Consider the following 52322-nt stretch of genomic DNA (forward strand, 5'->3'; position numbering starts at 1 on the left):
AGCGGGGCTATATCCGCGAAGCGGCGGCGGCGTGGGAGCGGCGCCTGCATCCGCTGGGTGTTAATATCATCCCCATCACGCCCCATTCACGGGTATGGCGCAAAATCCGACGCGAAATTCACACCTACCGCGCGCCGCAAGCGGCGGGTTTGTGGAGCAATCTCTGGATATGGCGTTCGATCGCGGGCGTGGCGGTGCTCGCATGCGTCGGGCTGACGGTATGGCAGACCGCACAGCCGCCGCCAATGACGCCAATACCCGCCTACGTGGCGGTGCTCGTGGATGCACAGCAGGCGCCGGCGATCGTCGCCACCGCGTCGCGCGATACGCAGCGCCTGACCGTACTCATGATGCAGGCGCCGAAGCTCGGCGCGGAATCGGATTTTGAGTTGTGGGCGATTCCCGGCTCGGGCCAGGCGCCGGTTTCAATCGCTGTATTGCCCAGAAATCACGAGATCCTGATTGATCTCGACGATCACGACAGACAAGTGATTCCCGCCACTGGCGCGTTCGCGATCAGCCGCGAACCGAAAGGCGGTTCGCCCACCGGCGCGCCCACCGGTCCGGTGGTGTATCAGGGCGAACTTGTGACGCTATAGTGGGCTTTACCGGCGGCCAGGGCACGCGTTTTGCGTAAAACTTTCGTCGCGCATGTAAGAAGTATCCCTGTCCCGGCTTGTGTCACCATCGAGCATGTATTCCGACAGCAAGGTCAATCAACCCGCCGCACTGGCGGCGCTTTCGGAGGGTAGTCAATGAGTGGCAAGATCATAAAGAGTGAAACGCAGTGGCGTCAGGAATTAACGCCGGAACAATTTAATGTTTGCCGGCGCAAGGGCACGGAGGCGCCATTCACCGGTGCGTACTACGATGCCAAAGGCCAGGGCGTTTACCTGTGCGCATGCTGCGGTAACACGCTATTCGACTCTGACAATAAGTTCGATTCCGGCACCGGCTGGCCCAGTTTTCGGGCGCCCGTGGATGGGAGCCACGTCGATACCGAAGCCGACCTGAGTCACGGCATGCGGCGCGTAGAGGTCACGTGCAGTCGTTGCGACGCGCATCTGGGCCATGTGTTCGACGACGGTCCGGCGCCCACCGGGCAGCGATATTGTATTAATTCCCTGGCGCTGGATTTGCGCTCAGACGACGATGATTGCGAGAACGACTGAGACCCGTCGCCACGCCCCACTGTCACGCCGTCGCCCATGAGTTGAATCGGGTGCGCATGGTCGCTTCCATGGACACCAGGCCCCAAGGCACCGCGTCTGCAGGCTGGTTGTCGATCTGGTCGGCCAGCAAAAACGTCGCCGCCGGGTTGGAATCGCCCCGCACCGCCGCTTCCTATTACCCAAGCGCAAGCGCCGCAGGATCAGTTCGGAGCGCGCGCGTTGTCGTGCGGTTCGATGTCGCGCAGCTTCGGAAGTCTTGCAGCAGCCCAGTGCGTGACGGCCCAGCGCCAGATGTCATCGAGCGGCGCTACGCATAGCGCGGACGGCGGTCGGTGATTGAGGAAGGTGAGTGCAGCGATCAGCTCTGGCACGGGATCGCGCAGAGAGAGCGGCTTGGCGTGCGTTTGCTTGCTGAGCTTGAATCCCCGTCTGTCCACCGCCACCGGCAGATGGAGGTGGCCCGGCGTGGGCAACCGTAGCAGTTTCTGCAGATGAATATGTCTGGCCGTGGTGTCTAGCAGATCCGCGCCACGCACGATCTGCGTAATGCCCTGCTGGGCATCGTCAACCACCACTGCCAGATGGTAGGCAACGAATCCGTCCGCGCGGGAGACAAGAAAATCGCCGACCTCTGATTCCAGGTGCTGACAACAGCTGCCAAAATGCTGGTCATCGAAGCAGATCGGCTGGTTGTGTGTAATCACGCGCAAGCTGCGACCGCTCGTCAGATCGCGGTTACGGCAGGTGCCTGAGTAAATGATCCCGAACGCGCCGGGATTGCCGTTGACTTCGACCTGTCTGCGGGTGCAGTTGCAGTAATATGCCTGACGGTCGTTGACCAGACTATTCAGGGCCGCAAGGTAAGCTTGTTTGCGGTGGCTTTGATACATGACGTCGCCGTCCCACCGGAAACCATAGACTTCCAGAGTGCGCAAGATGTTCGCGGCGGCGCCACGCTGCTCCCGCGGCGGATCGATATCATCGATTCGCACGCGCCAGAGCCCGCCGTTGCTACGGGCCTGCAAATAGCTGCCAACAGCCGCGATCAGCGAACCAAAGTGTAGTTGGCCAGTGGGAGAAGGCGCGAAGCGGCCGATGTAAGCAGCCTGGGCGGCGGGGTCTGTGAGTGCCTGTGCGCCGCCAGCCTGGATGGGCGCGAGCTGTGTCATCGTGCTGAGAAGGACAGCGGTTACGGCTACGGCAGAGAGGTCGTTATTTAGCCCTTGAGCTTGCGCGGTTCATCGGTTGGTCTGGCGACCTTTGGATGGAAAAAATAACAGCGTCCTTCAGGCGCTCAGCTGCTTTTCCTTGATTTCCTGCAGCGTCTTGCAGTCGATGCACAAGGTTGCGGTGGGCCGCGCCTCCAGCCGGCGGATACCGATTTCGACCCCGCACGCCTCGCAATACCCGTATTCCTCGGTTTCGATGAGGTTCAGGGACTCGTCTATCTTTTTGATCAGCTTGCGCTCGCGATCACGGGTGCGCAGTTCCAGGCTGAATTCCTCTTCCTGTGTGGCGCGATCCGCCGGATCGGCGAAGTTTGCGGCGTCGGTCTTCATGTGATCGACGGTACGATCGACTTCCTCCATGAGTTCCCGCTTCCAGGTCAGCAATATCTGGCGGAAGTGCTCGTGCTGAGCCTCGTTCATGTACTCTTCGCCGCGTTTGGGCTTATATGGTGTGACTCCACCCACGGGCAATGTCGACAACCCCGCGGCCTTGTTTGCAACCGTTTTCTTCACAGCCATTTCTGCTTCTCTCCCGTCAAAATAGGTCGGCTTTCATAGCAAATAATCGGTGCCCGCGCAAGGGTATGTTTAAACCTTTGATCAAGACGGCCGCCGAAGTAGTTCTGAACCCGATTCTTGAGCCCTCTGGCGCGTCTTGCCGGTTACCTTCGCCCGCAGGTGGCCGCGAGCCAGTCGAATGTCCAGAGGGTCTCCCACCGTGATTACGCCGCTGTCCCGCACCACACGATTATCATCGGCCCGTGTCACCAGCGCATAACCTCGAGCCAGCGTCTTTAACGGACTGACCGTGTTCAGCGTGGCGCCAGCGTTACTCAACCGTTGGCGGCGAGTCTCCATCTCCCTGTGCTGGGCGACCCACAAACGCTGTGCCAGTTGCGAATGCCGCGCCGCAGCGCTCATTAGCAACGAGCCTGGAGCACACTGCTGCAAGCGCATTGTTGGTTCGTTCAGGCGGCCCTTAAGTTCCTTGAACACATAACGCGCCGCCAGTTTCAAGCGCAACTCCAGGCCATCGACGTGCTGCATTTGTCGCTGTACTCGCAAAGTCGGATGCTGGTGGCGGAGGCGACCCCGCAACCATTCAAGAGTCTGATCAACGCGCTCCCTGTGTCGCCGCAGACACAGCTCCAGCTGTTGTTCGTATCCAGCCAGGCGGGACATCAATTGGGGTCCGTCCGGCGTTGTCAGTTCGGCGGCGGCGGTCGGTGTAGCGGCGCGTTGATCGGCCGCGAAGTCGGCGATGGTAAAGTCGATTTCGTGGCCTATACCGCTGACCACCGGGATGTCGCAAGCTGCAATCGCGCGCGTGACGACCTCGGTGTTGAATGCCCATAAGTCCTCCAGCGAACCGCCGCCCCGGGCCAGGATCAACACATCGCAGTCCTTGCGCCGGCTGGCGGAGCGCAGCGCGTCGGCTATCGCTGCGGCGGCCGCTTCACCTTGTACGGGTACGGGATATACGATTACAGGCAGGGCAGGAAACCGGCGGCGCGCTGCGCTCACAATGTCACGGATGGCTGCGCCGACCGGCGACGTTATAACACCCAGACAACGCGGAAACGGCGGCGGCAGTCGCTTGCGTTGCACATCGAACAAGCCCTCGGCGGCGAGTTTTTGTTTGAGGATCTCGAATGCGCGTTGCAGGGCGCCCAAGCCCGCCTCTTCCATGTGGTCCACGGTCAACTGGAATTCGCCCCGCGGCTCATAAAGTCCAACGCGCGCGCGGAGCAGCACGGCCAGCCCATCGCGCGGCCGGAAACGCAGGTACATGTTCTGATTCTTGAACATGGCGCAGCGCACCGCGGCTGCGCCATCCTTGAGGGTGAAGTACATGTGACCTGAACCTGGCGTAACGAGATTCGACAGTTCGCCTTCTATCCATATGAGCGGGAAACTTGCCCCCAACAACAAACGCGCCTCGCGATTGAGGCGGGACACGCTGTAAACGTCGCGCTGCACGGCAAGAGTTTCGAGTAAATCGGGCATGCAGGCAGCCTAATGAATCAATGCCGGAGATTCCAGCGGTCTGTGTGGCCCCCAGTTAGAGTGGGCGATCGAGCGTAAGAATTCATGCGGGTGAGCCGTCGCATCTGCCCCTGGTTTACCCGCTTCAGACCACACTCTATAATGAAAAATTGATTTTGCGAGGGGAATGCAATGCGTATCGTCACTCACGACGCCCTGACGTTCGATGATGTCCTGCTGGTGCCGGCCCACTCCACGGTGCTGCCTAAGCATGCCGATCTCAGCGCGCGCCTGACACGCACTATTTCGCTCAACATGCCGGTATTGTCCGCGGCGATGGATACGGTGACGGACGGGCGTCTGGCCATCGCGATGGCACAGGAAGGCGGCGTTGGCGTCATTCACAAGAATATGACGCCCGAGCAGCAGGCCAGCCATGTGCGCATGGTCAAGAAGTTCGAGAGCGGCGTCATCAAGGAACCCATTACCGTTTCGCCCCACTTAAGCATTCGCGAGGTGCTGGAAATCACACGGGCTAATAACATTTCCGGCGTGCCCGTGGTCGAAGGCGAGTCGCTGGTCGGCATCGTCACCAGCCGTGATCTTCGCTTTGAAGCCCGGCTGGATGCGCCGGTCTCCACCATAATGACGCCGCAGAACCGGCTGGTCACGGTGAAAGAGGGCGCGGATCGTGAAGAAATCAAGCATCTGCTGCACAAGTACCGGATCGAAAAAATACTGGTGGTCAATGACGACTTTCAGCTGCGTGGCATGGTGACGGTCAAGGACATCCAGAAATCAAGCGATTATCCGCACGCGTGCAAGGACGATCAGGGGAGTCTGCGCGTCGGGGCCGCGGTCGGCGCGGGCGCGGGTACCGAGGAGCGGGTAACCGCGCTGGTCGAGGCTGGTGTCGATTTGATCGTGGTGGACACCGCCCACGGACACTCGCAAGGCGTGCTGGACCGTGTCGCCTGGGTTAAGAAGTGTTTTCCCCATGTTCAGCTGGTTGGCGGTAACGTGGCGACGGGCGAAGCCGCGCGCGCGCTGGTTGAACACGGCGCGGATGCGGTGAAAGTCGGTATTGGCCCGGGCTCGATCTGCACGACGCGCGTGGTGGCCGGTGTCGGCGTGCCGCAGATCACCGCGATCGCCGAAGTGGCGAAGGCGCTTAAAAAACTGGATGTGCCCTTGATCGCCGATGGCGGTATCCGATTTTCCGGCGACGTCGCCAAGGCGCTGGCGGCGGGCGCACACACGGTCATGATCGGCGGCCTGTTCGCCGGTACGCGGGAGGCGCCCGGCGACGTGGAGCTTTACCAGGGGCGTTCGTATAAGGCCTACCGCGGCATGGGCTCGCTGGCTGCGATGCAACAGGGCTCGAGCGAGCGCTATTTTCAGGAGCCAGCCGACGTGGACAAGCTGGTCCCTGAGGGCATTGAGGGTCGCGTTCCCTATAAAGGTACGGTGGTGGCGATTCTCCATCAGCTGCTGGGCGGCGTGCGGGCGAGCATGGGTTATGTGGGTTGCCGCACTATCGAGGAATTGCACGAACGCGCGCAGTTCGTGCGGGTGTCGCCAGCCGGCGTGCGAGAAAGCCATGTTCACGATGTCGCGATAACCAAGGAAGCGCCGAATTACACGGTCGATTAACGCGCTTTAGCGAGTCCCGATACGATTCGCGCTCACTGCGTAGGCGCAAAGAATAACCGTTGTTGTGTCAGCGAGTAGGTCCGATCGCATTCACGATGGATATCCAGCCCCATCTCATTCTGATCCTCGACTTCGGGTCGCAGTACACACAGCTGATCGCGCGCCGCGTGAGGGAAGCTGGTGTGTACTGCGAGATTTTGCCCTGGGATGGCGTGGGTGATGCGCTTGCTTCGAGTCGACTCCGGGGTGTGATCCTGTCTGGCGGCCCGGAGTCCGCGACCGTTGAGATTCCACCGCGGATTTCGCCTGAACTATTTACGCGTGGGGTGCCGGTGCTCGGCATCTGTTATGGCATGCAGGCAATGGCCGCACAACTGGGCGGCAGGGTCGAGGTCTCTGTCAAGCGGGAGTTCGGCTATGCGCAGGTGCGCGCCCACGCGCATACGCGGCTGCTTACCGACATTGAGGATCACACGTCACCGGAGGGCTACGGGCTCCTGGATGTGTGGATGTCGCACGGCGACCGGGTCTCCGCGCTACCGCCCGGCTTTGAACTTATGGCCAGCACATCCGGCTCGCCGATTGCCGGTATGGCGGACGAGCGTCGCTCATTCTATGGGTTGCAGTTCCACCCCGAAGTTACGCACACGTTGCAAGGCGTCAGGATACTGGGAAGATTTGTGCATGATATTTGTGGCTGTCCGCAGTTGTGGACTGCGGGCAATATCATCGACAAATCGATCAACGACTTACGCGACCGCATCGGCGCGGATGAGGTCATTCTCGCATTGTCCGGCGGTGTGGATTCGGCAGTAGTCGCGGCGTTGCTACACCGTGCGATAGGGGCGCAACTGACCTGTGTATTCGTGGACACGGGGTTGTTGCGCCTGCGCGAAGGCGATCAGGTGATGACCACACTGGCGCGGCACATGGGTGTCAGAGTAATTCGGATCGACGCGGAAGAACGGTTTTTGAGTGCGCTGAAGGGTGTCACTGATCCTGAAGCGAAACGAAAAGTCATAGGCAGGGTGTTTGTCGAGATATTTGACGAGGCTGCCCCCAGGCGCGCGGATACTGCGTGGCTCGCGCAAGGCACAATTTATCCGGACGTAATCGAGTCGGCCGCTGCCAGCACCGGCAAGGCGCGACTCATCAAATCTCACCATAACGTCGGCGCACTGCCTGCCGGCATGCGGCTTAAACTGGTGGAGCCGCTGCGCGAACTGTTCAAGGATGAAGTACGCAAGATCGGTCTAGAGCTGGGCCTGCCGTCGGAAATGGTGCATCGGCACCCGTTTCCGGGCCCTGGGCTGGGCGTACGGATCCTTGGCGAGGTAAAAAAACAGTATGCTGATTTGCTGCGACGGGCTGATGATATATTTATCACCGAGCTGCGCGCGCACGATCTATACCGGCAAGTATCCCAGGCATTTGCCGTGTTTCTGCCCGTCAAAAGCGTTGGCGTCATGGGCGATGGCCGCTGCTACGATTATGTTGTGGCATTACGTGCAGTTGAAACCCTTGATTTCATGACCGCGCGCTGGGCGCATCTACCCTACGATTTCCTGGATCACGTGTCGCGGCGCATCATCAATGAAGTGAATGGAATCTCGCGCGTCACGTATGACATCTCAGGGAAACCGCCTGCTACCATCGAATGGGAGTAACGCCGTCCGTTGGCGATGCTGACGCGCGCTGGATGACGCACGCGCTCGATCTCGCGAAGCGTGCGCTCGGGCAAGACGAAGTGCCGGTTGGAGCGGTACTGGTTCTCAATGATGAACTACTGAGCGAAGGCTGGAATCGGCCTATCGGCACCCACGATCCTACGGCGCACGCCGAAATATGCGCCTTGCGGGCGGCAGGCGAAAAGGCCGGAAACTATCGTTTGTCGGGCACCACGCTGTACGTCACTCTGGAGCCATGTCTCATGTGCGTTGGAGCCATGATTCACGCGCGAATTGCGCGTTTGGTGTATGGCGCCGCCGACGTAAGAAACGCAAAGGGCAGTGGTGTCAGATGCTGGATGCAGTCGGGCCGCCATAACCATCATATCGAAGTAACAGGGGGCGTCCTTGATAAAGAGTCCGGCGATCTGTTGCGGGCCTTCTTTTGGGGGCGCCGGTCGGCGCGACATTCTTGGAGTTGACCCATTTTCGTGGAGACCTTAACTACTTGTGCAGGAGAACGTTATAATATTGCCTCCGGGCGCGCTGGGGCAGAGTATCTTTGAATATTGCAGGACCAAGTTCCAGTGTTGCGTGCGTGATCGACGCCATATGGTTAATCCCACCTGAATGCACCTCTGCGGCCGCCACACGTTCTGCGGGGTTATTCGCTTGACCTGCAGAGGCAAAAAGAAAGCAACTAAATCTGCCCGCCAAAGGAGAACGACGATGAAAAGTATAGTCAGGCATTGCACGCAGTCACCGATGAAACTTCCCCAACTATTGCTGCTCGTATTGGCCGTGTCGCTTGTGGCTCCTGCAATTGCTCAGGACAACGCAACAAGCAATATGGAAATCCTGCGCGAGAAGGTAGCAGCCGACAAAGAAGCTGCTGGTCGCTGACAACATGAATCTCACACAAGCAGAGGCGAAGGGGTTCTGGCCCGTGTACCAGGCGTATCAGCAGGATATGCGCGACATTAACGAGCGGCTCGGCAAGGTCGTTGCCGAATACGCCAAGGCCTATCACAAGGGTTCGGCGAATAACGAGACGGCGAAGAGACTGGTCGAGGAGGCGCTGGCGATCGAGGAGGCAGAGGTCAGGTTAAAGCGATCCTATCTGCCCCGGCTAGAGAAGGTGCTTCCGGAGACTAAGGTTGCGCGATACCTGCAGATCGAGACCAAGATCCGGGCGTGAATGCGCTACGAACTCGCTGCGCAGATTCCGCTCGTGTACTGACCGGCCGCCGACGAAACGTCCGCCAAAGGCGCGCGGCGAGCGAGATGTCACGCTGCCAGCAAAGCAAAGGGTAAGTAGAAGCTCCCATACCCAAACGTCCGCTCCGAGCTACTATAGATAATGCTCGTGGCTCATCACTTCCGAATTCGTTTGCCAGTGTCTAAGTATGAGTTGACCCTCAACCCCGCTTCATCTCGAAAGGCGTCCCCGACTAACCCTCCACCGAAGCGAGTCAAGGCGAAACAGGCTTCTGATAAGACGTCGTCCACGCGAGCAGGCACCACAGCTGTGGCCCTGGAGTCACGCGGCTACGAGCAGGTTCAATCCAACGTTTCATTTCCTTTGTGATTCCGGGCTCCCACGAGCCAGCGTGGTCTTTCTGCTCGCGTCCTGAAAGGCCGCCATCAGCGCGGTGGTAGAGACTCCGATCATAAGCACCCCATTGATGGCCTCTAGCGGCCCGAGAAGCATTGTCAGATAAAGTGTTGATTATGAGTTTAACAACGCCGATTCACGTTTACGATGACCTCCACGCGCGTCTGCGGCACACGAGGCCAGGCACGCATCCAATGAGACTATCCCCTGTTCAAGAGGAGATGTGCGACGGCCAGTGGCGCCCGGTTTTATCGATACCGACATGACGCGCGCGATGCCGGAGGCGCGGCGCAATGTAACCGTCAACGATAGCAGTTACTGGCCCGTTATTTGGCTGTTCCGCGCGCTCTGTGTCCGCAGCAGCTAAGTTCTTATATTTGTCCTCTATGTTACGATTCCGACATAATTGTTGAGACTAACCGCCGTTAGCTGATGAACGGGCCGGATGTGTTGACTGCGGTATTCGATGCTGATAGGAAATGTGGCTCCAGCAAATACGTAAGCAAGTCAGATTTATGGAGAGGTGCCGGAGCGGTCGAACGGGGCGGTCTCGAAAACCGTTGTACCTTCGCAGGTACCGTGGGTTCGAATCCCACCCTCTCCGCCAAAATCAAATAGTTAGCTAGGAGTTTGGGGCAGGGTGTCGCGTTTCCGATGGCGAGTTGCTAACCAATTCGTCAGGTTGGATCTGCAAAGGCGCTACGCCACGCGGCGTCCAGCTTGAGGGCCGCCTCTTCCTGACCGGTCGTTACCGTTACCAGCAAAGGGACATAAAGGCGCGTAGCCTTTGCTGCTTGCTGCGTCTAGAAGCATCATGGTTTCGTGCTCATTGAGCGCGCGCATTTCATGTCGATCCGGGCGTGGCGCCTCAACTGCATCGGCCGGGTTGCGCACCATGACCCGCCATTTAATCGCCGTCTTTGAGCGCGAGCTTAAGCACGCGATGATGATGGAGTAACGTCTGCTCAGACAGCGCACCTTTCCCATTCAAGCGGCCGGCCTCCCGCGTCTTCGCATAGCACTCTTCAATGTGCAGCGGACTTAGCTTCGTAAGTGGGTAGTTGCCAAGCGCCGGAATCAAGTGCCCTCGGCATATCGCCGCGTATCGAAGGTAGGACTTGGCGGCTAAGTTGGGCTTGGCGTAAGCGTCTAACCAGCGTTCGAGATAATCGCGAACGTTCTTCCTGCGCTTGTCTTCTTAGTGCCGCGCACGGTGTGCCAGGACTGCGTGCGCTTCCCGTGCTGATCAAGGCCTAGACTGATGATTACGGACCACGAGCTCTTGCCGCGCTTGCGGAGGTGTCCTTTCACATTGATTTCTCCTGTTTGCGGCCAAAGGCGTGCGCGAACTGTAGCCACAGGGCGCCGAGCAAGTTGTTCGGCACGATGTATGGCGCCAACTTGCCTTGGGGATTCCGGAGCACGCGGGTCGATACCTTGCCGTCTAGCGCCTTACTCAACGCCCTTTGAAGATACTCGATCGCGGGCTCTATGACGTCACCAGGCGCTACGCGATCCAGAAAGTCGCGGCTGCCAAGGTCCGCTCTGGCGTGCGCCTTGCTGAAAACAAGCACAGCATCATCAACCCATGTCCGTCCCCGGCGCCGTCGAGCGCACCGAGCGGGCTGTTGCCCAGTTACCCGAACACCTGCGCGCTGTAATCGTCGAGAAATATACCTGCGGCGGCCCGCGCGAGAATGACCACGCCAAACACCTGGGACTCACTTTAAGTGTCTGGCGCATGCGCCAAACCTGCGCCCTACATTGGCTGCTGGGGCGGCTGAGCCGATAGCGCCGTTATATTTCCCGGAGTGCCAGCGGGCCGAATGGCACATCGCCGGATCGGTGACGATGAGAGGCGTAGCGAAAGCGAGTCTTAACAGGGCGATCAGTCAGCGCACGGCGCTCTGTTCGCTGATGCGCATGCCGCGCACCGTGGCGGCGCCGCTGCTGGGGCGCATCGTCGGCATCATTACGAAACGGTATCCTGAAAGGTTGGCGCGGCCTGGGTGGACCTAATCGGCCGCCGCAGACGCTGGTCAAGTCGGCGAGTGACCCATAACCCCGACCGGCCGGCGGCACCGTCCCTTTGGGGTCGCTCCCTTTGGGTGCGTGGCGGTGGACGAAGGCGGCAAAGGTGATTCTTGCTTGGCTCGTGTTTGTGGCAAATACGAGATCCTGCGCATCATCGCGGTGCAGAGTTTCGGTGAAACGGTAGCAGCGTGCGACCGTTTGTAATCTCCCGGTCGCGCGATGTTACCGCCAGCAAGGTCGCAACAGCTGTTGCCGAATGCGTGCTGCCGTTGCTCTTCGTCCGCTGCTTCCAGATGTTGTAGATCGGCGGGTCAAAATAAATCTCGTGCGCAGCTAACTCACGGTTGCGCTTCTCAATCTCATCAAGCCGCTTCTGCTCGTCCGTGATCTCGGATGATGCGCCAGGGTTTACGCAAAAACGAAAAGTTTCTATTTCGCGTAAAACCACTGGAAACCGTGACTGCGTTGCGCTGACCGCCGCCGCTATCTCATCCTGCGTATAGCAGGCAGCGGATTCATGCCCTTGGGTTACGGCGGTCGCATCGTGCGACGCCTGACGCAGCGTGGAACGAACCTTGCGCGTCGTCCGCACCGGCAGCTGATGCCGGGGAATGACTCGGAGGTGCATCTATGAGCAGCCGTCCGGCTTACTGGGGCTTTAGCGAGGGCGACTACACGCCGCCTTGTGTCATCACTTCGGACAACCAAATCATCGATCTGGCTACAGCGCCGGTGCAAACATGGGCCGGGGCGTTCGATCCGGAGGAGGTCGAGATCATCAAGGATGCTGTGACGCGCTGGCAGATCGCGGTTGCTGCTGGCGCTGCGCCTGAGGACGCTGCCGGATATGGATGGGCCGGCGAGGGGTTTGGCTATCTCGCATGGAAACAGCGCGAGATCGATGGGGAGCACTGCGAGCAGGAGAAACTGAGGGAGTGGAGCAGGCAGCGCGGCTGATCGACCGGCGCGTGGATCGGTTCCTCCAAAATTGGAGGGACCGATTGGAAGGCTTCACGACATGGCCCCGCTTCGGCGGGGGCTTTTTGTTACCGGAGTTGCTAACCAACGCGTAGCAGCGGCAGTTTTTCGAAGGGATGGAAAACATTGGAGCTCTGCCAATCGTATTATGAAACAAGCTAAGGTATGAGGTGGGACAGGCCGGAATGGAGAGGCCAGATCTGGGAAACCGTTGTACCTTCGCAGGTACCGTGGGTTCGAATCCCAACCTCTCCGCCATCGGCTTAAATAATGACCCAGCCGCCGTTATTGCGGGAATGTTGAGAAGAGTTTGGCGAATTTTTCGTTTGCTGTACGCAACGACCTGTTGCACAAATCTATACAATCTATACTATAATTAACGGCTGAGCCTCGGGGTATGCTGTGGATGACGAACTGGTCCGCGCGCAATACTGGCGAAACACCACCTCTAAGGATGTTGTAAAAAAGGAACGTTTTGAGCGCAAAAGTAATGAAGATGAAACGGAAGCATCTTGGCTTTGGTAGTTTCCTGATTTTTTTCTCGTGCAGTATGCCGGCGCAGTTATGCGCTACCGATTGGAACGAGCGGTGCGCGGTGATCGGGCCGCAGGGGTCGGGTGCGGGGTCGTCGCGGCAAGTAGATGCCATGCACGCGGTGTCGCAGCGGCTATGCGGGGCGGCCGGTAAAGCCAGAGCGCCCGTAGCGTCACGAGAACAGATGTGCGTATCTCTGCTCACTGAATTGATCGCGAAATCCGGCGAATCTCAAAATTACACCTTGCCCGTTCTCGAAAATGTTAGCTGGAGTGGCCCGGTAGGATCTGGCGAAGTTTCTTTCGAGTCCGGTTCCCCTGAAGTTATCGATGAGGCCACTGCTGACCAGATGGACGTTCGCGATGCTGGCGCGAGTGTTGCCGGCCAGCAAGCGATGAGTGCCGAGTCGGGAGACAATCTAGCGAATCAAGGAGTCGACCGTGCCATACCGGGGTCGTTGCTGGTGACAATACTCGCCTTAATCGGGATCGTCGCGGTCGCGCGCCGCGATGTTGCAGGTAAACCAAACTCTAATCCAGTTGTTCAGTCAGGGGCGGAAGTCGCGCGTATCTCGTCGCCGCGAGATGATGTGAAAGTAGATGCCGTGCATGGACGCCTGAATTAACGAGGAAGCCGATTATCAATCGCCGATGATCGACGTTTGTCGACCATAGGTCAGAATCGATAGCCTGTAGAATTTCTCCGATAAAGTGGCTGCGGTACTATCGGTGTGGCGGATACCAGCGCACATAATGTAGTCGATGAGCTGAGGCGCATGCAAAGGTATGCAATCTGGATCGAAATGCGATGCTTGTGTTTGGCAGGGCGCTCAACATAACTACTAGTTACGTACTGTTCTTCGCGAGGAGTGCGATGGTAGGCGCGGCAATCGTGCTGGTTGACTACATCTTTGTTCTCAACGAGTCAGGTTGAGAGCATGCGGTCGGAGATTACTGTGATCAGGCAACTATAACCCTCCAATAACGCTCGAAGGACAACATAAAAATGATTGTCAAGTCCGTTAGATTTTTGCCGGGGCACGCTACCAATGTCGGGGGCGATCTTGAAAGTAAAATGGTAAAACGCAGGCTGGCTGGAAAGGCAGCGCACCTGGCAACATTGACCAGCGTATTGTGTGGCCTGGCTGGCGGGTTAGGTGTGCCGGGCAAGGCTATTGCGCAGGCATGGATTGTTCAGCCCGGGGTCTCGCTGGAAGGTATTTATGACGATAATTTCAGGCTGTCTCCGAACGACCCTCAAGCGGTGAGTACTGCTCGAGTTGGCGGTTCCCTCAAACTGGCCCGCGTTACCGAGACGTCAGACATTGCGGGGCTTGTTCGCGTCGACGGAAATGCATATTTCGGTGAAGATGAAGGTTTGGACGATCAAAGCAATCAGCTGCTTGATTTTTCTTATTTTACCAAGGGAGAGCTAAGTCGCCTGGGAGGGACTTTTTCTCTACGGCGGGATACCTTGCTTAGAACGATTAGAGGGGTTGAGGGAACCGATGATCCGACCCTGGAGCCAGATCCCGACGTTGACGAGGGTTTGAGTCGCGCCAACATTGAACGCCTGCGATTGTCAGTTGGGCCATCGTGGAGCCGGTTGTTAACGGAACGTACGGAAGTCGGATTGTCATACCTATTTTCGGACAGCTCTTATAGCAACGTGCCACCAATAACGCAGGGAGATAGCAATATTTCCGATTCTCACAATCATCTAGTGGGCGGCCAACTCCTGACGCGTGTCACGGAGAGAGACAGACTGGCGCTTATTTTCAGGGCGCAACGCTATGAGGCGGATGATGACGCGACATTTAACAACTATGATCTCCAGACCGGCGTAGTTCGTGATTTCACGGAGACATTTCAGGGAAGATTGACGATAGGCGCTCGTTATACGGAGTTCGACGTGCCCGCCGAAACGGGGATTGGCGGTCAGCCCGCCCAAGTGGGCGATGATACTGGCTTCGTGGTCACGATTGGTGGGATCAAGCGAACGGGCCTGACGACATTTGCCGGAACTTTGGTGCGAACGGCCACTCCCAGTGCATCCGGGGAAATTGTGCAGAATGACCAGCTCGCCTTTAACGTTAGTCGTCAATTATCGGAACGGGCCGAAATCATTATCAGATCGACAATTTATGAAACAGAGTCGCTCACGGATCTCACGTCAAACTCCAACCGGCGGTTTATCGCGGTCGAGCCCAGATTGCGGTATGCACTCAGCCCCAGCTGGGCGGTTGAAGCCGCCTATGAGTATCGCCGTATCAAGGAATTTGATACTCCCGACAGCGCAGATAGCAATGCAGTAATGTTGTCACTTAACTATGAGTTGCCAGTTGTGGTCGAGCCGGAAGCTCCGATACAACCCTTTGGGTTAGACTAAGCAATAACTTTAGCACCGCTGACTGACATTGGAGAATATTTGTGAATCAAGGAGATAGACAGCCAGTTATGATGCTTGGGGACTATGTCACTATTCTCAGGCGTCGTAAGCTCCAACTCATTATTCCGTTTCTTTTGATTCTCGCTGCAAGTGTCACCCTGGCTTTTACGTTGCCCCCGGTTTACCGGTCCGAGGCCACGATATTAATCGAGAGACAGGAAATACCTGAGGAGCTCATTACCACTACCGTTACCGGGTTAGTGCAGGAACAAATCGAAAGCCTAAAGCAGCAGATCCTGACCAGCGACAATCTGTGGGATATCGCTGAAGAGTTCAATCTGTACCCCGAAGACCGCAGCGTAGAGAATCGCCAGGATATCGTATCCTCCATGAAGGAAGATATTCTGGTCGCGATGGTAGATGTTGAGGCTGCAGATCCGGAAAATACGTCAAAAACATCCATCGTAACAGTCGCTTTCACGGTTTCTTTTGCCGCGAGCACACCCGAGGTTTCTCAGGCTGTCACCGAGAGGCTGTCGCAGTTATTCATGGAGAGAAACCGGGAGGCACGCAGAACACAAACCACCGAAGTAACATCGTTCCTGGGTGCGGAGGCTAAACGTCTGAGCGAAGAGATAGCGACGTACGAGCGCGATCTGGCCGCATTCAAGCAGCAAAATGTAAACCGGCTGCCTGAACTCAACAGTATGAATATGAAGCTTTATGAGCAGACCGAGCTTGACCTGCAGCGGGTAGAAGATGAAATACAGGCAATGCAGACTCAGCAAATGAGCCTGCAGTCGCAGCTCGCGATAACTGAACCCTACAAGGAGATCGTGACTGAGGACGGTACTGTATTGTTGTCTGACTCGCAAAAGCTCAGCGTACTTACGTCCCAATATTTACAGGCTACGTCCAAGTACTCCAGTGATCATCCGGACGTTATACGGCTACGGCGGGAAATAGAGTCCCTGGAGGGTACGTCAGGGGCTGGTACTGCTACTGATATACTCGCCAAATTAACCATCGCAAGGGACGCGTTGCTTGAAGCGCGGCAGACTTACTCGGAATCACATCCCGATGTTCAAAGATTCGGGAGCGAGGTAGCGACCCTCGAGCAGGCGCTACGCAACAAGAGCTACGAACGTTCTACCGGAGCTCAGGAAGCCGCGGTCAGGCCGGACAACCCGGCGTATGTATCGATTAAAATACAGCTCGATACCTTGCAGGCCAACTTGCTGGCCTCGCAAAATGAACAGCAGCAACTGACACAGAAACTCGCTGAGTACGAGAACAGAATTGCCCAGACGCCTGTCATCGAAAGCGAGTATCAGGCACTCGCGCGCGGCTATGATAATGCGCGCGCTAAATTTGAAGAAATCAGGGGCAAGCAGCTCCAGGCGCAACTCGCCGAGCAGCTGGAATTCGGTAGCAAGGGGCAGCAATTCAACTTAGTGGAACCGGCGTATCTGCCAAGCTCCCCGGAGAGCCCAAATCGGATAGGGCTCGCGTTGCTGGGCGTGGTATTCGCCTTTAGTGGAGGCATCGGCAGCGTGTCGCTCGCGGAGTATATGGACCGCACCATTCATGGGTCGAAGAGCCTGGTCGCGATCTTTCACGCACCCCCATTGGCCGTTATTCCTGTAATAGATAACGGCGGACGTCTGTTGGTGAAAGGCAAGCAACGGAGGCTTCCCGCGGCGGCTTCGGTAATCGCGGCGATGTTTGCTTTGGGCCTAACCCGCGCGCACGTGCATGTTTGGCCGAGCCTCGGCGCCTGATAAACGAACGCATCCACTTGAATATTAATTCTTTACCAGTATGGTATACCGTGAATAACTGACACATATCCAGACTCCTCACTACCAGGTCGGAATCCAATGCCATGGATGGACTTCTGGATTCCGGCTTTCGACGGAAGGATGGCTAAGCAATGACAGTAGTTTATGGGGCAACACATTGGTAGTACGACCGAACCACACCGAACGGTAAAAGATCATGGATAGAATCGCAAAAGCCCTTGAGCTCGCCCGCAAGTCGCAAAAGCCTTCTGGCGGAAGGATGCTGCAGACTAATGTCGAAACGGAGATTTCGTACACGTACACGCGGACAGTGCCGGTCGATGTGGCCTTTCTCCGTAAACAACGCGTAATTGGCGGCATTCAGGATAAGCGCATCGTTGATGCCTACAAGTTATTGCGGACGCGCGTGCTTCAGCGCATGCAACAGAACAACTGGAAGACGCTGGGTATAACGAGCGTCGGAGAGCATGATGGCAAGACATTAACAGCGGTTAATCTCGCCATCAGCATTGCCATGAAGCTTAACTTCACGGTTTTGCTGGTCGATGCCGACATGCGGCGGCCTAATGTTCACAATCTGTTTGGCTTCCAGCCAGCGCTTGGGCTTAGAGACTATCTGGAGGCCGATGCGAGTATTGAAGACATACTTGTAAACCCTGGCATTGATCGACTGGTTGTCTTGCCGGGTCGTGGCGGTGGCGATACTTCGTCAGAGCTGTTGGCGTCACCCCGCATGATGGATTTGGTGCAGGAGCTCAGGTCTCGCTATTCGTCGCGCCTGGTCATTTTTGATCTTCCGCCGGTGCTGGTGGGCGACGACGTCGTTGCGTTCGCTCCAAACCTGGACGCGGCCTTGCTCGTCGTTGAAGACAACAAAACGCAGGGGGACGAACTGGCGCGCACGGTTGATCTACTGGAAGGGATCGATTTGATCGGCACAGTGCTAAATAAGTCAACCGAGGAAAATCAGGGCTACGATTACTATTATTATTAGAAACAGGGGATAGGGTAGCCGGCCTCTTACCGGTATCAATTTGCTTCGAAGCACACGGCGTCCGGATCGATAGTAGCGGAGCTTTTGATAGGCGCAATGCCTTGAAAGCGTCTTGCATACAGGGTCGTCTGCTTTTCGCCATACTTATAATGGGTCGGATTCCATAATGAAAGCAGTTATTTTAGCGGGCGGACTGGGGACGCGTTTGTCGGAAGAGACGTCAACCAGGCCAAAGCCGATGGTCGAGGTGGGCGGCAAGCCTATCCTTTGGCATATCATGAAGATTTATTCCACGCACGGAATAAACGACTTCGTGATCTGTTGCGGCTATAAAGGCTACGTGATTAAAGAATACTTCGCCAACTACCTGTTGCACATGTCCGACGTAACGTTCGATATCAAGAAGAACAAGATCGATATTCATCAGAACAGTGCGGAGCCTTGGCGGGTGTGTCTGATCGATACCGGTGATAACACGGGGACTGGCGGGCGACTCCGGCGCGTCAGATCATACTTGGACGATGAGACTTTCTGCCTCACCTACGGCGACGGCGTAAGCGATATCGACATCAAAGCGCTGCTTGATTTCCATCATCAGCAGAAATGTCTGGCGACGTTGACTGCCGTCCAGCCGCCCGGCCGGTTCGGCGCTTTCAGCCTGGGCAACGATCAGCAGAAGATAGCGCAGTTTCGTGAGAAGCCCAAGGGTGACGGTGCCTGGGTCAACGGCGGGTTTTTCGCGCTGGAGCCGAAGGTCGTCGATTATATAGAAGGGGACGAAATCTTCTGGGAGGCCGAGCCGCTATCAAAATTGGCAGACGACGGGGAGCTGGCGGCCTATAGACATTACGGGTATTGGCAGGCGATGGATACGCTCAGAGATAAGCTTGTCCTGGAGGAGCTTTGGCGTACGAAGAGCGCCCCCTGGAAGGCATGGTAGTTTATGTCGACATCAGATTTTATCGTCATCGGTGGCGGCGTGATCGGGCTTAACATTGCCCGCGAAATAAAAAAATCTTTCGCTGATGCAAGTGTCACCGTCATAGAAAAAGAACCGTCCTGCGGTACTCACGCCAGCGGACGCAACAGCGGTGTATTGCATGCTGGTTTTTACTACACCGCGGACAGCCTGAAAGCCAAGTTCACTCGGGATGGGAACCGGTTGCTGACCGAGTACTGCGAAGAACGGAAGATTCCTCTAAACAAATGCGGCAAACTAGTAGTCGCCCGGGACGAAGCAGAGGATCGGATGCTGGATGAGCTGCTTCGCAGGGGGCAGCGTAACGGTGTGCAGCTTCAAGAGGTGTCGGCCGACGAGGTGCGGGAAATAGAGCCCCGTGCGATAACTTTTAAGCGGGCGATATTCTCTCCGACCACGTCTTCCGCTGATCCGAGTGCGGTCTTGGTGCGTATGGAGCAGGACGCGAAAGTCGAAGGTGTGGCTGTTCGTAATTCCGAAAGTTACGTTTCGATACGCAACGACCGTGTTACCACGACGATTGATAATTACGATGCCGGCTACGTGATCAACGCCGCCGGACTTCATGCGGACAAGGTTGCGCGCGATTTCGGGTTCTCCAAGCGCTTTCGTATCCTTCCCTTTAAAGGCTTGTACTTGAAGTCCAGTGCGCCGCCAGGGGAATTTCGCACAAACATTTACCCGGTACCGGATTTGAATAATCCTTTTCTGGGCGTGCACGTTACCGTTCAGGTTGACGGGCACGCGAAGCTCGGGCCTACCGCGATACCTGCGTTATGGCGCGAGCAATATAATGGCCTGGATAATTTTCAGATGAGAGAATTCGTCGAAATAGCATCCAGGTCGGCGAGTTTCTTCGCCGCATCGCGTTTCGATTTCAAGCGGCTGGCATTGACCGAGATGCGGAAATATTCGCGACGGCACATGGTTTCTCTGGCCTCATCGCTGGCGCGCGGTATTACACAGGACACCTTCAGGAACTGGTCCAAGCCGGGAATCCGCGCGCAACTCGTGGATATACAAGCGCGCAAGCTGGAGATGGATTTCGTGCTGGAAGGCGACCACAGATCAATGCATGTATTAAACGCTGTTTCTCCAGGTTGGACATGCTCCATTCCGTTTTCGCGCCACGTGGTCGAAGAAATAAAAGGGAAACTTCAATGAATGGCAAAAAAATACTAATCACCGGAAATATGGGCTACGTGGGGCCAGGGGTTGTGTCGCATCTGCGTGCGCAATACGCAAACGCGACCATTGTCGGCGTTGATCTGGGTTACTTTGGGCATTGCCTGACCGGGCCCGCGTGCTTGCCAGAAGCGCGACTTGACGTTCAATACTTCATGGACGTGAGAACGATGCCGATGGACGTACTCAAGGGCGTCGCGGCGGTCGTGCATCTCGCGGCGATCTCGAATGACCCCATGGGCAATGCATATGAAGAAATTACGCATGAGATCAACTATGAGGCCAGCGTCAGGGTAGCCAAGCTCGCCAGAGAGGCCGGCGTGGAATCTTTCGTTTTCGCGTCGAGCTGTAGTGTTTATGGATACGCGGAAGGATCCGCGCGCGATGAAAAGTCGGAGTTGAACCCGTTAACGGCTTATGCCAAATCGAAGATCAATACAGAAAAAGCGATTAAATCGCTCGCCAGTGACGAATTCGCGGTCACGTGCCTGAGGTTTCCCACGGCATGCGGCATGAGCGATCGTTTGCGGCTCGATCTGGTACTCAACGACTTTGTGGCCGCGGCTGTCGCCACCAGAAAGATTTCAATCCTGAGTGATGGCACGCCCTGGCGACCACTGATCGATGTCAAGGATATGGCCAGGGCGATTGACTGGGCCATATGTCGCGACGCGCATAATGGACACGCTTTTCTCGCCATTAACGCAGGCCGCACGGAATGGAACTACCAGATCAAAGATCTCGCGGAATCAGTCCAAGCGATTATGCCCGGTATCGAGGTCAGCCTGAATAAGGATGCGCAGCCGGATAAGCGTTCATATCGGGTTAATTTCGACATGTACAAGCAGCTGGCGCCGGATCATCAACCGCAGACTGACTTGAAGCGATCGATTACCGAACTCAAAGAAGGATTAGAGAGAATCGATTTTAAGGATAGCGATTTTCGCGAATCCGATCGTATGCGGCTGAAAGTGCTAAGCGGGCTACGCGAGGCCAGTTTGTTGACTGATCGGTTCGAATGGCATTCCAGGAAAAGCGATGGCCTTAAGCATTGATAAGCCTTTTGTATCCAGCCTTGTAGCGTAGTCCGGAGCCAGGAAATGAACTTTACGCAAACAAAGCTTGCCGGCGCTTACCTGATAGATATCAAGACGATGGTTGATGAGCGCGGCTTTTTTGCGCGTGGCTGGTGCCGGAAAGAGTTTGAAGCGCACGGCATGGTGGCGAAAATAGTGCAGGCAAACATGTCTTTCAATCACAGACGAGGAACCCTGCGCGGCATGCATTATCAAGTCGCGCCTTATCGGGAAACCAAACTGGTGCGTTGCACACGTGGGGCAATTTACGATGTCATTGTGGATTTGCGTGCCGACTCACCCACGTATCTTCAGTGGATAGGCGCTGAATTGACCGCGGATAACCGCCGTATGCTCTTCGTTCCGGAAGGCTTTGCCCACGGTTTTCAAACGTTGACCGATGCGTCTGAAGTGTTTTATCAAGTCTCAGAGTTTTATACGCCCGGCGCCGAGCGCGGGGCGCGCTACAACGACCCGGCTTTTGACATAGCCTGGCCTCTCGATGCCACAGTTATTTCCGAAAAAGACGCCAACTGGGCGGATTTCCGTTCGGGGCAATAGCCCGCGTGTACCAGGCTTCGGCTGCCGACATAATGCTTTTTGATTGGAGTGCGACATGATTATTGTTGATAAAGCGCTTGCACAGCGCCAGCACGCCGGAAACCCGGTGCGGGTGGCGATGATCGGTGCCGGCTTCATGGCGCGCGGCATTGCCTTGCAGATACTTAATTACGTGCCAGGTATGGATCTGGTGGCCATTTCCAACCGCTCGCTGCCTGGCGCGAAGCGCGCCTACGCCGAGGCGGGTCAGCCGGATGTCGAGGTGGTTGAGTCGGTTGCTCAGCTCGATAAAGCCATATCGACGGGCCGCTACGCTGTCACGGAAGATGCAATGCTGTTGTGCCGTACCGGCATGGTCGATGCGGTTATTGAAGTTACCGGGGCAGTCGAGTTTGGCGCGCATGTGGTGCTCGAGGCCATTACGCACGGCAAGCATGTGATTGTGATGAACGCGGAACTCGACGGCACAATCGGACCCATTCTCAAGCACAAGGCGGACGAATCCGGGGTTGTATTCACCAATGCGGACGGTGATCAGCCGGGCGTCATTATGAACCTTTATCGGTTTGTGCGAGGAATCGGGGTCGAGCCGGTACTTTGTGGCAACATCAAAGGCTTGCAGGATCCCTATCGCAATCCGACGACGCAGGCGGAATTCGCGCGCAAGTGGAAGCAAAAGCCACACATGGTGACGTCATTCGCGGATGGTACGAAGGTATCGTTCGAACAGGGCATCGTCGCCAATGCCACCGGTATGCGCGTGGCGAAGCGTGGCATGTTCGGGCCTACAGTTCCGTCGGGAACACCAATCAAGGAAGCCGTTAACCTCTACCCGCTGGACGCCATGACAAGCGGGAGTAGCATCGTTGATTACATCGTTGGTGCGGAGCCTGGCCCTGGAGTATTCGTGCTCGGAACTCACGATCACCCGATTCAAAAACATTACCTGAACCTATACAAGCTGGGCAGTGGCCCGTTGTATTGTTTTTACACGCCTTATCATTTGTGCCATTTCGAGGTTCCGACCACCGTGGCGCGCGCGGTGTTGTTCCGCGACGCAGCTATTACTCCGGCAGGGGGCCCGTGCGTCGATGTCGTCGCAACCGCCAAGATCGACCTGAAAGCGGGCGAGGTGCTGGATGGCATGGGCTATTACATGACTTATGGCCAGGCTGAAAACGCTGATATCGCCGTAAGAGAACGTCTGCTGCCCATGGGTCTTGCGGAACATTGTGTGCTCAAACGCGACATCCCGAAAGATCGTGTGTTGACGTATGACGATGTGAATCTGCCGGTAAACCGGCTGTGCGACCGACTATGGGATGAGCAGACTGCGCTGTTTTTCAGGGATCAACAAAGCGGCGAATTGCCCGCCGCTCATGCAGGACGTTAAAGCATTGATGAATACTAGTGCCGAAAGTACCAATATCACAATTCTCAGACCGCCAAGCCGGTGGGAATTTATTGATTTCAAGGAACTCAAGGACTATCGGGATTTGCTCTGGTCAATGGTCTGGCGCAGTATCAAGGTGTTGTACGCGCAAACAATTATGGGACTTGGCTGGGCTATCCTCAATCCGTTTATCCAGATCATTCTGTTTAGTGTGATTTTCGGCAAAATTGCCAAGTTGCCTACGGATGGTGTTCCGTATGTTCTGTTCTCCACCGTTGCGGTCATTCCCTGGACTTACATGTCACAGGCGATGACGCAGTCGAGTCAGAGTTTAATTACCGGGCACACGATGTTGGGCAAAATATACTTTCCGCGACTGATTTTTCCATTGACACCGGTGCTCGCAAAGCTGGTCGACTTCGCAGTTTCGTTGATCCTGCTCGTGGCGATAATGATTTATTTTCAGGTGGCACCCAACTGGAACCTGATCTTTCTCCCCTTCTTCGTGCTTTTAATGGTCACGATACCGGCTGGCGTCGGCATGTTTCTGTCGGCATGTGCAGTCCGCTTCCGGGACGTAAAGCACGCAATGCCGTTTGCGATCAGCCTGCTGGTTTACACGGCTCCGATTATGTATTCGGCTTCCAGCATTCCGGCGGATTTTAGAATCTGGTACTCGTTGAACCCGGTGGTCGCTGTCATCGAGGGTTACAGGGCTTGTTTACTGGGTACGCCGCTGGAGTGGGCTTACATCGTCCCTGGCACAGTCACCGCCATAGTCTTGCTACTGGTCGGCGCGCTGTACTTTCGTAGAATGGAGCGTGTGTTTGTCGATGTGCTGTAAGCACGAAGAGAGTCTGTCGCGCGAACAGTCTGATGGCGCCAAGAGGGGATCTACTTTATGAATGCAAATAATTTCGCGATAGAAGTCAAAGGGCTTTGCAAACGCTATCGCATCGGACTCAAGGAAGAGCGCCATGAAAATCTGGCCTCGGCGCTGGTTGACTTCGTTAAGAGCCCGCTAAGAAATTATCGGCAATATCGGTCTCTGTATGATTTCAGCGATATCAGCCCGGAAAAAATGGATGAAGACTCTGACGACGTCATCTGGCCACTAAAAAATATCTCATTCAACGTGCATGAAGGAGAAGTGGTCGGTGTTATCGGTCGCAACGGGGCCGGTAAATCCACGCTGTTGAAGATCCTGTCGAAGATCACGCCTCCCACCGTCGGAGAGGTTCGGCTAAAAGGGCGGATAAGCAGCCTGCTCGAAGTTGGGACTGGGTTTCATAATGAGCTTACGGGACGGGAGAATGTTTACCTCAATGGCACCATTCTCGGTATGCGCAAGCGTGAGGTTGACCGCAAGTTCGATCAAATCGTCGAATTCTCAGGCGTTGAAAAGTTTCTGGATACGCCTGTAAAGCGCTATTCGAGCGGCATGCGCGTGCGCCTGGCGTTCGCTGTCTCCGCTCATCTTGAACCCGAGATTTTGATCATTGACGAGGTTTTGGCGGTCGGTGACGCGGACTTTCAGCGCAAATGTCTGGATAAAATGCAGGACGTAGGTCAGCAGGGACGAACCGTATTGTTTGTTTCACACAATATGAACGCCATTACACGTCTTTGCGGACGCGTAATCCTGCTGGAAGACGGTCGTGTTTCGATGGATGGTCCGGCGCATGACGTCGTTAGTCATTACATGAGCTCGGGCGCCGGATTGTCACCGGAAAAAGTGTGGCCAGATCTTGGCACGGCGCCAGGCGACCAGGTTGTGCGCGTAGTTGGCGTCCGTATTAAATCAGAAGACGGGCAGATAAGGCGGTGGGTCGATATCCACAAACCTATAGTGATCGAGATGGAGTATGAAGTACTGGAAGGCGGCCACGATTTCGCAACCTACTGCAACATATTTAATGAAGTGGGGGTAAAGATTTGCACCAGCATCGATAGAGATTCAGGCTGGCACAACCGCCCTCGGCCCGTTGGGCGATACATAAGTCGCGTTCGAATTCCTAGTGATCTGCTTAACGAAGGCCTTCTCTATATTACGCCAGTCATCAAAAACTTGCGCAGTAAATTAAGGCATTTTTATATGCGCGAGGCTGTTGGAATTCAAGTTGTGGAAGGAGTCAAAGAGGAGTCAGATAAATCCGGATTCGCAGCCAACCTTGGCGGCGTCATTAGGCCACATTGGCCGTGGGAAACGGATTATCTTTCGGATAAGGAACGAAAGAACGCCGCCGTTTGAATGCGGGACAATGCCTATTTGGGGCGGGCATGCTCTGCCGCGGTCCCCTTGTGAATGTTACGTAGCTTCATGACAACACAGGTTGCAACTTTTTGCCGAGCGGCTGACGCCTGTTCCGACTCTCCGACTCGTATAGTCCGGCACCTGGGTGCCGGATAAGTCACTTCCCCGCGATGATAAATCCAGGAAAAATAGCAGTAAGCGCCGGCCGCCGTGTCTGGATACAGCTTCACCGTTTGGCTCAGCGCGCCACCTCCTCCAGTTTTAAATCCGCATTCTCGCTGTCCGAGCAGCAGTTTCTACAGGAGTTCAATCTCGACTCTGTCGCAGGCCCGCTAGAGCGCGGCGATTTGGAGGCTGCGAGGCAAGCGCTGTTGCGGCATTACGATGACAGGGCCGTCCCCGCCTGGCCGATTTTTCCGAGCCGATTTACCGACGCCGGGTCATTGACCGCCGAGGAGTTGCTTGCTCAGGCAGACGACATAACGGCGCATCGATTTGGCAACGCGCGTATCTGGCTGGGCGATAAAGTCGACTGGATGCACAACCCGACGCCGGACCCAATGGCGCGATGGACCCGAGACCTGCACCGGCACCGGTGGCTGGCGATCGTGGCGGGCGCCTATGAGAGAACCGGTGACGAGAAATACGCCAGGACGTTTGTGAATCTAATGGCGGACTGGATATCTTCCAATTCGCCACCGGTGCGTAAGGACGAGGCAAATGTTGCGTGGACGTTGATGGGCGTCGGCATGCGTGCCGCGATCTGGCCGGCCGCGTTTGCAGCGTTTTGTCGATCGCGTGCGTTCACGGACGAGACCAAGCTGAATATGCTGCGGTCCGTTTACGATCACGCACAATATTTATGCACTTTCAAGACACGACTCAATCATGTGCTACGTGAAAGTAACGGGCTGGCTTACCTGAGCATATATTTTCCAGAATTCCGGCAGGCGAGCCACTGGCTTTGCACAGCCACAGATCGTTTGGGGGAAGAATTAAGAAATCACGTTAACGAAGATGGCACCAGTGTGGAGATGTCCATTGCCTATCAATGGCTGGTGGCCGACGAATTTGATGCGACACGTGCGCTGCTGCGGGAGCACGGTGTGAACATGTCCGGCGCTGATCTTGATGACTCGGTTACGAAACTGTATGCGGCCCTGGCCTACGTGTTGCGTCCGGATGGCAACTGGCCTCGCCTGGATGATGGTTTCATGGGGGAAGATCACGTGCAGCGCAAAAAACTTGCGGCTGCAGGCCGTGCGCTCGACCGCCCGGACTTCGTGTACATAGCGACCAATGGGCGTTGCGGTCAAAAGCCTGACAATACTTCCTGTGCGTTCCCAAATGCCGGGCTCTACATCATGCGCAGTGACTGGTCGGACGATGCGCGCTATCTCTTGTTCGACGCAGGTCCGTTCTCCGGCTACCATGGCCACGAGGACAAGCTCAGTATTGAGGTGCATGCCTACGGGCAGTCTTTTCTCATCGACCCGGGATGTTATGCCTATAATACAGTCGATCCTTATAGAGCCTATTTCATAAGCTCGCGCGCGCACAACACCGTTACGGTGGCGGGCTTGAGCCAGGTCCGTCGCTGGGAACGCGGCAATCTGGACCCGGCCAGAACCACGGATCAACAAGGAATCTGGGTCAGCAGTGATAATTTTGATTACGCGCAAGGCATCTACAGCGACGGCTACGGCGCCTACGCTTTTCAGCGTCCGCCCGGGGCTGGCACAATTCGCGATGTAAATCACACACGCCGCGTGCTGTTCGTCAAGCCGGACTACTGGCTGATTATCGATGAGCTTCAGTCAATGGCAGGATTACAGGACTACGAGCTGATTTTTAACACTTCGCCGGAAGTCGAGGTCTTGTCCGCGGACTCGCGGCGCACGTGCCTCGCCAGCAAGCGTAAAAAGGCGCGTCTGTATCTCGTCAATGCGTCCACCCTGGACATCCATTCAAAAACAGTTGTCGGTTCCGAAAACCCAATCCAAGGATGGTTCGCCGACGGCTGGAATGGGCACAAAATTCCTTCGCCTACGTTGATTCATCGCATCGGGCCTGCCGAGTCCGTGCTGGTGACAACGTTACTATACCCATGCCTGGGTGAACAGCATGTGAACCTGGAGCCGCTGAGTGTGCGAGGCGGTAGTGGTCTCGCGTACCAGGTGACTTCCAATCTAGGCGCCGATTACCTCATGTTATCGTCGGACAACAAATGCAAGGCGTTTGGCCCGTGTGAATCGGACGCTACGATTGCTGGTTTCCGAGGCGGTCACGGCCAGCGGCCGCGCCAACTTTTTGGTTAGAGATCATTTCAATCCGGACCAGACAGACCTGCTCCTGCAACAAATTGAACTGGCACAAGTTGAGTGGTCGCATAAGCTTGCGTCTCGTCCAGTCAACGAAGCAAACGAAAATAGAGCATTTGAGGAATATAGAAAGGCGTGGTCCGAGATATCATTCGCGAACTGGCCAGCAAAAACTATTATCTGGCCAAAATGTACCTGAACTGGGGATATATGCTCGCCGACTTTCGCGGCGACCACCCGGTTGTGGTTTACCAGATGGGCAAGGTGGGTTCCTCTACCGTGGTTGCTTCGTTGCATGCTCTCGATCTCAAGCGGCCAATTTATCATGTGCATACGTTGATATCCGAGCGCATCAGGGACCGGCGGCGAAAATACGAGAAGATGTTCAGGAACGGTTCGCCGATGGAACTGCGCAGAGCAAGTCATCTGTTCGCCAGTCAATATTTAAGCAAACGGATCAAGCGAGGCGCGTTCGGACAGCGATGGAAAGTAATCACGCTGGTCAGGGACCCGATCGCAATGAATGTGTCTAGCTTTTTCCAGATCATTGACTATTTTATTCCGCGGTTTTTTTCGAGATATGAGACCGGGCAATTGCAGGTCGAAGACGCGATCGAAATCTTCCTTGAAAATTACGGGCACGATGCGCCACTTGGCTGGTTCGACATCGAGCTGAAGTCCACTTTCGGCATCGACGTCTTTGCAACGCCTTTCTTGGCCTCGAAAGGTTACACCACTTATCGGGGAACAAATGTGGATGCCCTGGTATTGAGACTGGAGAGCATAAACACGTCCGCTGAACCCGCTTTCAAGGAGTTTCTGGACATCGAGAACTTCAGGCTTGTGCAGGCCAATGTGGCGGATGACAAGAACTACTTTGCCGCGTACAAAGCATTCAAGCAAAAGCTGATTCTGCCGCAAGCATACCTTATTAAATATACGACTCAATGCTCGCGCGACATTTTTACACAGAAGAGGAACTCACCGGCTTCCGGCGCAAGTGGGGGGCGTGAAACTCAGTGTGAACGGGTTAGCCCTAAAGCTGTGTTATCGCGCACCGCGACAGATCAGCGCTATTGGCATCTGGCGAGTTTATCGGAGGTGAGCAAACCGGAGTTGAGCCAGGTGGACGCCATCTTGTCATAGCCTGCCTGTGAGGGATGAATATATTGAGCGGTATTTCCCTGCGGCACCATATCGCAGCTGCCATCCGCACATGAGTAATCCAGCGCGCTGTACTGGTCAACGATCTCAATGTCGTCGTCAGGTCGGCTGGCTACCAGGTTTTCTAATGCCTGATTATATTCAATCACGCGCGCGTTCTGGAAGGTGCCGTCCGGGTTACTGCGATCAATGATTTTTGCCACATAAACGCTGACCGGAGTACTTGTGTCGAGCTCCCATTGATCGATCTCATCAAGGATTTGTTCTACATGGCCGGCGCGTGTGACGGCATCGAAGTTATCGCTGTTAATCGTGTTAGTGCCCGCGTGCAACAGCACGATGTCGGCGGGATTCAACATTAGCCAGAAGCGAACATTTTGAGCGATCTGTAGCGCGGTGAATCCACCGTGTCCCTCATGCTGCGGATCTCCGACCGGTGGGATTGCGGCCTCGCCATTCGACTCGCCGCCCACAAAATCCACCATGAAACCATTGTTGGTCAGACCATCGAATAGCTTTCTGCGATAACCCACTCTTGTCTCCAAAGGCGGAATCTCGCCCGCGAAAGTGCCGAGTGTAATTGAGTCCCCCAATGGCATGATCGCCGGATTGATAATCACGGTTTCAACGCCAAGCGCGAAGCTCTCGGGATCGTCCACCCGGAACTGAAACGTATCCAGCCCGCGCGGTCCGAGGGTGTTCGGCGTGTAAATAAACTCGCCCGTCGTTACATCGAGAATCTCTACTGTACCTTTGTCGGTTTGTATCGGGCCGGTAACCATCGAAGCATTGGGATCGAGGCTGAAAGTCAGTTCGTTAGCGTTGGAATCGCTGTCGGTGGCGCGCAAGAAACCTCGCAATCCCGTTACGGTGGATTGCGGCGTGGTTGAGCAACCTTCCAGCGCTACCGGTGCATTATTGGTGGGAGGCGGCGGCGGCTCGCCCCCGCCGCCGGGTGGTGGCTCGCTTCCACCCCCGCCACCGCAAGCAACGAGCATCAAGACGGCCACGGTTGCCGGCAGCATTACGCTATGGCGCCAACTCCGACCGCGGATCTCACCGGCATGGCGATCAGCCGCGTTCTGAATTGGGGCCCGCTCCACTTTATTGCGCATCGTAATTTCCGTCTTGTAATCTAAAGAAATATGTTTACGCTTTAGCGGCTTGCGAGGTACGTGTAAGCAATCGTGTAATGCGATCAGGACGATCGTTGATGGTCCTGACCAAAGTCGCTACGTTTTATTGCGGACGACCTGATGCTGTAGCGCGTTAGTGTATGGTTTCCGGACAGGCTAACGCCAATCGACGCACATAAAGTGCCGACGGCCATATACAATTGCTTATCGTGCCGCTTGCAATAGTTCGACTTTCGGGACCTCCATTGGCGGATAGCGGAAGGATTAGCCGCGAGCGGCGTGGACGGCTTATAACTACGAGAAACGAATGCCTTTACTGTGTTAGCGCAGCTTGTGATGCTTCGGCGCGCCACATTGAATTCTGATTGTTTCGTTCGGATTTTTTTATATGACTAGACACGCGCCACCCACGATGTCCGGTGGGTCGTTTCGACAGCTCAAGCGCTTTCCCTGGTCTGGTTTCTGGATGTTGTTTGCCGGACGAGGCCCGACGGGTCGCATCGCCACTCGGTTGGCCGGCTTATTCGCCCGCCCATATAAGGGTCGGCGTTATCTCGCTCGGTTGAATGCTCAGGGGTATTACTCTCCGTCCGCCGTGATCAGTTGTCGTCATCTAACCACGGGCGACCACATTTTTGTCGGTGATCGTGTAACCATTTATGAAGCGGACGCAGGCGAAGTGCACATAGGAGATCGCGTCGCGATCCATCAGGACACCGTAATTCAGGTGGGCGAGGGTGGCCGCGTTGAGATCGGCACTGATACGCACATCCAGCCGAGGTGCTATGTATCCGCACAAAAAGGCTGGCTTACCATTGGCAACCACGTGCAAATCGCGTCGAATTGCGGGTTTTATACACACAGTCACGGCATGGAGGCCGGCGAGCTAATGCGCAGACAGCCGTTGCGCACAAAAGGAGGAATCGTCATCGGCGACGATGTCTGGCTGGGCTTTGGGGTCATTGTTCTGGACGGCGTGCGTATCGGTAACGGTGCGATGATCGGCGCGGGCGCGGTCGTCACCCGTGACGTGCCGGCCGACGCCATCGCGGTCGGAATGCCCGCGCGCGTTATCGGCAAGCGTACGCCGGCCGACAAGTCTTGAGGAAAACAAGCGCGCTTGCTGCGTCAAGCGCGCTTGGCGCAGGAACCCCACAAATGACGGACCTTTAACCGAGCGACCGAATCCGATGCGTAACTGAACCCTTGTACGAGCGCAGTAGTTTCGCTCGATTGCCGTGTTCAATACGTCGATTCATGCTTGCCGGAAAAAACTATTGTACTAAAGATATAGCCATGATAATCGACGCGCGCTCCTTGCCGGACAACGATCAGATTGAGGCGGACCTTTGCATTGTCGGCGCCGGGCCTGCGGGGCTGACGCTCGCGCGCACGCTCGCCGGCCATGGCCCCAGAATCTGCGTGATCGAGAGCGGGGGGCTGGAGCCGGAGCAGGATTCTTCGGTCCGCGATCTGAGCTACGGACGCAACATCGGACTGGATTATTTTCGGCTCGATGACGCGCGTGGTCGCGGGTTGGGTGGGTCCGGCACCAGGTGGAATATACCCACGGACAATGGCGCGGCTGGGGTACGATTGCGGCCGCTCGAACCCATCGACTTCGAGGCGCGCGACTGGCTGCCCAATAGTGGCTGGCCAATCGATTTCGCCCATCTGGAACCGTATTACGCCAGGGCGGCGGCGCTGTGCAATATCGAACCGAGTCCGCCCAGTCCGGATGAGTGTGCGCGCCGGGACGGGGCGTGGCCATTGCCGCTTGACCGTGAGACGGTGCAGACGGCAATGTTCCAGATTGGACCCGCCGGAGTCTGGTGGGGCGAGGATACGATCTCCGCGATTAGCAACGCGGGCGTGACCGTGCTGGTAAACGGTACGGTTACACGGGTCGAAGCACGCAATGATACCCAAAGCGTAACTGGCGTGCGAGTCGGCACCTTGACCGGGCGAACCATTAGTGTTGCCGCAAAGATTGTTGTGCTGGCGTGCGGTGGCATAGATAACGCGCGATTATTGTTGATGTCCGATGAAGTTGCTAGGGGTGGCCTCGGCAACGATCATGATCTTGTCGGCCGATATTTTATGGAGCATCCGCACCTGCTGGCGGGCGTTCTGGTTCCGTCACATGCCGATGTGTTCGAAAAGGCGGCTCGCTACCAGTTGAGAAAATCCGGATCTACGTGGGTGGAGGGGCGACTTGCGATAGCAGAGCCGACGGCGCGCCGCGAACAACTTCGCGGCTTCGTGGTTGCCCTCCATGCACTACCGCGCAAAGGGACATTGCGTAGCCTGGAATTGCAGGACACCCCAACGGGTGGTGAAATTGCGGCGGAGCTGATGCTCTCAGCGGTTAAGCGTCGTGTCTGGCCCTACGATGCGCGCTCGCGTCTTCGCGAGTTGGCGGCAGATCCTGCGGGGGCTATGCGCACCTTGCGGCATCAGGTTTCACGGTACCGGCGTCTAAGCGAGGATCAGCCACGGGGCCAGCACGCCGCAACGAGCGCGCCGCCGGAAGTGTTTGCGCTCAATGTGATGGCTGAACAGGAGCCGCATCCGGACAGTCGCGTATTGCTTGACTGGCGTCATCGCGACGCAATGGGCCAGCCGCGCGCGGCGCTGGACTGGCGGGTGACGGAAAATGACGTGCGAGCGATTACGCGCTCGCTTGAACTGATCGGGCGACAAATCGAATCAGCGGGACTGGGACGTTTTCATACGCCGCTTCACCCGACGTTACCGTCTGATCGGCTCAAAGGCGGCTACCATCACATGGGCACCACCCGCATGCACACCGACCGGCGCATGGGCGTGGTCGACGAGGACTGCAAGGTGCACGGTATCAGTAATCTTTACATCGCAGGCAGCTCGGTGTTTCCGACCGGCGGCTACGCCAATCCTACCTTGACCGTGGTGGCGCTGGCTGTACGTCTCGCCGATCGTTTAGCGCGTCGCCTGGATGAAGGTGCGTTCTAACCGGTGGATTAATGGCCACAGTTGGTGTCGTCGGGCCGGCGCCGTCGTCAGGTTTGTCGCCTGCGCGCCCACAGCCGCCCCACGATCCAAAGCACGAGCCATATCGGTAATCCGATAGCCAGACCCGCTACGAACGCGAACGCGAAATAGCGGTAGCGCGGTTCAGGCAGCATGTTCTTGATGGTTTGACTCAGCCCGCCGCCATCGTCTTCCCCCAGGAGATAGCGCGCGATGGCCTCGGCCTCGACCTCGTTCAGCCCCATGTTCGGCATGGTGGAGTCGCGCTTGTCGAAACGCGGCTCCAGTATGTGGTACGTCAGCCAGATCTTTATCCGTTCACGCCCTTGCGCTCGCACCAACTCCGCCCTTGCGTCCTTGTAACGGTTAAATGGTTCTTCGTCGCGCGCATCGAGGGCGCGCAATGCTTGCAGATAGTCTGGCGAGTGAATCCGCGCGTCTATACGGTCGAACATGGGCCCGCTACCGCGATTCAGCACCGGTCCGTTCGTGCCGCCCAGCTCGAACTCGCCTGTAAGCCGGTGGCAGCCAAAGCATCCGTTCTCACGCATCAACTCCTTGCCGTCCTCCGCCAGCGCGGCGGGATCCGCCAGTTCGGCCAGCGTAAGGTCATGGGCCTTGGCGGGGTCATACTGTACCTTGAGCACCGCGCCCTGGTTGTCCTTGACCGGCAGCAATGGCGAAAAATAAAGGCCGTCCGGCCCGAATGCCAAGCCCAGTACCGGGTCAGTCTGCTCACCCTCCGCGGCCGCGACAAAATGTTCTGGCATATTGACGAGCATCCCGTCCAGCACGTCATAGCCTATGCGGATTACTCCCGAATCGCTCGATGACGCGACAAAAAACTGATCCGCGTACTCGTCAGGGAAAAACGACGCAGTAGCCGAATAATCCATCTGTACAGGCCCCATGCTGTCCAGAAAAACATACGCGGCATTGGCAGCGATACTTTCGTCGCTGCCGTTCCAGAGATAGTTCTGTCCCTGCCTGACCTCCAGAAAGCGGTCGCTCTCCAGTCCGTTCTCAGTGACCACAACGTGACCGTCGACGATCGCGAGGCTGAAGGGGTTTCGCATGCCATACGCCCAGACGTAATTCCGGGCCTTGGTCGTATCGTCGTCAATATAGAAGGGATTGTCCGGTACGGGTGTTCCGTCCAGTTCCATGCGGAGAATCTTTCCAAGCGTGGAATCGATGTTCTGGCTGTTCAATGGCGATACAAAGCCATCGCCGACGCTGACATAGAGCATATTGTCGTGCACTTGGCACGGCCCGATCTGATGCGAGGGGCCGGACTCGTCGCGCGCAAAGATTTCAGTAAACTCCACCCGTGACTTGGGTTCGAGGGAAAACGTGCCGGGCGTTGAGTGAAAACGCATCACGTTGTTTCGCAGAACGTTTTCGTCGTCCTGGTACGCAAAAGTCACATACACGTAGCCGCGCTTCGGTTCCAGGCAAAGCCCCGCCAGGCCGACTTCCGACTCGCCCTGCGGAGGCTCATTATCAAATTCGGTTTGAAGAAAACCGGTTGCAAAGGTTTTTACGGTGCGGTCATTGGTTACAACTTTTACTGTGCCCCGCAGTTCCGTAACGAAATACAGTGGGTCCTTTGGGCGGTCCCCCGGATGCGGCACGAACGCGACAGCGGTCGGATATTGATACCCTTGCGAGTCGATGGCGAGGGAAAAACCGTCCGGAACGGCCCACTCCTTTTTCCAGTCCTCGTTGCTGTCTGTGGCCGCGCTGGACTCATCAAGCTGACGATCCGCGCTGACGATCGTCACAGTGCAAAACATGCCCGCGATAATGGCTAGCGCAAGCCGCTTGACTGAGCGCGATGGGTAGATACAGCAACATTTATGCATCTTCAGTCCACAATTAGGAAGTAACGGAGTGGCCCTGCCGGCGTCCACGCGGTAACGCGCACCGGGCAAGGAGCGATTTCACCTGATATGAGCAATTGGTCTTCATTATAATGTAGGGTAAAAGTAGTCACCACACTGTTGCTTGGGGAATATCCGCGTACCGTTAGCATCGACGGCCAGGCCGCGTGCTTGAATCCAGCCTGTTCGGCGTGTCGGAGTTGCAAACTTATCTTGGGATTGCATGCATTTAGTTGGCACGGCGCCTTTAAGGCTTGCCTGACGCCACGTCACACATATAAGGAGACAGGTGCATGATTGTTGAGCGCCCGCTGGTGAGCGTGGTCACGCCCGTATTCAACGGCGAGGCTTATCTGCGCGCTTGCGTGGAGAGTGTGCTTGCGCAGACTTACCCTTCGCTGGAATACGTGATAGTGGATAATTGCAGCACCGACCACAGCCAAGAAATCGCGGAACACTATGCGGCTTTGGACACCCGTATCCGCGTGGTGAAAAATCCGCACTGCTTGCCAATGCTTAAGAACTGGAATCATGCGCTACGGCAAATCAGCGCATCGAGCCGTTATTGCAAGGTGCTGCACGCCGACGACCTGATGTTCCCCGACTGTGTTGAGCGGATGGTTGAAGTGGGCGAAGCGCACCCAACGGTAGGGGTCATTAGCGCGTATCGCATCGATGAGGATCATGTCAATCTGGATGTCATACCCTACGAGACGACCTTTATTTCCGGAAAGGATCTGTGCCGCCGGCGACTGCTCGGGCAGCCGGACCTGTTCGGCTCACCAAGCTCGCTGATGCTGCGCGCCGACCTGGTGCGCGGCAGGGAGCGATTCTACAACGAAGACAACCTGCATGCGGACAGTGAGGTATGCCTCGATCTTTTGCGGCACGTGGATTTCGGTTTTGTGCACCAGGTGCTCACATACACCCGCCGGCATAACGAAGCCGCGACGACCGCGGCGCGTAAGCTGAACACGCACAAGGCGTCGCATTATGTGCATTTCGTTAAGTACGGACGCTATTTTTTGAGCGATGAAGAGTACGCGCGTCGGTTAAAACAACTGCGCAAGACGTACTATAGGTTTCTTGCGGCAGAGTATCTGCAAAGCCTGCTTGACCGGCATAATCATAATAAGAGAGATGCATTCTGGGGATACCATCGGGCGCAGCTAACGGGGCTTGGGCAATCGCTGAGCAAGCCGGCGCTGATCGCCTCGTGCATAGCAGTACTTTATAATCAGGGGCTGAACAGTTTAAAGGTGTAGCCGCCCGAGTATTTCCCACCGGAGGGGCAATTATTTCCCACCGGAGAGGCAATGTGGTTGCAGGCCGACGTTTTGCAACGTAACGATGCGCTAAGTTTACGTACGGATATTCAGGCAGGAAATGGATACGAAAGTCGTTTTTATCATGGGGCCCGGCCATTGCGGTTCGACATTGCTCGATCTCTTGCTCGGTAGTCACTCGCAGAGCTTCTCGCTGGGTGAGCTAAACCGGCTGGGAAGCCTGATCGACGCGCGCGCCGGTGAATATCAGAAGATCTGCGGCGTTTGCGTGCGCGAGTGCGACTTCTGGAACAGGCGCGCCGGGATGGCCATACTCAAGATCTATTTCTCGCAAAAGAACCGCTTACGCTCAGCTCTGGGGCGGGCTGCGCAAAACATCTATAACCCCTACAAGCTCATTTCCCGCTGGAGCGGTACGCGCGTGTTGATCGATTCGAGCAAGAATCCAAGCTGGGTCAAACGCCGTATGGCGCCGCGGCACACGTGGCGACGCATCGAGCCATATCTCATCTACATGTGCAGAGATGGCAGAGGAGTCGTTAATTCGTACTATAGAAAGTATCCAGAGCGGGGAATGACCAAGGTCATCGAGAACTGGAAGGAGCAAATAACCACGATGAACGCATTCTACGATCGGTTTCCGCATGGGAAAACCAGAGTGCACTACGAAGCGCTGGCCAGTCAGCCGGAGCATGTCGTCCGCGCGATTTGCCAAAGCCTTGGAATTGAATATGAGAAAGGCATGCTTCGATACTGGGAGCACGAACACCATCATGTCATGGGAAACGGCGGCACGCGCTCGCTGATATACAAATATCGGGAAAAGTTTGGCACCGATCTGGCCGCCATGCGAGAACGCCAGGCTGCCGCCAAAAAGTTTTACGATGCGAGCTTTTACGACGAAATAGATATTGGCATTCGACTCGACGAACGCTGGCGTACGGAATTGTCGCGCGAACACCGCGAACAGTTCGACGCCATTGCCGGGGACGTAAACGAGGCGTGTGTAGTGAGTAACGTGTTTTCCTGCGCTCAAACCGACGCACCTTAGATATCGATCTCCGCGCCTGGCACTCGTACAATGGATAAGCCCCTGGTCTCGATCGTCGTCTGCTGCCACAACAGGCGGCACTATCTGGAGCAGACGATGAAGTCCGTGTTCGACCAGACCTACCGGCCGGTGGAGATTGTCGTGCTCGACGATGGATCAACCGACGGCACTGACGAGTTGATGCGTGGTTACGGGGACCGGGTTCGTTATCACTGGCAGGAAAATCGCGGTATAGCTGCAACGCGAACCGCCGCATGCAGGCTGGCCAGGGGCGAATTAATTGCCTTTCAGGACGATGATGATCTTATGGCGCCGCAGCGAATTACCAGCTTACACGATGCGCTCATCGCGCACCCGTCCGCGGTATTCGCTGTCGGGGACTACGCGCTGATCGACCCCGAAGGTAATCTGACCGGTGCGCGATGGATGCCCGGCAACCTAGATGAAGTTGATAAGCCACGGCTGGTCGAAGATGCACACGCCGCGGTGCTGTGGCCCAAAGTGCCCGGCGTCCCTCACACCACGCTGTTTCGCGCCGCGGATGGTGAACGGGTGGGCTGGTTCGACGAAGCATTTAAATATGCGTGCTCGGATGCCGATTTTTTCGCCCGCCTGGCCCGTCTCGGGCCGATTGTGTACGTAAAAGAAATCGTCTCCTATTATCGGCGTGGGCACAGTGCGATGTGGAATAATCAGTTGCGAGCGGACTACAGTCGCTTGCAGCTATTCGAGAAGCACCTTGAACTGGCGATTGACGACGATGACTCTTTGCGGAAGCAACTTCAGTTTCGCCTGCGACAAATGCTCATTCAGATCGCGCGCCTGAAACATCAGGGCGTGCAGTTGACCGAAAGCGGCCTGGAAGTTTACGTCCAGCGCGGCCTCGAAATGTTGGAATGGGGCGACCGCATGAGATACAAATGGCACGATTCGGTTAAGCTTCCCCTCAAGAAGCTGGTGGGGAGATGAGCATGGGCATTGACGTCAATACGCGCACAATCGGCTCGCGGGATGAAGTGGGCGCCAAGCAGCCGCCGGTCAATCACGCCATATACGTAATTACCGGCCACGGTGGCTTGAACGATCGCGTCAAGAAAGTTGTGAGCCTTCACATCGACGGCAGTTGCATTGTGTTAATCGCGCCCAAAGTCGATGGCGCCGCCTGCGAAGCAATTGTGGTTAACGCCTATCCGAATCCGACTAACATATTAAGCCTCATGAAATTGCCGAGGCTCAAGCGGATCATTGACAGCTTGTTGTACTTTCCCACAAACAGAGTGTTGTATGTAAAGCCTATTGAGAAAATATTGAAAAGGCGCATCAAAAACGATCACGAGAAAGGTCGGAGGGTTACTTTATTGGTTTGTGTGCCGCCACACGATGTTTGTCTCGTCGGGCTGTCTCTCAAAAAAAGGTTTCCGCAAATTAAGTGGCTGGTGGACTGGCAGGACCTATGGAGCTTCGACGAAAATTACTTGTCACGAACAGCGCGACCGTACAGGGCGAATCTGCTTAGGCTCGAACGCCGGATTCTGGCTTCCTGTGATTTAAACATAACAACCAACTCATATGCTAAATCCGTCCTTGAGAGTAAGTTTAATGTTCCTGTTGACAAATTAATCGCGATACCCCACCATTTTTGCAGCGACGATCTGGGCGTTCAGGCGGCCGGTACTGAAATCAGGGCCGGGCAAGTGAGTCACAAGACAGTCAGAATTGGGTTCCTGGGTACGCTCTTTAAGCCACCACGCGTGCCGGGCGCTTTAGTTCACGAAACATTGCGCGATTTCAAGGCGTCAGGGCTGAACGTAGAGGTGCATGTGCATGGCAATTATCCAAAGCATGTAACGGCTGAAGGTCTTACCCGTATGCTCGGCGACGGGCTTTTTTTCCACGGCCCATCGACGCACGAGGAGAGCCTGAGGTTACTGCTTTCCTATGATTTTCTCTTGCTTTTGCTGGCAGATATGCCCAATAGCCGTGCGGTAATGAGCATCAAGTTGCCGCACTACATGCTAACTGGAATACCTATAATCGCGATCGTGCCGGAGCGTTCGGCGGTTGCCGATGCAGTCAGGCTTACCGGGACTGGTTTTGTTGTCCCGGTTGAAAGTGACTGGCGGCCGCAGCTCAAATGCATTATCAGCGGGCAGGGCGAACCTCCAATGATACGTCGCGACGCGCGGCAGATCGACGCGTACTCATGGGATAACCTGCTGTCGAAATGGAAAGCGGTGTTTGCTTGCACTGCCAGTCAACCTCTCAGGAATTAGCGGTCTGTTTAGCGCCATGGACGGTTTTCTGAATCCCGGCTTGCGCCAGAATGACAACTGAGTTATGACAGTTGCTAATGGGACAGCACACTAAGGACTCTCTAATCAAGTGACGCTAGTAAGCGTATCTGGTGCGCTAATGGTAATTGTGACGATAACATGGTGCTGTGAGTTTGGCTGGGCTGGCGCTCAGTGGGTTACGCGTACGGTGCGACGGTGTGTTCGGCGTTCACCGGGCGCAGCTTACCTGTCGCGGCAGCAATTGCCGCCGCAGCAGATACATGCGAGCGCAAACAAAGTGTAGCCGTGGGCGAGATTCTTGGCCAAGCCCCGATAACGAACTTTGCGAAGTCTGCACAGATGCTTGACCACACCGAAGGGGTGCTCGCCCAGCGCGCGCTCCCGGGAGCGGCTCTGGTTAATGGCTTTTTGATGCGCGCTCAGTGGCTGACCGGACGTGGCCCTGCGATTTACCCGATAGCGCACACCGGCCTGTTTGGCACACTGTCTATGGTGTTCGCACCACTAAGCACGGTCGCCATACAGCGGTGTCTCGTCCCCATGCAGCAGTTCGGGCAGTTGGTGGATATCGGCTTGTGGCCTATCGGTAGCGGTCACCCTATGCACGGTGCCGCGCAGGTCAGCGCTGATGTGCCACTGCATGCCAAAGTACCATTGCTTACCCTTGCGGGTACTGCGCATCTCGGGGTCGCGCGTTCGGTTAGCGTTCTAGGTCGAGGACGGGGCATTGATGATAGTGGCATAATCGACGATGGTGCCCGCCTTCAGCGGCAAGCGGCACTCCTTAAGCAACGCGCGCACCTCGCCGAACAGCCGCTCGGTCAAAGCATGGCGCTCCAGCAGATGACGAAATCCCAGCATCGAGCTTTCATCCGGAATCGCATCCTCACCCAGCTCGAGGCCTGCAAAGCGGCGCATCGACTCACTGTCATACAGCGCGTCCTCAGCACCTGTATCCGAAAGATTGAACCACTGTTGCATAAAGTAAATGCGCAGCATCCGCTCACAGCCCAGCGGCCAGCGATCCTGACCCGCCACCGGATATTGTGGCTTGACCAGCGCCAGCAACCGGACCCACGGCATCACCGCCTCCATCTCGATGAGAAACTGTTCGCGGCGCGTGCGCTTCTTCTTTGCATTGTAAGCCAACCCCGCAAAAGTCGTCTGTTTCATCACGCGCCATCCTCGTTTGTGCACGAAGCGATCATAACAAAGACTTCAACTTGCTCAGAGATTCCCTAGTGATCGCCAAGAAAAAACTATGTGTTTTGGTGCCTGCTCACTGGGCGGCGCTGATGGGCGGGTCGGAGTATCAGGTCAGCTGCCTGGTCGAGCATCTGGTTCGACAGGAACATTACGATATTTATTATCTTGCCCGTCGTGTAAGCCCCGATTATGTGCCTCAGGGATATAAGATCATTCAGGTGGCGGACGCGAAGGGAATTCGACGCTTTGGAGAATTTCTCGATGCACCCAGGCTCTTGACGTTGCTCGCGCGGATCCGTCCGGACATTATTTACCAGCGTGTCGGCTGCGGCTATACGGGCATCGCGGCCTACCACGCGGCGCGCAATCCTTGCCAGGTGATCTGGCATGTGGCCCACGAGATGGAGGTGCAGCCTTTCAACAGAGTGATGTCGAAAAACATGCTGTTTCGTTACCTCGACAAGAAAACATTAGAATATGGCATTCGGAATGTAGGCAAGATTATTGTGCAGACTTCGCAACAACAAGCATTGCTCGCGCGCCATTACAACCGCGTCCCGGTGGCCAGAATTGACAACGGGCATCCGATACCGCAGGAAAAAATTGAGAAACCGGAGGGGATCGAAGTGGTCTGGGTGGCAAACTTAAAAGCATGGAAACAGCCAGATCTCTTTCTTCGTCTCGCCCGGGATCTGGCTCACTTGCGCGATGTTCGCTTCACTATGATCGGCGATCGTGCGTGGCCAGAGGAACGCCAAGACAAATTTCTACAGGACGTTAAGCGTCTGGAGAACTTGTCTTATCTAGGCGGTTGTACTCAGGACGAGGTCAATTCAGTGTTAGCGCGCGCCCACATTTTCGTGAACACCAGTGTCCAGGAAGGCTTTCCAAACACATTTATACAAGCCTGGATGCGGCAGGTTCCGGTCGTCAGCCTGAATGTCAATCCGGATAATGTGCTCGACGAACGTCATATCGGCTATTGTTCTGGTACCTACGACCAATTGAAGCACAATGTTCTCGACCTTATTGATCAGCCGGGAATGCGGCAGCGCATGGGACTTGAAGCACAGGATTACGCATTTAGCACTTACTCCATAAAAAATTTCGAAAAAATAGCTGAATTGCTCGAAGTGTAAGGAGAGGGCTACGTTGCGATGAATCATTAGTCAGCACAGTGAAAATTCTGTTCATTACGGAAGATAAGTTTCCCCCGTATCGTCCTGACGTCGCCGTCCTTTTTGTCGAGGAGCTGGTCGCGCGCGGCTATCAAATTGACTGGCTGTTGCAAGCGCAGGACGCGCAAATTGGAGCGCGTACGATGGCTTTGGGCGGTGGTACGGCGTGGATAGCCAGAATGGATGAGGGTGAGTCCAGAATGGCGAAATTCAGGAAGAATGTTTACGATATCGCCAACGATTTCAAGATGTTCAAGCTGGCGCGCACGGGAAAATACGATTTCATCCAGGTCAAGGACAAGTTTGTCGCCGCACTGATGGCGTTACTGGCGGCGAAGATTTACCGACTGAAATTTTTCTACTGGCTTTCGTTCCCCATACCAGAAGCCATGCTTTATCGGGTGCATGAGGGCATTTCACGTTACCCGCTTGTTGTTTACCTAAGGGGCCGGATCTTAAAATTTTTGCTGTACCGAGTGATTATGCCTAACGCTGATCATGTTTTCGTGCAAAGTGACCGCATGAAAGATGATGTGGCGGAATGGGGTATTGCCAAGGATAAGCTTACGCCGGTACCCATGGGTGTTTCCCTGTCACGCGTACCCTATAACGGCGAGACGTTGATTAACAGCTCATCTCGCGAAAGTGGCAAGATGGTGGTGTATCTTGGAGCCCTGAATCGAGTTCGAAGGATAGACTTTTTGATCAGGGCTTTCGGGGAAGTCGTGGGTCGTGTCGCGGGAGCAAAGCTTTGCCTTGTCGGCGCGGCGACCGAGCCGGGTGAAGAGAATGAGTTGAAAGAACTCGCCATCGAGCTTGGCATAGAGGATTCAACAATATTCACCGGTTTCCTCCCCATGGCCGAAGCCTGGGCGTATGTCGGGCAGGCGGACGTAGCTGTCTCGCCATTTTATCCAACACCAATTCTTTGCTCAACATCGCCTACCAAGCTGGTTGAGTACATGGCGATGGGCAAGCCCGTGGTGGTAAACGATCACCCCGATCAAAAAAAAGTTATTACGGAGAGTGGAGGCGGTATTTGCGTTACGTATGATGAACATGCTTTCGCCGCGGCGATCGTTGAACTACTGAACGATCCGGAACAAGCCAGGATCATGGGCGTTCGGGGCAGGCGTTACATTGAGCAACATCGTTCCTACACAGTATTGGCGACGCAACTGGACCAGCGGTACCGCGAGCTATGCCAGAATGCGCAGACGCGCATGTAACGCTTCGTCAGACCGTTGGTTTCCGGACGGGACTTATAAAGGATCAATCTAATGCTTCCCAATTATTTGATTATCGGGGCATCCCGCTGCGGTACGACGTGGATGGCCAATAACATCAAATTTCATCCGGACGTCTATATGCCGTCCAGAAAAGAGTTGCATTTTTTCGATACCGATTATGACAAGGGCTGGGATTACTACGAGGGTTTCTTTCCGGACGAAAAATGCGCAAGGTATATATAAGGCGATCGGAGAAGCCACGCCGGCCTATCTGTACATGCCTCAAGTGCCTCACCTCATCAAATCCCGGTTGCCGGATGTCAAGATGATCGTGTCGCTCAGGAACCCGATAGACAGGGCTTATTCTCATTATTGGAATCTGTACGCCGCGGCACCGGAAGGTGATGTAAACAAGAGACTCAGTTTCGAGGAAAAACTCGAATTCACGCCGAGACTGATCGAAGAGGGTTTCTACGACCGTAAACTGAGCAATTACTATACGCTCTTCCCTAAAGAAAACATTTTAGTAGTCATCTTTGAGGAAATGATGGCGGATCAAGCGCGGCACTACCGGAGAATATATGAGTTTCTGGGCATCGATCTGGGCGTTGTTCCCCCTTTGCTCGATGTTCGCATCAACGCCGCTGCAAGTAAATTGGGGCGTTCCAAGCTGCTGGACCTGAGCTACAAGGCTCTCTATCGTTTAGTACGACTTCCATCATTATCCAGGCGGATTGATAATTTTAACGCCAAGAAACTTCCCGAGATGAGTGCAGCCACGCGCGACAATTTGCGCCAGAAACTCGCACCTAGCGCAGCTAATCTCGAGAGAATGCTGGATAGAAATATAAATGAATGGAGCCTATGAATTGTGCGTCTGACTCGTCGTTGATGGATCGCGCTGTAGCAATGTAATTAGTTCATTGATCTGACGAGGATAACGGTCTTTTAAATAATTGCCTACTTCGGAAAGTTGAGTCAAAAAATTATGTCTACTTTAAGCAATGAAAAGACGGATAAGCGCGGGTACGATCAATTCTATCGGGGAAAAGTGAGCAGACTCGCCAACTCTGCTGACAAGCAGGCTTATGTTGAGCGGTATGAACGCTCAAACCTCTCGCCATTTCACGCGGGGGGACGCACCAAGGGTTACGCGCGCGGGTTAGCTACGCGCAAACTGTTAGACGCAACCATACGTAAAGGACTAACGCCCGCGGATACATTAATCCTCGATGCTGGATGCGGACAGGGAGAACTGTCTGTGTACCTGGGATGCAAGGGATATAACGTAATCGGTGTTGATATTTCCGAGGCAGGTTGCTCGGCCGCCAGAGATCTGGCCGACCGTATTGGCGTGAGTGGAAATTGCAGTTTTTTAGCCGAGAGCTTGGACAGCGTATCAATCGCAGATGGGGAAATCGATTTTATTATCGGACATGCCGCGCTACACCATTTTATAAAATACGAGGGTGTGCCTGACGAATTTAAACGGGTGACGAAGGGTGCGAGTGAAGGATTTTTCGCGGATTCATTTGGGGAAAACAAGGTTTATCACCTGTTTCACAATAGGGAAAGAATGAAACGTTTAGGTGATGTGTCGTTAACCAAGAACCTGATTATGCAATATTTCAATGATTTTCACGTCGAATTGCTGCCTACTGACTGGTTAACGATGACAGATAAATTGTTTTTAAAGATGTTTCCGAGAAGATGGGACAACAAGGTGGCGATGCGAATTTCCGGGTATAGTTTTTGGCTAGACAGGCATGTATCGGTATCATCACGTGTTGCTTTGGGACTATCAGGTGCTGTAGTGACTCGATAAGAAAGCGCTAAAAGCCACCCGCCAGGCTTCTCGATCCAATGATCGGTCACTGCCCGGTTCCGCACCAGCTTTGTCGCGGTGGTCGAACGAATTCTGCATGATCCATTAAACACCATGGGCTTCCGCCACCTAGAAAGTCACCCTAGACGACGGAAGCCCCCTTTATAAATTACCCACTACAGTTATTTCTTCGCGGAACGTTTTCAACGCGCAGTTCTCATAAGCCCAAGTCCTGTAGGTATAGCGGGTTTACCGGAGGGATTTGGCACTGTTTCAGTGAGTTCGGCAAGTGCACCTTCACCCAGATCGGGTGATTGACCAGAGTACGGTAGAGTCACCGTGTCACCCTTTCCCCACTTTAGCGGCTTGTCGAACGTTAGCGTATTCGCCCCATAATTTGTGGCGGTGATTGTTGCTGGGGGGTTTGCACCTACCCGGATGCGGTCGCCGGCAACGATACCAAAACCGTCTGTGAACCAGCGTGCGTCTTGGACAGCAACAGTAGTACCGTCACCGTCGGTCGTCGTTGCTGTGAGAGGTACGCCTCTGTCAACGAAGGCGTCGCCAGTTAAATTATTCACTGACTTGTTTGTACCTTGCATTTTGGGCATGCCGGTATTGATCAGTTGATTGTTCTTGAGGATGTTATCGAACGCGGCTCCTGCGCCTTGATCTCTGAGCTCCCACATTACCTTCGCGTTCCTGAACGTGTTGTTATAGATCCGATTATTCTGACAGCTCATGATAATAGGGGGCCTGATTACGCAGATGGTGGCTGGACCAGCGACGGTATCAATCATGTTGAATCGCACGATGTGACCTTCGCCCTCGACCTTGAACCCCGTCGTTTCGTCCTTGACAGGCGCCTTCAGCATGTTTCTGAAAGTATTCTCTTCAACCAGGCTGTAGCCCACGGTTTTAGAGCAAAACCGCTCATTAGCGGTCAACTCCATCGCCCGGTAGCCGATGCCCTCGCCCCATTTTTGGTCGAAGAGGTTGTTACGAATGACATTATAATCACCGTTGTTGGCAATCAACGTATGTCCACCGCGGGTTAGGTGATTACCTTCAATCAAATTATGCGACGCGCAGTGCATTGTGATCATATCGCCCGCACCTTCGTGTGAGACGTTAGATAACCATGCGCCGACCTGATCAACACGGTTGTTCAGCAGCTTGTTGTAGTTACTGTTCTCTATACTGATGCCTGCCCAGCCCCTAGCGTTACGGAAATCGCCATCTTCGATAATATGCCTCCCGCCGCCATCGATCTGCACGAAGGAATCGATATTGGATTTGGTATATGCGCCTTTGCCGTCTATCCCAAAGCCAAGAATGAAAATGTAGGATTTGTCGATTAGCTTAACGGCAACTCCACCCGGCGGGGCAGTAATCCAGGGACGGCCATCATAGGAACTGTATGTTATATATTTTCCACTCTGACCTGAACGTGCGGGTTCAATCTTCTCGCGGTATTCGCCCGGCCCCACGTACACGGTATCACCCGGCTGCAAGACCTGGTTGGCTTTGCTTATTGTTTTCCAGGGCTGAGCCTTGGAGCCAGGACTGCTGTCATTGCCGCTCGGGCTTACGAAATAATCTGCCGCAAACGAAGGGCTGGAAAGCAGGCATAGCAATATTAGTCTTAGTTTCATCTTTGTTTGTCCATGTTTAAGGTTTTGGTCTCCACGGACGTAAGACTAATGGCTTTGCTACTATCAATTGTATGAGGTTCTCGCCGACTGGTATTAATTTAGCTACCAGCTGGTATGAATTTAGGTATCAGACTGCATAATTAAGCTGATAACGCTTCTGTATTTTTCAGACTACAGGGCAGTCTGAAGGACAAAGTTCACGCATCTCTGACGACTGACGAAACCGCTCTTCCGTGCGCGGGCTTATGCCCTCAATAATAGGATCAAGATAGGATTTTCACTGTAAACATATGAATGTCGGGATATTAGCCATGGAGATCAAATTGAGGTCAATTTCTGCATTAGGTTATGGTTGCCTGGTCGTGTCGGGCATGGGAGCGACTCCGCTTTGTGCGGCAGATTACTACGTGTCTCCGGGGGGCGATGACGGTCAGCCCGGTATCGAAAGCACGCCGTGGGGAACCATTGTCAAAGCCAACAAGACACTGCGGCCGGGCGATACGGTGTATTTAATGGGTGGAGAATACCGCGAACGTATAGAGCCTGCGCGCTCCGGCAGCGCTGGACATTACATCACCTATCGGGCCTACGATGAACACCATCCAGTCATAACTTCACCGCCCGGGAAGATCGCAATAGCGCTTGACAATCGTTCCTACATTCGAATCGACGGCCTCACTTTTGATGGTAAGTACCCCTACAAACAAGCTACCATCAACAAATGGGCAGAAGTAATTGATTCCCATCACAATATCTTTCAGAACTCACAGTTTTACTATGCCAAAGGCTGGACGGCATTTCATCTTGAAAGAAGTCATTACAATAAATTCATTAACAACCGGATGGACTACGTAGGCACATTTTTCGATGATGACAATGCCGAAGGTATGGGAGACATGATCGCCCTGCGCTGTGCCAACCATAATCTAATCGAAGGTAATACGCTGACCCGCGCGGGCCATGACTTGCTCACGGTCTCGGGAGATTATAATGTCATCAGGAACAACGTTTTCGAAAACAAATGGGGGCCTAACGAGGGCTACAGAGCGATCTCGCTGTCCGCCAACCGCAGATTTTGTAATACGACGCGCGGGTTCAATCTTTTTGAGCACAACATTGTAAAAAATTCGTTGCTCGCACATGCCGATTTTCGCGGTTCTAGCGCGGATAAAGAGCCGCCGGCCATGAAAGTTGAGGGCGCAAATCAGATTGTGCGGTACAACATTTTCGCCAACAATGTGGGGCCTGCTATCTCCGGGTCTATTCGCCCGCCTAAAATTATGGAGGTTCAGGACAACAGGATTTACAACAATGTAGTGTATCAAGGGGGCGGGTTATGGATGATGCGTGATTACGGCAATGAAGGTCCAGCCAGTAATAACTACCTCAAAAACAACATAATATACGCAAGCGAAGCAGAATCAGAAGTATTTATCAATTTTAGTTCTGGCGGCAGAACCGCGCTCGAGAACAACTACTTCATCAGCAATGCATTTTCAAGGCCTGGCGGCGACGGTAAAATTGATATTAAAGGATTAGGCACAAAATCACTTTTCTGGGTGGAAGAAAACATCGCCAACTTTAACAACAACGTCACTGCGCCACCGCAGTTCGAATCAGTGGATTTGCACGGCCCCGACAGATTCCACCTCGACCGGGATTCGCCCATGATCGACGCTGGGGATTTCCTGACCAAAACTTCCGGCTCTGGATCTGGTAGGAGAATTGCCGTCTCCGACGCCAACTGGTTTACGGCTGGCTTCGGCGTGGTGGATGGGGATCTCGTTCAGGTCGGAAACAACCTGCCAGTGCGAGTTACTAACGTGGATTATGCTGAAGGCGTTTTAACTGTTGATTCTCTAATTTCCTGGGACAGCGGCCAGAATGTCAGCTTACCGTACGTCGGAGGAGCGCCGGATATAGGTGCATTCGAGCGTCGCAAATAGCAAAGAGGAGGATATATGGTGTGGCTTGCGAACCAGTAAAAGGCTGTCGCTGAATATTGGGGCTCAATGCCTTGCGGGTCTGACTCAAGCAATAAAAACAGCGAGACTCGGCGTTGTTCTCGCGAAATTGAATACTTGAGGTACACTCATCAGTCCCCGGCCAGGGCGTCGGTGTCGCTGCGTAATTGCAAGAAGCCGATTCTACCGCGCTTGTGATTGATTTTTGAGAGTTACATTTTGACTGAGCAAGAAGCTAAAAGCCCGATCTTCGTGGTCGGAACCCCCCGGTCCGGAACCACATTAACTGCACACATACTGGACCGTCATACGCGTATTTTTATGCCGGGTGAAACGCATTTTTTTGACGATGTCTACTCGCGACGGCGTGAGTTTGGCCCGATACAAACTGCGGACGCGCGTTCAAAAGTCGTAAACCAATTAATGTCGCTTTACGGAAGGTATAACGAGCCCGCGGATCAGCAACGGATCAATCTGTTGTTCAAGGATATCGCAGCGCGCGATGCTTTGGTGAGGGAGCAGGATAGTTATTGCGCCATATTATCCCGATTCATGGAACTTCAGATGAAGCATGAAGGAAAGGCAAGATGGGGCAACAACGCACCCAGAGACGTATTTAATATCAAGGACATCGTGCAGTGCTTTCCCGACGCGAAATTCATTGTCTGTGTTCGTGACGTGCGCGACTTTCTGGTTTCCTACAAGAACAAGTGGAAGGTAACCTCCGCGCAACATGTAGAACGGCTCAAGGCGCTGTATCACCCCGTCGTGACCTCGTTGCTCTGGAAATCGAGTATGCGACAAATTCCAGTTATCAAGTCACTCCTTGCGGCGAAAAATCTAATGATTCTGCCTTATGAGCATCTGGTTAAAAGCCCGCAGAGGGCCATACGAGAGATATGCGCGTTTGTGGACGAAGTGTACGAAGCCGATATGCTTAACGTCGATACCCATAATAGTTCAGTGCAGGTTGCGAGTGGCGGCATATTTTCGAGCTCCATCGGAACCTGGCGCTCCGCGTTAAGTGCCGAGGAGGCATACATAGCACAGAACCTCAATCGCAAAGAGCTGCAGTTGCTTGGATATGACATGGAAACAATTCAGGCTCACAAGGTTAGGGTGCTAAAGATTTTTGCATCTACACCAACCGCGACCTGGCGTGCGTTTAATGCCAACAAAGCTATGCGCGGATCGATAACCGTATACTTATATCGCAGGCTCGGTTCATTCTTCAGGTAGTTATCCGCAGAATTTGTAGTGGTATAATCCCTAGGTATTGTTTAGTTCTGTTACTTTCTCTGAAGATCAATGACTTATATTAATCGTTGGAGATTTGTATGTGCGGTATAGCGGGATTGGTGGTCAGTGATCGCTCGTCTGATCTGGCAGCGACGTTGCGCCGGATGGCAAATTCAATTGCGCATCGTGGCCCCGACGATGAAGGTTTCTTCCAGGCGGTTACGCGGAGCAACAGTCACTTGATCGGACTGGCTCACCGACGGCTGTCGATTATCGATCTGGATGCCGGTCATCAGCCAATGAGCGATACGTCGGGGACGTTGCACGTCGTATATAACGGCGAGATTTATAATTTTCGCGAGTTACGTGCCGATCTCATTGAGCGCGGGCACCAGTTTTCGACATCTTGCGACACCGAAGTCATTTTGTATGCCTTCAAGGAGTATGGTGAAGCTTGCGTTGACCACCTGAATGGCATGTTTGCATTCGCCATCTGGGATGCCAACGACGAAATACTTTTTATAGCGCGAGATCGTTTTGGCAAGAAGCCGCTCTTCATTTACCAGGCCAATGGCATTCTAGCCTTCGGGTCCGAAATCAAAGCCCTGCTTCAAGTGCATGAGATTAACAGCGAAGTTGACATGCTGGCAGTTTGGGATTACCTGGCCTACCGCTACACGCCTGGTCCTCGCACATTGTTTTCAAATATTTATAAACTGTCGCCGGGTACTGTCGCAGTCTGGCAGAATGGCCAGTTAAAGAAGAATCGCTACTACTCGCCGCCAGACAAGCTTCCGAGGATCGACACGATGTTGCCCGAGGATCCGGTGAGAACATTCACTGAGCAGTTGGATCAGGCGGTCAAGGCACGTATGGTCAGCGATGTGGCCTATGGCGCGTTTCTCTCCGGCGGTATCGATTCGTCCGCAATCGTCGCACTCATGTCCCGCCACAGCACTTCGCCGGTAAAGACGTTTTCAGTAGGGTTTCGGGACCAGAAATATAGTGAGTTAAATCATGCGCGGGTCATCGCCGATCAGTTCGGCACCGATCATCATGAATTGCTGGTGTCAGAGCAGGATGTCATTGATCAGTTGCCAAAGCTGGTCCGATTTCGTGATGCGCCGGTATCTGAACCTTCGGACATTCCAATCTATCTGTTATCCGTGAATGCCGCTAACGAGGTAAAAATGGTCTTGACGGGGGAGGGTAGCGACGAGTTGCTTGCCGGCTATCCCAAACACGTCTTCGAGCGCTATGTCAGCAGTTATCAGAAACTGCCGGTGGTGCTAAGGCAGGGGCTCCTGGAACCACTGGTCGACGCCTTGCCATATCGCTTTTCGCGCGCAAAAACGGCGGTACGTAATCTCGGGTTGAGTGAGGCGGAAGAAAGATTGCCGCGATGGTTTGGCGCGTTATCGGACAGCGAACGTGCGGAACTTGTCGCCTTTCGACCGCCGACCGCACACAATACTATCAACGTTCAATTCGACGCTAATGCGGAAGATACCACGCTCCGGCGCATTTTGTATTTTGATCAGACCAGCTGGCTCCCGGACAATCTGTTGGAGCGCGGAGATCGCATGACCATGGCCGCTTCACTTGAGGCCAGAATGCCGTTTATGGATCATAGGTTGTACGCTTATATGTCGGCGCTTCCGGACCGATACCGTTTGCGTGGCAGGCAGACCAAATGGATTCTGCGCCAGGCGATGAAGCAATTGCTGCCGGCGCACATTCTCAAACGTCCGAAAGTCGGATTTAAAGTGCCGGTGAATAAATGGTTTCAAGGCACCTTGCGCGGGTACCTAATGGATCATTTGACAGGGCCCGATTCAAAAACCGCGCATTATTACCGCAGAAATAAGCTCGACGAAATACTTCGCGATCACGTAGAGGGCCGTCGCAACCACGAAAAGCTGTTATGGGGGTTGTTAAACCTGGAGCTTTGGCATCGGCAATACTTCGGTACAGAAGGGTTGCAGGGTGCGTAAGGGGCAACTGAATGTCGTTCCTATTTAGACAGACAGCTGCATCAACCCGGCTTGTGGATGATGAAGGTGAGATCGCGATACGATGAATCCAGCTTACCCAGCGACAGCGCATGGGTAGATGCTATCACTGCTTTTCGCAACCCCCATGAATCGACCGCGTCTGGGTAGCGAATTATCGGCTCCCCACTCGCCGACAACTCGCAGGTTCTCATTCAAGCAAAACTGTTTCATTCCTGCCCTGGATACTACTTCGTCATAAACAGAGCTGGCCCCGGAAATCTGGACAGCCCGATAGGTGGAATCTCTGCTTTGTGGGGCGATGATATGCCGCGACCGACAGGAGCAGAAGATGACGAGACGAACCCGCCGGAATCACTCACCGGCGTTC

General features: G+C 54.9%; 46 protein-coding genes, 1 tRNA gene, 2 pseudogenes and 1 other annotated feature. Of the genes and pseudogenes, 38 read left to right on the forward strand and 11 right to left on the reverse strand.

The window, feature by feature from the left end:
• The coding region (locus tag H0V34_00360) for an anti-sigma factor (protein ID MBA2490205.1) at positions 1-599 on the forward strand (599 nt) is incomplete at its 5' end.
• A 156-nt stretch (positions 600-755) separates the two neighbouring features.
• Positions 756-1172, forward strand: coding sequence for a peptide-methionine (R)-S-oxide reductase MsrB (gene msrB / locus H0V34_00365; GenBank protein MBA2490206.1), 417 nt, complete (start codon positions 756-758; stop codon positions 1170-1172).
• Between the two features lie 22 nt (positions 1173-1194).
• On the opposite strand, the gene H0V34_00370 is transcribed toward msrB, so the two are convergent.
• The 4 genes from H0V34_00370 to H0V34_00385 form a co-directional block, all read right to left on the reverse strand.
• Positions 1195-1335, reverse strand: a complete 141-nt coding sequence (locus H0V34_00370) for a hypothetical protein (protein ID MBA2490207.1) — start codon at positions 1333-1335, stop codon at positions 1195-1197.
• A 37-nt stretch (positions 1336-1372) separates the two neighbouring features.
• On the reverse strand, positions 1373-2341 hold the full coding sequence (gene gluQRS, locus H0V34_00375) for a tRNA glutamyl-Q(34) synthetase GluQRS (protein MBA2490208.1): 969 nt from the start codon (positions 2339-2341) through the stop codon (positions 1373-1375).
• A 117-nt stretch (positions 2342-2458) separates the two neighbouring features.
• Entirely contained in the window at positions 2459-2920 is a 462-nt protein-coding gene (gene dksA, locus H0V34_00380) for an RNA polymerase-binding protein DksA (protein MBA2490209.1), read from the reverse strand.
• Between the two features lie 81 nt (positions 2921-3001).
• Entirely contained in the window at positions 3002-4408 is a 1407-nt protein-coding gene (locus H0V34_00385) for an exodeoxyribonuclease VII large subunit (protein ID MBA2490210.1), read from the reverse strand.
• 171 nt (positions 4409-4579) lie between these two features.
• Between H0V34_00385 and guaB the strand changes: the two genes are divergently transcribed.
• From guaB to H0V34_00415, 6 genes are all read left to right on the forward strand, one after another.
• Complete coding sequence (guaB, locus tag H0V34_00390) at positions 4580-6040, forward strand: IMP dehydrogenase (protein MBA2490211.1); 1461 nt, start codon at positions 4580-4582, stop codon at positions 6038-6040.
• Positions 6041-6135: 95 nt separating this feature from the next.
• On the forward strand, positions 6136-7707 hold the full coding sequence (guaA, locus tag H0V34_00395) for a glutamine-hydrolyzing GMP synthase (protein ID MBA2490212.1): 1572 nt from the start codon (positions 6136-6138) through the stop codon (positions 7705-7707).
• Positions 7708-7739: 32 nt separating this feature from the next.
• The gene (gene tadA / locus H0V34_00400; protein MBA2490213.1) at positions 7740-8189 is read left to right on the forward strand and encodes a tRNA adenosine(34) deaminase TadA; all 450 of its coding nucleotides are present in this window, start codon (positions 7740-7742) and stop codon (positions 8187-8189) included.
• Between the two features lie 247 nt (positions 8190-8436).
• Positions 8437-8610, forward strand: coding sequence for a hypothetical protein (locus H0V34_00405; GenBank protein MBA2490214.1), 174 nt, complete (start codon positions 8437-8439; stop codon positions 8608-8610).
• A gap of 4 nt (positions 8611-8614) precedes the next feature.
• Complete coding sequence (locus H0V34_00410) at positions 8615-8905, forward strand: hypothetical protein (protein ID MBA2490215.1); 291 nt, start codon at positions 8615-8617, stop codon at positions 8903-8905.
• Positions 8906-9839: 934 nt separating this feature from the next.
• Positions 9840-9929 (forward strand) — tRNA-Ser (locus H0V34_00415).
• 300 nt (positions 9930-10229) lie between these two features.
• On the opposite strand, the pseudogene H0V34_00420 reads toward H0V34_00415, so the two are convergent.
• Both H0V34_00420 and H0V34_00425 read right to left on the reverse strand, forming a co-directional pair.
• Positions 10230-10499: pseudogene (locus tag H0V34_00420) on the reverse strand (site-specific integrase).
• A 130-nt stretch (positions 10500-10629) separates the two neighbouring features.
• Positions 10630-10896 (reverse strand): hypothetical protein, encoded by a 267-nt coding sequence (locus H0V34_00425; GenBank protein MBA2490216.1) that lies wholly within the window; start codon positions 10894-10896, stop codon positions 10630-10632.
• Between the two features lie 14 nt (positions 10897-10910).
• Between H0V34_00425 and H0V34_00430 the strand changes: the two genes are divergently transcribed.
• Together H0V34_00430 and H0V34_00435 are read left to right on the forward strand one after the other, a co-directional pair.
• Positions 10911-11114, forward strand: a complete 204-nt coding sequence (locus H0V34_00430) for a hypothetical protein (GenBank protein MBA2490217.1) — start codon at positions 10911-10913, stop codon at positions 11112-11114.
• A gap of 51 nt (positions 11115-11165) precedes the next feature.
• Positions 11166-11218 (forward strand) — a sequence feature (possible 23S ribosomal RNA but 16S or 23S rRNA prediction is too short).
• Positions 11174-11341 (forward strand): hypothetical protein, encoded by a 168-nt coding sequence (locus H0V34_00435; GenBank protein MBA2490218.1) that lies wholly within the window; start codon positions 11174-11176, stop codon positions 11339-11341. Its footprint overlaps the feature before it by 45 nt.
• Positions 11342-11507: 166 nt before the next feature.
• On the opposite strand, the gene H0V34_00440 is transcribed toward H0V34_00435, so the two are convergent.
• Positions 11508-11984 (reverse strand): hypothetical protein, encoded by a 477-nt coding sequence (locus H0V34_00440; GenBank protein ID MBA2490219.1) that lies wholly within the window; start codon positions 11982-11984, stop codon positions 11508-11510.
• Between the two features lie 2 nt (positions 11985-11986).
• Between H0V34_00440 and H0V34_00445 the strand changes: the two genes are divergently transcribed.
• From H0V34_00445 to H0V34_00510, 14 genes are all read left to right on the forward strand, one after another.
• Complete coding sequence (locus H0V34_00445; protein ID MBA2490220.1) at positions 11987-12313, forward strand: hypothetical protein; 327 nt, start codon at positions 11987-11989, stop codon at positions 12311-12313.
• Between the two features lie 739 nt (positions 12314-13052).
• The gene (locus H0V34_00450; protein MBA2490221.1) at positions 13053-13493 is read left to right on the forward strand and encodes a hypothetical protein; all 441 of its coding nucleotides are present in this window, start codon (positions 13053-13055) and stop codon (positions 13491-13493) included.
• 380 nt (positions 13494-13873) lie between these two features.
• Positions 13874-15256, forward strand: coding sequence for a hypothetical protein (locus H0V34_00455; protein ID MBA2490222.1), 1383 nt, complete (start codon positions 13874-13876; stop codon positions 15254-15256).
• A gap of 41 nt (positions 15257-15297) precedes the next feature.
• A complete protein-coding gene (locus tag H0V34_00460; protein ID MBA2490223.1) occupies positions 15298-17037 on the forward strand; it encodes a hypothetical protein in 1740 nt (579 codons plus the stop codon).
• Between the two features lie 217 nt (positions 17038-17254).
• Positions 17255-18052 (forward strand): CpsD/CapB family tyrosine-protein kinase, encoded by a 798-nt coding sequence (locus tag H0V34_00465; GenBank protein MBA2490224.1) that lies wholly within the window; start codon positions 17255-17257, stop codon positions 18050-18052.
• 166 nt (positions 18053-18218) lie between these two features.
• Positions 18219-18992, forward strand: a complete 774-nt coding sequence (gene rfbF, locus H0V34_00470; GenBank protein MBA2490225.1) for a glucose-1-phosphate cytidylyltransferase — start codon at positions 18219-18221, stop codon at positions 18990-18992.
• Between the two features lie 3 nt (positions 18993-18995).
• Entirely contained in the window at positions 18996-20195 is a 1200-nt protein-coding gene (lhgO, locus tag H0V34_00475; protein MBA2490226.1) for an L-2-hydroxyglutarate oxidase, read from the forward strand.
• Positions 20192-21271 carry an SDR family oxidoreductase gene (locus tag H0V34_00480; GenBank protein MBA2490227.1) on the forward strand — a complete coding sequence of 360 codons (1080 nt, stop codon included), beginning with the start codon at positions 20192-20194 and terminating at the stop codon, positions 21269-21271. Before lhgO ends, H0V34_00480 begins: the two co-directional genes overlap by 4 nt.
• Positions 21272-21316: 45 nt before the next feature.
• Complete coding sequence (rfbC, locus tag H0V34_00485; protein ID MBA2490228.1) at positions 21317-21853, forward strand: dTDP-4-dehydrorhamnose 3,5-epimerase; 537 nt, start codon at positions 21317-21319, stop codon at positions 21851-21853.
• Between the two features lie 55 nt (positions 21854-21908).
• A complete protein-coding gene (locus tag H0V34_00490) occupies positions 21909-23246 on the forward strand; it encodes an NAD(P)-dependent oxidoreductase (GenBank protein ID MBA2490229.1) in 1338 nt (445 codons plus the stop codon).
• A 7-nt stretch (positions 23247-23253) separates the two neighbouring features.
• On the forward strand, positions 23254-24090 hold the full coding sequence (locus H0V34_00495; GenBank protein MBA2490230.1) for an ABC transporter permease: 837 nt from the start codon (positions 23254-23256) through the stop codon (positions 24088-24090).
• 57 nt (positions 24091-24147) lie between these two features.
• On the forward strand, positions 24148-25497 hold the full coding sequence (locus H0V34_00500; protein ID MBA2490231.1) for an ATP-binding cassette domain-containing protein: 1350 nt from the start codon (positions 24148-24150) through the stop codon (positions 25495-25497).
• Positions 25498-25733: 236 nt separating this feature from the next.
• Positions 25734-27818: an alginate lyase family protein gene (locus tag H0V34_00505; protein ID MBA2490232.1), complete on the forward strand. Its 2085-nt coding sequence runs from the start codon at positions 25734-25736 to the stop codon at positions 27816-27818.
• 138 nt (positions 27819-27956) lie between these two features.
• Positions 27957-28967 carry a hypothetical protein gene (locus H0V34_00510; GenBank protein ID MBA2490233.1) on the forward strand — a complete coding sequence of 337 codons (1011 nt, stop codon included), beginning with the start codon at positions 27957-27959 and terminating at the stop codon, positions 28965-28967.
• Here the strand turns inward: H0V34_00510 and H0V34_00515 are convergent.
• Complete coding sequence (locus H0V34_00515) at positions 28895-30010, reverse strand: hypothetical protein (GenBank protein MBA2490234.1); 1116 nt, start codon at positions 30008-30010, stop codon at positions 28895-28897. The genes H0V34_00510 and H0V34_00515 overlap by 73 nt on opposite strands.
• A 577-nt stretch (positions 30011-30587) precedes the next feature.
• Between H0V34_00515 and H0V34_00520 the strand changes: the two genes are divergently transcribed.
• Entirely contained in the window at positions 30588-31226 is a 639-nt protein-coding gene (locus H0V34_00520; GenBank protein MBA2490235.1) for an acyltransferase, read from the forward strand.
• 191 nt (positions 31227-31417) lie between these two features.
• Positions 31418-33112 carry a GMC family oxidoreductase gene (locus H0V34_00525; protein MBA2490236.1) on the forward strand — a complete coding sequence of 565 codons (1695 nt, stop codon included), beginning with the start codon at positions 31418-31420 and terminating at the stop codon, positions 33110-33112.
• A 47-nt stretch (positions 33113-33159) separates the two neighbouring features.
• Here H0V34_00525 and H0V34_00530 read toward each other — a convergent pair whose 3' ends face one another.
• Entirely contained in the window at positions 33160-34914 is a 1755-nt protein-coding gene (locus H0V34_00530) for a PQQ-dependent sugar dehydrogenase (GenBank protein MBA2490237.1), read from the reverse strand.
• Between the two features lie 392 nt (positions 34915-35306).
• Between H0V34_00530 and H0V34_00535 the strand changes: the two genes are divergently transcribed.
• From H0V34_00535 to H0V34_00550, 4 genes are all read left to right on the forward strand, one after another.
• Positions 35307-36278 (forward strand): glycosyltransferase family 2 protein, encoded by a 972-nt coding sequence (locus H0V34_00535; GenBank protein MBA2490238.1) that lies wholly within the window; start codon positions 35307-35309, stop codon positions 36276-36278.
• A 121-nt stretch (positions 36279-36399) separates the two neighbouring features.
• Positions 36400-37350 carry a sulfotransferase gene (locus H0V34_00540; GenBank protein MBA2490239.1) on the forward strand — a complete coding sequence of 317 codons (951 nt, stop codon included), beginning with the start codon at positions 36400-36402 and terminating at the stop codon, positions 37348-37350.
• Between the two features lie 30 nt (positions 37351-37380).
• The gene (locus tag H0V34_00545) at positions 37381-38319 is read left to right on the forward strand and encodes a glycosyltransferase (GenBank protein ID MBA2490240.1); all 939 of its coding nucleotides are present in this window, start codon (positions 37381-37383) and stop codon (positions 38317-38319) included.
• Between the two features lie 2 nt (positions 38320-38321).
• Entirely contained in the window at positions 38322-39623 is a 1302-nt protein-coding gene (locus H0V34_00550; protein MBA2490241.1) for a hypothetical protein, read from the forward strand.
• 243 nt (positions 39624-39866) lie between these two features.
• On the opposite strand, the pseudogene H0V34_00555 reads toward H0V34_00550, so the two are convergent.
• Positions 39867-40817: pseudogene (locus tag H0V34_00555) on the reverse strand (IS5 family transposase).
• A 68-nt stretch (positions 40818-40885) separates the two neighbouring features.
• On the opposite strand from H0V34_00555, the gene H0V34_00560 reads away from it, so the two are divergent.
• The 5 genes from H0V34_00560 (at position 40886) to H0V34_00580 (ending at position 45082) form a co-directional block, all read left to right on the forward strand.
• Entirely contained in the window at positions 40886-41989 is a 1104-nt protein-coding gene (locus H0V34_00560) for a glycosyltransferase (protein ID MBA2490242.1), read from the forward strand.
• A 38-nt stretch (positions 41990-42027) separates the two neighbouring features.
• Positions 42028-43257, forward strand: coding sequence for a glycosyltransferase family 4 protein (locus H0V34_00565; protein ID MBA2490243.1), 1230 nt, complete (start codon positions 42028-42030; stop codon positions 43255-43257).
• A gap of 51 nt (positions 43258-43308) precedes the next feature.
• Positions 43309-43500, forward strand: coding sequence for a hypothetical protein (locus H0V34_00570; protein ID MBA2490244.1), 192 nt, complete (start codon positions 43309-43311; stop codon positions 43498-43500).
• 82 nt (positions 43501-43582) lie between these two features.
• Entirely contained in the window at positions 43583-44125 is a 543-nt protein-coding gene (locus H0V34_00575; protein MBA2490245.1) for a sulfotransferase, read from the forward strand.
• A gap of 105 nt (positions 44126-44230) precedes the next feature.
• Positions 44231-45082 (forward strand): class I SAM-dependent methyltransferase, encoded by an 852-nt coding sequence (locus H0V34_00580; GenBank protein MBA2490246.1) that lies wholly within the window; start codon positions 44231-44233, stop codon positions 45080-45082.
• A gap of 203 nt (positions 45083-45285) precedes the next feature.
• On the opposite strand, the gene H0V34_00585 is transcribed toward H0V34_00580, so the two are convergent.
• Entirely contained in the window at positions 45286-46737 is a 1452-nt protein-coding gene (locus tag H0V34_00585; protein ID MBA2490247.1) for a DUF1565 domain-containing protein, read from the reverse strand.
• Positions 46738-47048: 311 nt separating this feature from the next.
• Here H0V34_00585 and H0V34_00590 point away from each other — a divergent pair, with 311 nt between their 5' ends.
• The 3 genes from H0V34_00590 (at position 47049) to asnB (ending at position 51934) form a co-directional block, all read left to right on the forward strand.
• Complete coding sequence (locus H0V34_00590; protein MBA2490248.1) at positions 47049-48683, forward strand: hypothetical protein; 1635 nt, start codon at positions 47049-47051, stop codon at positions 48681-48683.
• A 237-nt stretch (positions 48684-48920) separates the two neighbouring features.
• Positions 48921-49940 (forward strand): sulfotransferase, encoded by a 1020-nt coding sequence (locus H0V34_00595; protein ID MBA2490249.1) that lies wholly within the window; start codon positions 48921-48923, stop codon positions 49938-49940.
• A 98-nt stretch (positions 49941-50038) separates the two neighbouring features.
• Positions 50039-51934, forward strand: a complete 1896-nt coding sequence (gene asnB / locus H0V34_00600; protein MBA2490250.1) for an asparagine synthase (glutamine-hydrolyzing) — start codon at positions 50039-50041, stop codon at positions 51932-51934.
• Positions 51935-52322: the final 388 nt, after the last annotated feature.

This window comes from Gammaproteobacteria bacterium (assembly GCA_013696315.1).
Classification (GTDB): Bacteria; Pseudomonadota; Gammaproteobacteria; order JACCYU01; family JACCYU01; genus JACCYU01.

What these genes read in the sequence shown, in the direction of transcription:
- H0V34_00515 (MBA2490234.1), bottom strand. Translation starts at nt 30,010, where the DNA reads ATGCTGCCGGCAACCGTGGCCGTCTTGATGCTCGTTGCTTGCGGTGGC.
- H0V34_00550 (MBA2490241.1), top strand. Translation starts at nt 38,322, where the DNA reads ATGGGCATTGACGTCAATACGCGCACAATCGGCTCGCGGGATGAAGTG.
- H0V34_00445 (MBA2490220.1), top strand. Translation starts at nt 11,987, where the DNA reads ATGAGCAGCCGTCCGGCTTACTGGGGCTTTAGCGAGGGCGACTACACG.
- H0V34_00535 (MBA2490238.1), top strand. Translation starts at nt 35,307, where the DNA reads ATGATTGTTGAGCGCCCGCTGGTGAGCGTGGTCACGCCCGTATTCAAC.
- H0V34_00520 (MBA2490235.1), top strand. Translation starts at nt 30,588, where the DNA reads ATGTTGTTTGCCGGACGAGGCCCGACGGGTCGCATCGCCACTCGGTTG.
- H0V34_00590 (MBA2490248.1), top strand. Translation starts at nt 47,049, where the DNA reads ATGGAGATCAAATTGAGGTCAATTTCTGCATTAGGTTATGGTTGCCTG.
- rfbF (MBA2490225.1), top strand. Translation starts at nt 18,219, where the DNA reads ATGAAAGCAGTTATTTTAGCGGGCGGACTGGGGACGCGTTTGTCGGAA.
- H0V34_00545 (MBA2490240.1), top strand. Translation starts at nt 37,381, where the DNA reads ATGGATAAGCCCCTGGTCTCGATCGTCGTCTGCTGCCACAACAGGCGG.
- H0V34_00385 (MBA2490210.1), bottom strand. Translation starts at nt 4,408, where the DNA reads ATGCCCGATTTACTCGAAACTCTTGCCGTGCAGCGCGACGTTTACAGC.
- H0V34_00575 (MBA2490245.1), top strand. Translation starts at nt 43,583, where the DNA reads ATGATCGTGTCGCTCAGGAACCCGATAGACAGGGCTTATTCTCATTAT.
- H0V34_00405 (MBA2490214.1), top strand. Translation starts at nt 8,437, where the DNA reads ATGAAAAGTATAGTCAGGCATTGCACGCAGTCACCGATGAAACTTCCC.
- H0V34_00490 (MBA2490229.1), top strand. Translation starts at nt 21,909, where the DNA reads ATGATTATTGTTGATAAAGCGCTTGCACAGCGCCAGCACGCCGGAAAC.
- H0V34_00540 (MBA2490239.1), top strand. Translation starts at nt 36,400, where the DNA reads ATGGATACGAAAGTCGTTTTTATCATGGGGCCCGGCCATTGCGGTTCG.
- H0V34_00410 (MBA2490215.1), top strand. Translation starts at nt 8,615, where the DNA reads ATGAATCTCACACAAGCAGAGGCGAAGGGGTTCTGGCCCGTGTACCAG.
- H0V34_00465 (MBA2490224.1), top strand. Translation starts at nt 17,255, where the DNA reads ATGGATAGAATCGCAAAAGCCCTTGAGCTCGCCCGCAAGTCGCAAAAG.
- H0V34_00440 (MBA2490219.1), bottom strand. Translation starts at nt 11,984, where the DNA reads ATGCACCTCCGAGTCATTCCCCGGCATCAGCTGCCGGTGCGGACGACG.
- rfbC (MBA2490228.1), top strand. Translation starts at nt 21,317, where the DNA reads ATGAACTTTACGCAAACAAAGCTTGCCGGCGCTTACCTGATAGATATC.
- H0V34_00525 (MBA2490236.1), top strand. Translation starts at nt 31,418, where the DNA reads ATGATAATCGACGCGCGCTCCTTGCCGGACAACGATCAGATTGAGGCG.
- tadA (MBA2490213.1), top strand. Translation starts at nt 7,740, where the DNA reads ATGACGCACGCGCTCGATCTCGCGAAGCGTGCGCTCGGGCAAGACGAA.
- H0V34_00435 (MBA2490218.1), top strand. Translation starts at nt 11,174, where the DNA reads ATGAGAGGCGTAGCGAAAGCGAGTCTTAACAGGGCGATCAGTCAGCGC.
- H0V34_00480 (MBA2490227.1), top strand. Translation starts at nt 20,192, where the DNA reads ATGAATGGCAAAAAAATACTAATCACCGGAAATATGGGCTACGTGGGG.
- H0V34_00585 (MBA2490247.1), bottom strand. Translation starts at nt 46,737, where the DNA reads ATGAAACTAAGACTAATATTGCTATGCCTGCTTTCCAGCCCTTCGTTT.
- H0V34_00500 (MBA2490231.1), top strand. Translation starts at nt 24,148, where the DNA reads ATGAATGCAAATAATTTCGCGATAGAAGTCAAAGGGCTTTGCAAACGC.
- asnB (MBA2490250.1), top strand. Translation starts at nt 50,039, where the DNA reads ATGTGCGGTATAGCGGGATTGGTGGTCAGTGATCGCTCGTCTGATCTG.
- H0V34_00495 (MBA2490230.1), top strand. Translation starts at nt 23,254, where the DNA reads ATGAATACTAGTGCCGAAAGTACCAATATCACAATTCTCAGACCGCCA.
- msrB (MBA2490206.1), top strand. Translation starts at nt 756, where the DNA reads ATGAGTGGCAAGATCATAAAGAGTGAAACGCAGTGGCGTCAGGAATTA.
- lhgO (MBA2490226.1), top strand. Translation starts at nt 18,996, where the DNA reads ATGTCGACATCAGATTTTATCGTCATCGGTGGCGGCGTGATCGGGCTT.
- dksA (MBA2490209.1), bottom strand. Translation starts at nt 2,920, where the DNA reads ATGGCTGTGAAGAAAACGGTTGCAAACAAGGCCGCGGGGTTGTCGACA.
- H0V34_00430 (MBA2490217.1), top strand. Translation starts at nt 10,911, where the DNA reads ATGTCCGTCCCCGGCGCCGTCGAGCGCACCGAGCGGGCTGTTGCCCAG.
- H0V34_00450 (MBA2490221.1), top strand. Translation starts at nt 13,053, where the DNA reads ATGTGCGTATCTCTGCTCACTGAATTGATCGCGAAATCCGGCGAATCT.
- guaB (MBA2490211.1), top strand. Translation starts at nt 4,580, where the DNA reads ATGCGTATCGTCACTCACGACGCCCTGACGTTCGATGATGTCCTGCTG.
- gluQRS (MBA2490208.1), bottom strand. Translation starts at nt 2,341, where the DNA reads ATGACACAGCTCGCGCCCATCCAGGCTGGCGGCGCACAGGCACTCACA.
- H0V34_00570 (MBA2490244.1), top strand. Translation starts at nt 43,309, where the DNA reads ATGCTTCCCAATTATTTGATTATCGGGGCATCCCGCTGCGGTACGACG.
- guaA (MBA2490212.1), top strand. Translation starts at nt 6,136, where the DNA reads ATGGATATCCAGCCCCATCTCATTCTGATCCTCGACTTCGGGTCGCAG.
- H0V34_00455 (MBA2490222.1), top strand. Translation starts at nt 13,874, where the DNA reads ATGATTGTCAAGTCCGTTAGATTTTTGCCGGGGCACGCTACCAATGTC.